Source organism: Evansella vedderi (assembly GCF_030813435.1).
In the GTDB taxonomy this organism is placed as follows: Bacteria; Bacillota; Bacilli; order Bacillales; family Salisediminibacteriaceae; genus Evansella; species Evansella vedderi.
Map to the genome: position 1 here is coordinate 1 of NZ_JAUSUG010000011.1, position 57,671 is coordinate 57,671.

General features: G+C 35.6%; 69 protein-coding genes (1 of these 69 running past the window's edge). 21 read left to right on the forward strand and 48 right to left on the reverse strand.

Going from position 1 to position 57,671, the window contains the following annotated elements:
• The 44 genes from J2S74_RS13790 to J2S74_RS14005 all read right to left on the reverse strand — a co-directional run.
• The coding region (locus tag J2S74_RS13790; RefSeq protein ID WP_307326380.1) for a Holliday junction resolvase RecU at positions 1 to 333 on the reverse strand (333 nt) is incomplete at its 3' end.
• A 79-nt stretch (positions 334 to 412) separates the two neighbouring features.
• Positions 413 to 754, reverse strand: coding sequence for a hypothetical protein (locus J2S74_RS13795; protein WP_307326381.1), 342 nt, complete (start codon positions 752 to 754; stop codon positions 413 to 415).
• A gap of 26 nt (positions 755 to 780) precedes the next feature.
• Positions 781 to 1,038: a DUF3006 domain-containing protein gene (locus J2S74_RS13800; protein WP_307326382.1), complete on the reverse strand. Its 258-nt coding sequence runs from the start codon at positions 1,036 to 1,038 to the stop codon at positions 781 to 783.
• 20 nt (positions 1,039 to 1,058) lie between these two features.
• Entirely contained in the window at positions 1,059 to 1,493 is a 435-nt protein-coding gene (locus J2S74_RS13805; protein WP_307326383.1) for a hypothetical protein, read from the reverse strand.
• A gap of 5 nt (positions 1,494 to 1,498) precedes the next feature.
• On the reverse strand, positions 1,499 to 1,627 hold the full coding sequence (locus tag J2S74_RS13810; protein WP_307326384.1) for a hypothetical protein: 129 nt from the start codon (positions 1,625 to 1,627) through the stop codon (positions 1,499 to 1,501).
• Between the two features lie 60 nt (positions 1,628 to 1,687).
• Positions 1,688 to 2,974: an MBL fold metallo-hydrolase gene (locus tag J2S74_RS13815; RefSeq protein ID WP_307326385.1), complete on the reverse strand. Its 1,287-nt coding sequence runs from the start codon at positions 2,972 to 2,974 to the stop codon at positions 1,688 to 1,690.
• Between the two features lie 102 nt (positions 2,975 to 3,076).
• A complete protein-coding gene (locus J2S74_RS13820) occupies positions 3,077 to 4,276 on the reverse strand; it encodes a hypothetical protein (RefSeq protein ID WP_307326386.1) in 1,200 nt (399 codons plus the stop codon).
• A gap of 192 nt (positions 4,277 to 4,468) precedes the next feature.
• Positions 4,469 to 4,828, reverse strand: a complete 360-nt coding sequence (locus tag J2S74_RS13825; protein WP_307326387.1) for a hypothetical protein — start codon at positions 4,826 to 4,828, stop codon at positions 4,469 to 4,471.
• Positions 4,809 to 5,234, reverse strand: coding sequence for a hypothetical protein (locus tag J2S74_RS13830; RefSeq protein ID WP_307326388.1), 426 nt, complete (start codon positions 5,232 to 5,234; stop codon positions 4,809 to 4,811). Before J2S74_RS13830 ends, J2S74_RS13825 begins: the two co-directional genes overlap by 20 nt.
• A complete protein-coding gene (locus J2S74_RS13835; RefSeq protein WP_307326389.1) occupies positions 5,231 to 5,488 on the reverse strand; it encodes a hypothetical protein in 258 nt (85 codons plus the stop codon). Before J2S74_RS13835 ends, J2S74_RS13830 begins: the two co-directional genes overlap by 4 nt.
• 155 nt (positions 5,489 to 5,643) lie before the next feature.
• Complete coding sequence (locus J2S74_RS13840; protein WP_307326390.1) at positions 5,644 to 6,405, reverse strand: PadR family transcriptional regulator; 762 nt, start codon at positions 6,403 to 6,405, stop codon at positions 5,644 to 5,646.
• Positions 6,406 to 6,989: 584 nt separating this feature from the next.
• On the reverse strand, positions 6,990 to 7,214 hold the full coding sequence (locus J2S74_RS13845) for a hypothetical protein (protein ID WP_307326391.1): 225 nt from the start codon (positions 7,212 to 7,214) through the stop codon (positions 6,990 to 6,992).
• Positions 7,215 to 7,370: 156 nt separating this feature from the next.
• The gene (locus J2S74_RS13850; protein WP_307326392.1) at positions 7,371 to 7,691 is read right to left on the reverse strand and encodes a spore protein H; all 321 of its coding nucleotides are present in this window, start codon (positions 7,689 to 7,691) and stop codon (positions 7,371 to 7,373) included.
• A 17-nt stretch (positions 7,692 to 7,708) separates the two neighbouring features.
• Complete coding sequence (locus J2S74_RS13855) at positions 7,709 to 7,894, reverse strand: hypothetical protein (protein ID WP_307326393.1); 186 nt, start codon at positions 7,892 to 7,894, stop codon at positions 7,709 to 7,711.
• Positions 7,895 to 7,923: 29 nt separating this feature from the next.
• On the reverse strand, positions 7,924 to 9,270 hold the full coding sequence (locus J2S74_RS13860; protein ID WP_307326394.1) for a 5'-3' exonuclease: 1,347 nt from the start codon (positions 9,268 to 9,270) through the stop codon (positions 7,924 to 7,926).
• Positions 9,271 to 10,165: 895 nt separating this feature from the next.
• The gene (locus J2S74_RS13865) at positions 10,166 to 10,372 is read right to left on the reverse strand and encodes a hypothetical protein (protein WP_307326395.1); all 207 of its coding nucleotides are present in this window, start codon (positions 10,370 to 10,372) and stop codon (positions 10,166 to 10,168) included.
• Positions 10,373 to 10,421: 49 nt separating this feature from the next.
• Positions 10,422 to 10,634, reverse strand: coding sequence for a hypothetical protein (locus J2S74_RS13870; protein WP_307326396.1), 213 nt, complete (start codon positions 10,632 to 10,634; stop codon positions 10,422 to 10,424).
• Between the two features lie 22 nt (positions 10,635 to 10,656).
• Positions 10,657 to 10,995: a hypothetical protein gene (locus J2S74_RS13875; RefSeq protein WP_307326397.1), complete on the reverse strand. Its 339-nt coding sequence runs from the start codon at positions 10,993 to 10,995 to the stop codon at positions 10,657 to 10,659.
• 169 nt (positions 10,996 to 11,164) lie between these two features.
• Positions 11,165 to 11,347 (reverse strand): hypothetical protein, encoded by a 183-nt coding sequence (locus J2S74_RS13880; protein ID WP_307326398.1) that lies wholly within the window; start codon positions 11,345 to 11,347, stop codon positions 11,165 to 11,167.
• Between the two features lie 43 nt (positions 11,348 to 11,390).
• Positions 11,391 to 11,666, reverse strand: coding sequence for a hypothetical protein (locus J2S74_RS13885; protein WP_307326399.1), 276 nt, complete (start codon positions 11,664 to 11,666; stop codon positions 11,391 to 11,393).
• A gap of 20 nt (positions 11,667 to 11,686) precedes the next feature.
• Entirely contained in the window at positions 11,687 to 11,986 is a 300-nt protein-coding gene (locus tag J2S74_RS13890) for a hypothetical protein (protein ID WP_307326400.1), read from the reverse strand.
• A 144-nt stretch (positions 11,987 to 12,130) separates the two neighbouring features.
• Complete coding sequence (locus tag J2S74_RS13895; protein WP_307326401.1) at positions 12,131 to 12,319, reverse strand: hypothetical protein; 189 nt, start codon at positions 12,317 to 12,319, stop codon at positions 12,131 to 12,133.
• Positions 12,320 to 12,333: 14 nt separating this feature from the next.
• Positions 12,334 to 12,759 (reverse strand): hypothetical protein, encoded by a 426-nt coding sequence (locus J2S74_RS13900; RefSeq protein WP_307326402.1) that lies wholly within the window; start codon positions 12,757 to 12,759, stop codon positions 12,334 to 12,336.
• A gap of 416 nt (positions 12,760 to 13,175) precedes the next feature.
• The gene (ltrA, locus tag J2S74_RS13905) at positions 13,176 to 14,594 is read right to left on the reverse strand and encodes a group II intron reverse transcriptase/maturase (protein ID WP_307326403.1); all 1,419 of its coding nucleotides are present in this window, start codon (positions 14,592 to 14,594) and stop codon (positions 13,176 to 13,178) included.
• Between the two features lie 429 nt (positions 14,595 to 15,023).
• Positions 15,024 to 15,317, reverse strand: a complete 294-nt coding sequence (locus J2S74_RS13910; RefSeq protein WP_307326404.1) for a hypothetical protein — start codon at positions 15,315 to 15,317, stop codon at positions 15,024 to 15,026.
• A gap of 88 nt (positions 15,318 to 15,405) precedes the next feature.
• Positions 15,406 to 15,744, reverse strand: coding sequence for a DUF4258 domain-containing protein (locus J2S74_RS13915; protein WP_307326405.1), 339 nt, complete (start codon positions 15,742 to 15,744; stop codon positions 15,406 to 15,408).
• 98 nt (positions 15,745 to 15,842) lie between these two features.
• Positions 15,843 to 16,313 (reverse strand): hypothetical protein, encoded by a 471-nt coding sequence (locus J2S74_RS13920; RefSeq protein ID WP_307326406.1) that lies wholly within the window; start codon positions 16,311 to 16,313, stop codon positions 15,843 to 15,845.
• A gap of 423 nt (positions 16,314 to 16,736) precedes the next feature.
• On the reverse strand, positions 16,737 to 17,780 hold the full coding sequence (locus J2S74_RS13925) for a hypothetical protein (RefSeq protein ID WP_307326407.1): 1,044 nt from the start codon (positions 17,778 to 17,780) through the stop codon (positions 16,737 to 16,739).
• A 196-nt stretch (positions 17,781 to 17,976) separates the two neighbouring features.
• Positions 17,977 to 22,383: a PQQ-binding-like beta-propeller repeat protein gene (locus J2S74_RS13930; protein ID WP_307326408.1), complete on the reverse strand. Its 4,407-nt coding sequence runs from the start codon at positions 22,381 to 22,383 to the stop codon at positions 17,977 to 17,979.
• A gap of 78 nt (positions 22,384 to 22,461) precedes the next feature.
• Positions 22,462 to 23,571 (reverse strand): hypothetical protein, encoded by a 1,110-nt coding sequence (locus tag J2S74_RS13935; RefSeq protein ID WP_307326409.1) that lies wholly within the window; start codon positions 23,569 to 23,571, stop codon positions 22,462 to 22,464.
• Between the two features lie 368 nt (positions 23,572 to 23,939).
• Positions 23,940 to 24,446, reverse strand: a complete 507-nt coding sequence (locus J2S74_RS13940) for a hypothetical protein (protein ID WP_307326410.1) — start codon at positions 24,444 to 24,446, stop codon at positions 23,940 to 23,942.
• An 18-nt stretch (positions 24,447 to 24,464) separates the two neighbouring features.
• Positions 24,465 to 24,845, reverse strand: coding sequence for a hypothetical protein (locus tag J2S74_RS13945; RefSeq protein WP_307326411.1), 381 nt, complete (start codon positions 24,843 to 24,845; stop codon positions 24,465 to 24,467).
• A 100-nt stretch (positions 24,846 to 24,945) separates the two neighbouring features.
• Positions 24,946 to 25,113 carry a hypothetical protein gene (locus J2S74_RS13950; protein ID WP_307326412.1) on the reverse strand — a complete coding sequence of 56 codons (168 nt, stop codon included), beginning with the start codon at positions 25,111 to 25,113 and terminating at the stop codon, positions 24,946 to 24,948.
• A gap of 78 nt (positions 25,114 to 25,191) precedes the next feature.
• Positions 25,192 to 25,359: a hypothetical protein gene (locus J2S74_RS13955; protein WP_307326413.1), complete on the reverse strand. Its 168-nt coding sequence runs from the start codon at positions 25,357 to 25,359 to the stop codon at positions 25,192 to 25,194.
• Positions 25,360 to 25,443: 84 nt separating this feature from the next.
• A complete protein-coding gene (locus J2S74_RS13960; protein WP_307326414.1) occupies positions 25,444 to 25,608 on the reverse strand; it encodes a hypothetical protein in 165 nt (54 codons plus the stop codon).
• Between the two features lie 20 nt (positions 25,609 to 25,628).
• On the reverse strand, positions 25,629 to 25,763 hold the full coding sequence (locus J2S74_RS13965; RefSeq protein WP_307326415.1) for a hypothetical protein: 135 nt from the start codon (positions 25,761 to 25,763) through the stop codon (positions 25,629 to 25,631).
• A 26-nt stretch (positions 25,764 to 25,789) separates the two neighbouring features.
• The gene (locus J2S74_RS13970; RefSeq protein ID WP_307326416.1) at positions 25,790 to 26,695 is read right to left on the reverse strand and encodes a hypothetical protein; all 906 of its coding nucleotides are present in this window, start codon (positions 26,693 to 26,695) and stop codon (positions 25,790 to 25,792) included.
• 21 nt (positions 26,696 to 26,716) lie between these two features.
• Entirely contained in the window at positions 26,717 to 27,697 is a 981-nt protein-coding gene (locus J2S74_RS13975) for a hypothetical protein (RefSeq protein ID WP_307326417.1), read from the reverse strand.
• Entirely contained in the window at positions 27,697 to 29,166 is a 1,470-nt protein-coding gene (locus J2S74_RS13980) for an ATPase, T2SS/T4P/T4SS family (RefSeq protein WP_307326418.1), read from the reverse strand. The genes J2S74_RS13975 and J2S74_RS13980 overlap by 1 nt, the downstream gene beginning before the upstream one ends.
• A 15-nt stretch (positions 29,167 to 29,181) precedes the next feature.
• Positions 29,182 to 30,348, reverse strand: coding sequence for a P-loop NTPase family protein (locus J2S74_RS13985; protein ID WP_307326419.1), 1,167 nt, complete (start codon positions 30,346 to 30,348; stop codon positions 29,182 to 29,184).
• 16 nt (positions 30,349 to 30,364) lie between these two features.
• Entirely contained in the window at positions 30,365 to 31,096 is a 732-nt protein-coding gene (locus J2S74_RS13990; protein ID WP_307326420.1) for a hypothetical protein, read from the reverse strand.
• Positions 31,096 to 32,619, reverse strand: coding sequence for a CpaE/TadZ family protein (locus J2S74_RS13995; protein WP_307326421.1), 1,524 nt, complete (start codon positions 32,617 to 32,619; stop codon positions 31,096 to 31,098). The genes J2S74_RS13990 and J2S74_RS13995 overlap by 1 nt, the downstream gene beginning before the upstream one ends.
• Before the next feature lies 1 nt (position 32,620).
• Complete coding sequence (locus J2S74_RS14000) at positions 32,621 to 32,824, reverse strand: helix-turn-helix domain-containing protein (protein ID WP_307326422.1); 204 nt, start codon at positions 32,822 to 32,824, stop codon at positions 32,621 to 32,623.
• 188 nt (positions 32,825 to 33,012) lie between these two features.
• Positions 33,013 to 34,110 carry a hypothetical protein gene (locus tag J2S74_RS14005; RefSeq protein ID WP_307326423.1) on the reverse strand — a complete coding sequence of 366 codons (1,098 nt, stop codon included), beginning with the start codon at positions 34,108 to 34,110 and terminating at the stop codon, positions 33,013 to 33,015.
• Positions 34,111 to 34,817: 707 nt separating this feature from the next.
• On the opposite strand from J2S74_RS14005, the gene J2S74_RS14010 reads away from it, so the two are divergent.
• Positions 34,818 to 34,970, forward strand: a complete 153-nt coding sequence (locus J2S74_RS14010; protein WP_307326424.1) for a hypothetical protein — start codon at positions 34,818 to 34,820, stop codon at positions 34,968 to 34,970.
• A gap of 16 nt (positions 34,971 to 34,986) precedes the next feature.
• Entirely contained in the window at positions 34,987 to 35,232 is a 246-nt protein-coding gene (locus J2S74_RS14015; protein WP_307326425.1) for a hypothetical protein, read from the forward strand.
• Between the two features lie 264 nt (positions 35,233 to 35,496).
• On the opposite strand, the gene J2S74_RS14020 is transcribed toward J2S74_RS14015, so the two are convergent.
• Positions 35,497 to 36,939 (reverse strand): FtsZ/tubulin family protein, encoded by a 1,443-nt coding sequence (locus J2S74_RS14020; RefSeq protein WP_307326426.1) that lies wholly within the window; start codon positions 36,937 to 36,939, stop codon positions 35,497 to 35,499.
• Positions 36,920 to 37,339: a hypothetical protein gene (locus J2S74_RS14025; RefSeq protein WP_307326427.1), complete on the reverse strand. Its 420-nt coding sequence runs from the start codon at positions 37,337 to 37,339 to the stop codon at positions 36,920 to 36,922. Before J2S74_RS14025 ends, J2S74_RS14020 begins: the two co-directional genes overlap by 20 nt.
• A 1,282-nt stretch (positions 37,340 to 38,621) precedes the next feature.
• Here J2S74_RS14025 and J2S74_RS14030 point away from each other — a divergent pair.
• The 6 genes from J2S74_RS14030 (at position 38,622) to J2S74_RS14055 (ending at position 43,786) form a co-directional block, all read left to right on the forward strand.
• Entirely contained in the window at positions 38,622 to 39,962 is a 1,341-nt protein-coding gene (locus J2S74_RS14030) for a hypothetical protein (protein WP_307326428.1), read from the forward strand.
• Positions 39,963 to 40,183: 221 nt separating this feature from the next.
• A complete protein-coding gene (locus tag J2S74_RS14035) occupies positions 40,184 to 41,044 on the forward strand; it encodes an ATP-dependent DNA ligase (RefSeq protein WP_307326429.1) in 861 nt (286 codons plus the stop codon).
• A 373-nt stretch (positions 41,045 to 41,417) separates the two neighbouring features.
• The gene (locus J2S74_RS14040; protein WP_307326430.1) at positions 41,418 to 41,669 is read left to right on the forward strand and encodes a hypothetical protein; all 252 of its coding nucleotides are present in this window, start codon (positions 41,418 to 41,420) and stop codon (positions 41,667 to 41,669) included.
• Positions 41,670 to 41,700: 31 nt separating this feature from the next.
• Positions 41,701 to 41,871: a hypothetical protein gene (locus J2S74_RS14045; protein WP_307326431.1), complete on the forward strand. Its 171-nt coding sequence runs from the start codon at positions 41,701 to 41,703 to the stop codon at positions 41,869 to 41,871.
• Positions 41,872 to 42,005: 134 nt separating this feature from the next.
• Entirely contained in the window at positions 42,006 to 43,550 is a 1,545-nt protein-coding gene (locus tag J2S74_RS14050; protein WP_307326432.1) for a DNA cytosine methyltransferase, read from the forward strand.
• Positions 43,551 to 43,588: 38 nt separating this feature from the next.
• On the forward strand, positions 43,589 to 43,786 hold the full coding sequence (locus tag J2S74_RS14055; protein ID WP_307326433.1) for a hypothetical protein: 198 nt from the start codon (positions 43,589 to 43,591) through the stop codon (positions 43,784 to 43,786).
• A 167-nt stretch (positions 43,787 to 43,953) separates the two neighbouring features.
• Here the strand turns inward: J2S74_RS14055 and J2S74_RS14060 are convergent, their stop codons facing one another.
• Positions 43,954 to 44,583 (reverse strand): hypothetical protein, encoded by a 630-nt coding sequence (locus J2S74_RS14060; protein WP_307326434.1) that lies wholly within the window; start codon positions 44,581 to 44,583, stop codon positions 43,954 to 43,956.
• A complete protein-coding gene (locus J2S74_RS14065; protein ID WP_307326435.1) occupies positions 44,531 to 45,100 on the reverse strand; it encodes a hypothetical protein in 570 nt (189 codons plus the stop codon). Before J2S74_RS14065 ends, J2S74_RS14060 begins: the two co-directional genes overlap by 53 nt.
• A gap of 521 nt (positions 45,101 to 45,621) precedes the next feature.
• Here J2S74_RS14065 and J2S74_RS14070 point away from each other — a divergent pair.
• From J2S74_RS14070 to J2S74_RS14130, 13 genes are all read left to right on the forward strand, one after another.
• Positions 45,622 to 48,723: a type IV secretory system conjugative DNA transfer family protein gene (locus J2S74_RS14070; protein WP_307326436.1), complete on the forward strand. Its 3,102-nt coding sequence runs from the start codon at positions 45,622 to 45,624 to the stop codon at positions 48,721 to 48,723.
• A 170-nt stretch (positions 48,724 to 48,893) separates the two neighbouring features.
• Positions 48,894 to 49,814: a 30S ribosomal protein S1 gene (locus J2S74_RS14075; protein WP_307326437.1), complete on the forward strand. Its 921-nt coding sequence runs from the start codon at positions 48,894 to 48,896 to the stop codon at positions 49,812 to 49,814.
• A complete protein-coding gene (locus J2S74_RS14080; protein WP_307326438.1) occupies positions 49,811 to 50,968 on the forward strand; it encodes a replication-relaxation family protein in 1,158 nt (385 codons plus the stop codon). Before J2S74_RS14075 ends, J2S74_RS14080 begins: the two co-directional genes overlap by 4 nt.
• Positions 50,958 to 51,443 carry a hypothetical protein gene (locus tag J2S74_RS14085; RefSeq protein WP_307326439.1) on the forward strand — a complete coding sequence of 162 codons (486 nt, stop codon included), beginning with the start codon at positions 50,958 to 50,960 and terminating at the stop codon, positions 51,441 to 51,443. The genes J2S74_RS14080 and J2S74_RS14085 overlap by 11 nt, the downstream gene beginning before the upstream one ends.
• Positions 51,427 to 51,687, forward strand: coding sequence for a DUF1292 domain-containing protein (locus tag J2S74_RS14090; protein WP_307326440.1), 261 nt, complete (start codon positions 51,427 to 51,429; stop codon positions 51,685 to 51,687). The genes J2S74_RS14085 and J2S74_RS14090 overlap by 17 nt, the downstream gene beginning before the upstream one ends.
• A gap of 23 nt (positions 51,688 to 51,710) precedes the next feature.
• Complete coding sequence (locus J2S74_RS14095; protein WP_307326441.1) at positions 51,711 to 52,109, forward strand: hypothetical protein; 399 nt, start codon at positions 51,711 to 51,713, stop codon at positions 52,107 to 52,109.
• A gap of 605 nt (positions 52,110 to 52,714) precedes the next feature.
• Complete coding sequence (locus J2S74_RS14100) at positions 52,715 to 52,897, forward strand: hypothetical protein (RefSeq protein WP_307326442.1); 183 nt, start codon at positions 52,715 to 52,717, stop codon at positions 52,895 to 52,897.
• A gap of 28 nt (positions 52,898 to 52,925) precedes the next feature.
• Positions 52,926 to 53,252, forward strand: a complete 327-nt coding sequence (locus J2S74_RS14105; RefSeq protein WP_307326443.1) for a hypothetical protein — start codon at positions 52,926 to 52,928, stop codon at positions 53,250 to 53,252.
• Between the two features lie 672 nt (positions 53,253 to 53,924).
• On the forward strand, positions 53,925 to 54,410 hold the full coding sequence (locus J2S74_RS14110) for a hypothetical protein (RefSeq protein ID WP_307326444.1): 486 nt from the start codon (positions 53,925 to 53,927) through the stop codon (positions 54,408 to 54,410).
• The gene (locus tag J2S74_RS14115; protein ID WP_307326445.1) at positions 54,407 to 54,988 is read left to right on the forward strand and encodes an NYN domain-containing protein; all 582 of its coding nucleotides are present in this window, start codon (positions 54,407 to 54,409) and stop codon (positions 54,986 to 54,988) included. The genes J2S74_RS14110 and J2S74_RS14115 overlap by 4 nt, the downstream gene beginning before the upstream one ends.
• Positions 54,988 to 55,926 carry a Rad52/Rad22 family DNA repair protein gene (locus J2S74_RS14120; RefSeq protein WP_307326447.1) on the forward strand — a complete coding sequence of 313 codons (939 nt, stop codon included), beginning with the start codon at positions 54,988 to 54,990 and terminating at the stop codon, positions 55,924 to 55,926. The genes J2S74_RS14115 and J2S74_RS14120 overlap by 1 nt, the downstream gene beginning before the upstream one ends.
• Positions 55,927 to 56,054: 128 nt before the next feature.
• Entirely contained in the window at positions 56,055 to 57,497 is a 1,443-nt protein-coding gene (locus J2S74_RS14125; RefSeq protein WP_307326449.1) for an AAA family ATPase, read from the forward strand.
• Positions 57,498 to 57,545: 48 nt separating this feature from the next.
• Positions 57,546 to 57,671 carry the 5' portion of a hypothetical protein gene (locus J2S74_RS14130; protein WP_307326451.1) on the forward strand. 168 nt of this gene lie beyond the right edge of the window, so only the first 126 of its 294 coding nucleotides appear in the window; the start codon lies at positions 57,546 to 57,548; the stop codon falls past the right edge of the window.

Genomic DNA, 57,671 nt, shown 5'->3' on the forward strand with positions numbered 1-57,671 from the left:
ATTTTCCAAAGGGAAATAGGGTTTTGAAGTCGTTTTAGCTTCGTAGTAAAGGCTCATTGATTTGTAAGTGCCATCAAAATCAACTGTCGATTTTTCATCAAAGACCGCTTTAGTTATCATTCCACTTTGCTTATCGAATTTTAGCGGTTTTATAGGAGTTGGGCGCTTATGTATAATCGCGATCCCTAATTGTTCATATTTTTGATTAGTCAGATCCAAATCCTCTTCAAAAGCCATCCCTCTGTTTCCGTACTTTAACTTGTTAAGCGGGTCCCCCGTCCATTCACTTTTTATTAACTTCCTATACTCTGTAATTGACATTTTATCGGCCATTGGATCACCTCATTTGAATTTGTCGCTTCTCAATTAAATAACTTTAGTAGAGTCTTTTAAATCGAAAAGTGAAACAGAGTTACATAATAATACGCAAAAAAACGTCAATAAAAATCCAGAATAAAACTTTATATGCTATAGTGAACACTCCTAATCCCATGCCAACCCAACCGAAAAAACCTGCTACTTTTGATTTTCTTCCTATCGCCCCTAGAATTATCGCTGTTATCCAAAGCGGGAATGAGAACCACCCAAATATCGGGAATGTACTTAACAAGAAACCTATTACACCAACAACAGAAGAGGCGGTTGCACATAGATTTTGTATGAGCTTTTTCGGTCCTAGTTCCTTAACAGCACTATCGAAAAGGTTATCTAAAATCATAAGATCATAATTGTGCTTTTCGGTATTTCTATTCATTTGAAAATCTCATCTCCCCCATTTAATTACTTTTTTCTTTTTAACGAGCTCCTTCGTCGCAATAACTCCATTTTGTTTTGTATCCGTCGCTTAGTGCTATTAGTTGTTTCCTGGTCGATTAACATTTCAATAATCTTATTGTTTTTAATAACGACATGAAGCCATGTACCTTCTTTTGCTCCGTCTACTACTTGTTCTAAAGGAATAACATGCTCATTTTCTTCATCACCGACAATAATAACAGCGTACTTATCATCTACGATTCGATCTATTACTGCTTTCATAAACATTCTCACCTCTCCGATCAATATAATCCGGGCCTCATAAAGAACTCCTCGTATATATTATCCTTTTGTGGACCATTTAAATTCGAGTGCCACATATCATCTTTAAACAATGCTACAGAAGGAATTGTAGGTCTTCCGTAATTCCCCCACGTATTAGCTGAACTAGACGGAACAAAAACGTTCAAAGCATATAGGTCTACATCCAATTCCTCTGCTAAAGGTATAATAATCTCCGCTACTTCTTCGCATTCTTCACATGCTGGTTCATAGAAAAATACAAAAAACTCAGCTTTTTCTTCAACTTTTTCGGAAAGTTGTTGAGCTGATATTTCATTTTTAAAAAGCGGGTTATCATTCTGGTCATTTGTATTTCCATCGAAAATATTAGAATAGATCACAACCCCAACTGTCATTATAATTGCAAATAGAGCAAACCATCTTACAGATAACATTTTAATCACCTATTAATCGTAACAACTAGATTGATAATATGAGCCGTATAACAAATGGCGTTTTTCTCTAAAACATCAGTTTTGTTTATTTTTTCATGTAGCTCTTCATATGAGTTAATAGCTGCAATCGCCATTAAAACCAACTCCTTTTTATAATTCAGGCTGCTGATGTTACATCAACAGCCTGAAAATACTTATTTTACACATGCCAACCCTTCATCTTTTATATCACTCACTCGACTCGCACCAATCCCTGAAATAGCTGTCAGTCCATCTAGAGTTTCATATGGTCTTAATTCGATCAATTGCTCCGCTCTACTCTCGCCTATGTGTATTAGGTTCACTAATTCCTCTACAGGAGCACTATTAATATCAATACAACTCGGTTCAGAAGTAACTGTTTCAGTTTCTTCCGTATTAGGCTCGGACTCTTCAGAGGTGCTTATATTTCCATTACGTTCCGATGTGATGTCATAAGCGAATCCATCAGTTGTGACGACAATTGTTCCATGGACAGCAGTTCCATATAGAATAATCCCTAGTGAATCTAGGTTTGATAAAACTGGTTGGTGGGGATGGCCATATTGGTTGTCCTTCCCGTAGGAAGCAATAGCAAAGTCAGGGTTTACAGCTTCCAAAAACTCCATTGTTGAAGAGGTTCGAGAACCATGATGACCTAGCTGTAACACTTGAGCTTGTAGACTCTCATAATTCCCATCTGTACGTTTAGCGCGTTCTAAAATTTCGTATTCAGTTTGATACTCAGCATCTCCAGTAAGAACAACAGCAAAGTCATGATAAATCACTCGGATACCTATAGAACCTTCGTGTAGATCTCCTGTGAGCTTTTCTGGATTGATAACTTCAATGGTTAATGGTCCTAGTTCATGCACTTCTCCGGCACGAGGTTCATGATAATTAGTATCTTCACTGGCAAGAATGGCATCAAGTGTTCTTTCAAAAGTTTGTGTTGTATGTTCGTCCCCGCTCATCCACACAGTTCCTACTTCGAAGTTTTCGAGAATTTTATCGGCTTGTCCTATGTGATCAGCGTGAGGATGTGATAAAATCATATACATCAAAGAGTCTAGACTATCAATACTTTTTAAGTACTCAACAACATCATTTCGGTCATGTCTTCCAACGTCAAAAATCATAGAATACACAATTTCGTTATCAACGATATATTTAAAAAGAGTGGAGTCCCCCTGACCTACGTCTATAAAGTGAATTTGTAACTCGCCGTTATATTCACTTGAACCCATTTGCTCCACTTCTTCGTCAGGTGTAGAATTAGAATCACCATCACTTGACTCCTCTTCTATTGCATCTTCATCAGCAGTTACCTCTGTTGTTTCTTCTGGAGGATTTGCAGAAACATTTGACGAAGATTCCTCACACCCTATTAGAAAACTAAACAGTGATAAAATAAGCATTAAAGTAAATAAATGTTTCACAAGTGATTTTCTTTCCGTGAACATTGTAAAAATCTCCCCCTTTATTATCTTGGTTACATTCTACCTAACAGCTGGTTAACTTTCATTTTTTGAAGTGGTTATTTTGTTGTCTTAAATCCCTTTTCTTTATTTCGGACCATAATAGGTGAAGGGCTTTAAATCTAATCTGGTCACAATGTTTTTTAATTTTCTTTCTAAACCTTCAAACTTAGGTATTAGATCTTCCTTCTCCAAAGCAATAAAATTGTATTGTTCTAATGATGAAAAGTAATTAATTTTATGTTTCATCAACTCTTTATGCTCCGTAGGATAATGACCACAATACTCCATAATAATAGGCTTAGAACCTATATAAACAATCCAACCAGGTACATAAAATTTATTCTCTTTAGTTGAAAGTGTGAAAAGTTCTTTTCCAACCTCTAAAGAAGGGACGTAATGCACAATCCCTTGATAAGAAAGGTAATTATCAATGTGTTTTTCAATTTCTGAATTAACATAATCATGATCTTTAGACTTATCGTGCCATAAAATCATATCTTCTTCGGAACGAGCAAAGACTGTAATAGCCTTTCTCTTACGATCAACTTTGGGTTTCGAATATAGTATAATTTTACGCTGTACTCTAAAATCGACTTCACAATACCCCATTTTTTCAAGATACTCTTTCATAACCACGACATTAGTGTATATAAAAGAACCATCTTCATCTATTTCCCTTTTTAAAGTGAGTAACAGATTGCCACTTTTAACATTCCTGCTGCATTTGAAAATAGTACCTACAATAAAACGTTTGTGTTTTTTCAATGATTTTTTCTTATCCAGTTTTAAAATGTCTTGGACTTCAGGAATGATTTCGCGAACCTTAAAGCTTTTCTTGCTGATCTTAAATTTGAAGCTTAACGCCTTATCGTTTTCATTAGATTTAATAAGGTCATACATATCCTGTATAAACATCATGCTTATTTTGGCTTTAGGGACAGATCTTGTTTTAGTTACACTTTCATATGATTGGTGTTTATATGCCCTGGATGAAGGTAACGAAATGGATGGGTATTTTTTATCAACTGTTAAATGAGTGTCCCCATCAACAAATAAAGTAAATGTTAGGTTAGACCCCTGCCTATTCACCATTACAGTATCAGAAGGGTAATGACTGACCTTATCTTCTATACTGTTGGAAAAATAATCACAAGTGTGAGAGCTTCTGTTTTTAACTACAAAATGATCCCTTCTATTTTTAGGTCTTCTGATACTCATTTTCCCTCTAGGGCAAAAAGGGCAAATCAATTCCCCATGTATTGCTTCATCATAATCCCTAGCCATAATTACTTCCTTACGATGACCGTACCTTGCTTTATATATGATAATCACCTCCTCGCAATAGGGAATATGTTCATAAAAAACAAAAAACCACAAACTAAGCCTTTCTTATAAGGCCACAGCTTGCGGTGCTTCCACAATTATATTTATTCAATTGGATAAAAACAAAGCTCTTAAACTTATTTTATCATACATTTAAACTGTCTGGAAAGAGGGGGATTGCTTCGCTACATATTTAAAGTCAGCCACTTTTTGAAACCTTCTGTCTTGCAAATAGGATAAAATGTTGTGCAAAGCAGAGATTTGTTTCAGTATTTTCTTCTCAAACCCTGAAGGCATTATATCCATTAGGTGTCGTTGATATTCATAGATATTTTCTAAAGTAATGTGTTCTTTGCTAAAACGCATATTTTTGTTCATTTCGAACCATACGGAAAATTGACTGAGAGTTAAAATAGTAGTTTGAATAACCCTTTTATCGGCCTTCTCATTTTTAAGATGACTTTCCACACCTTCTAACAGTTCCCTAAAATGATTATAATTGATTACTTTCATTGTATTCACCACGCTTATTTGTATTATCTAAATGATATATATACTTTAACTCTCTTCTTTGTATGATTTTATATGGTTTGGGATCCAAATTCATCTTTATCAATAAATCTTCGTTTATATGATAATATCCATCCTTATAAACAACAACTGGTAGTTTTTTTTGTAGGTCATACAATTCATTCTTATATGGGTTGGACCAAAGTAAATAACGATATCCTGTAAACAAATAGGTTGAGCTAAATAGCGTGAAAACACCGACCAGTAAAAGTGGTTTTGTAAGGCTTGTTTCCTCCCTGAAAACTAATTCAATGCTATAATTAAGACATAACAGAATAGAAATTATAGATAGAGGGATGATGAAAACAAGCCATTTTTTACTCGGTGAACGAAAAGGTGCTTTGTTCATTCTCTATATGGTTCAATGAATCGTAGCTCTTCTTCGCTGAATCCTAAACGGAAATTTGCTTCATGGAATGCAGCGGAGTTTACGTGTTGATGGATTAAAGTATCCATTCCTTCAAATTCTTTTTTCGCTTGCTTCTTTTGCTCAGGGGTTCCATAGTTCATCATCCCCAGGATAAGAGAATACTTTTCCATCAATACTGCTGTATCGAGCTGATTCATATCTTCAATTGTTGGTCTATTGATTGGTAAACTCATTTTTAAAACGCCTCCCTATATATAGTGTATCGTTCTATATGTTTAAGGATATATTGTAGGTCCAACATGGTGCAAATTTTGAAAAGGTTAATTTGTTTTAGGATAAACCATTCAATCATATAACAGTAATTCGGTACATCTATTACGATCGGACATCATCCCTTCTTATCAAACAAACTCAGTAAATCTTTTACAAACTTATAAGCCTGGTCTATATGATAGAGTGCCTTATCTTCAACATTACTGAAATTAGGTTCTCTCCCTAAGTCCGTTAAGACATACATTCGTTTAGAACGTCTGTAGTCATCATCCCATTCCCCTTCAATCCAAGCTAGTTCAACCATTCCTTTAATAACTTCATAAAAGTAGGAGTCACTTGTGGTCCAGCTGTAACGTTCCTTCATGTATTGATAAACCTCATACCCATGTATGCGCCGGTTATGGTGGTGGAGATGTTTCAGCACAACGTATTGAATAAATGAAGCAACATCAATTAACTTACTGATGTATTTACGATCATCATCTTCTAACACCACAGGGATATCTTTCCACTGGTTCCTAGCATCGTCCCTCATTTTCTTAAGAACAATAAGGATTCTTTCACAGCTCTTACCATAAACTGAAAAGTAAGTATTATAGGTTTCTTCTCCTTTATTTGTGAGGGAGAAGATTTTTTTACGCCCATCAGGATTAAATGCGATTAGACCTTCTATTTCCATTTCTTGTACGGTTTTGTAGACATAGGAACGGGACTTTTCCCGCTTCGGCAACGGATAGGTTTCGTTAAATGACTTGTATAGGTCTGCTGTTGAACGGGGAATACTCTTTAACTCTCTAAGGACGTATATTTTGATGACTTCTTTACGTGTTAAACCTAACTTTCCTTCTGTAAGTGTTTTTTCCGCTACACTCTCCATGACTAATCCCTCCTTTCTTAACCCCCCAATAACCGTAAGAGGTCTATTATGTGTGCACCTTCATTCTATGTCCATATACAGTATAAAATAAAGTACCTCGTTGGAGGACTCTCTGTATATATTCCCTACTCACCCCCTTCTTCCCTTCTTCCAATTACCTTTTCTTTTTAAACTTCCTATTGCTTCGGATAGATTCGTACTTATCTACTACATACGATTATTATCGATAGATTCGTATCTATCTCTCACAGGACGGAAAGGGGGGGAGTTGGACTGCCGCGCGCGTTAAGCAGGGGGTCAGCTCGGAAAAAAGTAGATCCTTTCCATCTCATGAGATAAGAAGAACAGTAGTTAAGATAAACTGACACACAGGCCTAAAATGAACTCATACGCACTCAGGTTGGAGAGAAGGAAAAGAATGATATGTAAATATAATTCCTATTTGTCCTCCAACGAGATACTTTTAGTATAGTCTTTGGTGTAAATAAAATGACGGATGTTAAAAACTATAAAAAATTGATAGAACACCTTCTGCGTATTAAAAGACTATGAATCTATTATTTCATTTTGGAGCGGGACCGGAGTTAATCCATCGGCTTTTCTCCAAACACAGGTGCTAGAGCATATAAGATGAAAGCTACAACAATAAGACCTAAAAGTGCACCAAGCTCACCTGAAAATAATGCATTTAAAGCCCCCATCGCACACAATGTTCCGAATATATTAAATGGAATACCTATTGGACCATTGCGAGTATGGTAGTGCCAAGTAAAGAAAATAACCGCTATTGTTAATAAGCTAATAAACATTCTAGTTCTCCTCTCTTAAACGCGAAAAAGCACGCAAATTCCCCTTTGTATATATACCTCATGTATATATAAGAGGAAATTACGTGCTTCGCAATTTCATGACGTTTTTTATTTGTTAACTCTATAATACCAAACTAATTTTAGATTGTTAAGAGTTTAACTCATAATTTCTTGTATCTTTTGTTTCGCTTGAACGTTTTCAAAAAAGTTCATCTCAGCATAAGAACGAGGATTCGGATTATCTGGTTCATCACCTTGTACCCCTTCTCTATTTAATTGAGATTGAAAATTCTCATGCGAACACCACTTTAACCCCCCGAAAGAGATCCACTTACTCCATGTAACTTCAACATTTTCAGGCTTCGGTAATTCATCTTTAAATAGTAAGTAATAATCTTTAAATTGTTCCTCCCATGTTTTATACGAATTGCCGAATAACATGACTAAATTATTACTGAATGTGATTCTGACTATCATCAGCTACACCTTCCTTTTTATACTGACTCTCTTAATAACTCACTTTTATTCCTTTGCTGCTCGACAAATATGTTAAGCACTTGCTTACTGGTTTTTTCATCGAGCCTCTCAATAATCTTAAACACTTGATATTCTGATTTCGCATTGAGTAATTTGCGATAAATTTTAGAAGACTTATGAATAGTTGTATTTGGTTTAGCCATTCAAATTCTCCTCCCTATTAAAAAACTCATTAGCTTATTTTTTCTAGTAACGAGGTAAATTCCAGCTCTTCAAAAACTTCAAGTGTTCCATTTCTGTTTAATTTAATGCGTAAATCATCCAAGTTAATATTTTGAATGTCTGGAACATCAGTACGAATAGTGACTAGTTTCTTACTCAAGTAAGCGTCGTCTTTCCCTTCATCTAATTTCTTTTTCTTAGCCCCTTTTATTTCATCTATGTTTGCGTAGATGTCATCTAATGAAGAGTAAGAAGCGAGAAGGTCTAGCGCACCTTTAAGGCCGATCCCGTTGATACCAGGTATGTTATCGCTACTTTTACCAGATTCCCCCATTATTGCTTTAGCATCAATCCATTGGTAAGGTTGAATCCCGTATTTCTCTATGAAATTATCTTTAGAGATAACCACATCTTGCTTTTTCTCTCGATAAACTTGAAAAACATTACCATCTAATAATTGGTATAAATCTTTGTCGTTACTCACCATGTAACAAGGCGTTCCCTTTTTATTGGACCATTCCTTAACGAAAGTACCAATGAGGTCATCAGCTTCAAAGCTATCGACTTTGAAATAAGGAATAGACATTTTATCCAATACATATTGCAGGGTGTCGAATTGCTCCTTTAAGATAGGATCTGTTTCCTCTCGTAATCCTTTGTATTCAGGATGAATCTGACGTCTAAAGGTAGAAGATCTACTCACATCAAACGTTACTGCTAAATTGGTAGGCTTATATATTTCTAGCAATTTAAACAACATGTTTATGAAACCATACACACCATTTGTATATCTTCCGTCAGCTGTTCTCATTAAATCATCTGTACCTCTATAAGCGGTTGCAAAATGACTTCGTGACAACATATTATTCCCGTCAATGACTACTAGAGTTTCATCAGGAGTTTTACTCTTCTTGCGAATAGAAGTTACCTTCTCATTTGTATTTATTTCTTGTTGCGGAACCCCTTTTTCCCATTCAATCTTAAAGATTCCATCTTCAGCAATTAACGTATTGATTGTTTTCGACTTCTGCTTCATACCTGATGAAATCAAATGATTTGTTAAGTCCTCTATCAAACATTTACACGACTCAACATTTAGTTTCTCTTGAATGTTTAGCTTAATTCCTTCTTCTCCCTTAACTAAACGATCATCTACCGAACAATCTTTAACTTCTCCCTCAGATAGAAGAACTTCCATCCAACCATTTCGTACAGTAATCCCTTCAACCTTACGAACTGACTTCTCCTTTTTTAATTGAGCTATTAAACTCAGTAGACATGTTTTAATAGTAATGAACGTGTGCCTATTTGGTAACGCCACACGACATGCCTTGATTGTTTCAGAGCTTTTCATCATTAAACCTCTCCTTTCAAAAATTTGTATTGGTGTTTTTGTATATAAAAAAATCACCTTATAGAGAGCTATTAGTCCAAAAAATACAGACTATCAAGCACCTATAAGGTGATTTTGAGCACAAGTGTCCCATCTATGTAAATCATCAATTCAATCAGTCAAATACTTCTGGCCGCGTGGCTGGAAGTTAGAATAAAAAATAATTAATTATTTATAAACCTATTATAACATAGAGATTGTTTCAAAAGTAGTGATACTTAAAAGCTATCACCCATACGTTGAAAAAATTTGAGAAAGGGCTAAAAAGGAAATGCTAATAGCTATCGAGAAAGTAACAATTCTTATTTTAAATGAGATCGTTTGATCTTTCCTAATTCGAGCCACAATCCAATCCAACGACCACCATATTGTAAATATAATAGGCCAAAAATTAGGAATTAAAAATACGCCGATACTTACAGGAATCCAAAAATTAGTCATCAAAAGTTCGTAAATGAAAAAACTATAATGAATAGTGATATACACACCCAAAGATATCAATTGATTTTTCATTTTTCCCCCCATTTATTTAATCTGGACTGATTAAAGCTTAAGGGACCGCTTTTAAATAGCGATCCCTTCATTTTTAGAATAAATCTTCTCCTACTTGATGAAAAATACTTATCCCCTACTACCATTTAACATGAGAATCATAACGATATAAAAGATGGTTCCGTACACTTTACTCTACGGTGTATTGTTGTATATTATTAATTTCGTTAAAGTCATGTAAAGGAGCCATATGAATGGTGTTTTTACAGCCCATAGTTATACCTAACATCAGTATAACTATAAAAGCTAATGCTATTCTTATTCTCATTTCTTTCACCCTTTCTTTAAGAAAGAAGATACAAAATCATTATTCTTTGATAAAGATTCGATCATCCGTCTGTAAATTACAATCCACTTTAATGCTACGAATAGCTTCCTTAAATTCGTTTGCAATGACAACAAGATCCGTATATTGAATTTGCGTTAATTGTCCTTCATTTTCTTGCATGAAATCTTGTACTTTTTCATAAGCATTTTCTAACTCCTTGATACTCTTCTCTAAACTTCCAGCCATGATAGTTATTCCCCCTTAAATTTTTGTATTGTTTGATGATTAACCAACTCTATCGAGCCTGTCGCACTTCTTTATCTTTCCTTTTTTTTAACTCACTATGGTAAGTTGCAATATCCTCTTTTAAACCTTTAACTGTTTCGAATTCAAAGTTTTCAAGAGCTAACTTCAATTCTGTTTTTGCAACCGCTAATCGTTCTAATAATTCCTCTTTCGATAATTCATTTGGCATTTTTACCTCAATTCTCTTTCCGATTGAACTCATAACACTTTCTCCTCTCTTTTAATTATTGGTAATAACGCTTCATAAACCAATCCTTGTAAGCTTGGATAGGGTGTTTAATAAAATAAACCCATTTTGATTTTTGCCTGTTGCCTTGCTTCTGTTTTCTGTTCAGCACAAATGGAATCATAACCGGCAGCCAAAGTAGACTATAGACAAAGACAAAGTTGATAAAACCAGGTATGGTATTCAATACTGGGTCCCAAATCTCATATCGTTCATCTTCTTCTCTAATTTTGGCAAGTAAGAATATAATAAAGTTAATGAATGCCCCTATCAAAAAATAGGAGATTATAACTGCTAGTATCAATACATCCCATTTCTCTTCTTGTATCCACCCCAAATCACAGCTCTCCTTTTCCAACGAAAAAAGCACACACTAATCCCACGGTAAAAACAATAGGACTAATGCGTGCTTCGCATTTAATATATTCGATTGATGTTAATTATAATATAACATAAAAATGAGTATAACAAAAGCACAGATACGCAAATGGAATAGAAATCTAATATTATTTTACTTCTATTGTTTGGCCCTCTTTTATTCCTCTTAGAAATTCATTCATTTCTTTTATTTCTTTATCTTGAACTGAAGGTTCCTCCCCTTCTTCATGATATCCTATCATCTCTTCTATCTCAGCTTCTTTAATAGCATCTAGTAAAAATCTTAATTGATTTGTAGTTACTTTTAACATGTTACCTTCTCCTCTTATTAACTATTTTATCTAGTTCTTTTCACTATTCATTACCCGATTTAAGTCTATCTATTTTCTCTATTTCTTGCTCTAATTGATGCATATAAACCAACTTTTCTCCGCTCGACGGAGCTGATAATGCCTTAGTATATAAATCGACTATTTGCATATAGGTTCCTTCTAATTCACTATCAACACCTGTTTTATCGGCTTTAGGCATCATATCAATGTATTTATTAATCTCTCGTTGGATGATTTCTTGGTCCTTATGTTGCTGTAGTTTAAATTTTATAGTAAGTAAATCCAATATACGAATCATTAACTCAACATACTTTATATTTAATCACCCTTTCTCTCTACCAACTTTTCCAACTCAGATAATTCTTGTGATAATAAATTTGTATATTCGTCTTTATCTGGAACTTGTTCGGTTTTATAGCTTTTTTGCAGAAGGTCTAAAATGTTTCGATACTTCTGTTTTGTTTCTTCAGGTAATTTGGAGAGATACGGTTTAACCTCTTCTGCAATAACTTTTATTTCATCTAATATAATTTCTGCATCCTCGCCATCCAATTTTACATATACACTACTTAACTTTATAAATCTCATAAAGCTCGATGTGATTTCTTTGGTTAACATATACAACACCTCCAAAACATTAATAATGCACCGTTATGTTAATAATCATTTCCTTTCTATGTCCTAATATTCCCTTTATTATCTTTATAACAAACAATTAGCATTATGTCTAAACATAAAAAAACAACGCTTTAGATCATAAATCTAAAGCGCTGTTTTTAATTCTTCGGATTCTCCATAAAATTTTCTTTTGTATTCCTCGATGGTATGTAATTGAGCTGCTCTCTTCCTTACTTCTTCATCGCATTCAGCGACTTTCAAGTGATATAAGCATTCACGGATGAGGATGTTCACCTCATCCAGAGAATACTTAGGTGCTGGCTGTTTTGCCATTTCAAACACTCCTCCTATTTCTTCAATTCTTCGTTCATTGCTTTAATTATGTCATCTAGTTCGTCTGTGGAGTTTTTGTTAATTATTTTACCAGCCTTTCTTTCTAGTAATTTTAATCCTGCATATCCAGCAGCCACCGAAATACCAGCTGTAGAGATTAACAACCATACTTCAGCAGATGGGATATCAATTAAATTCACTAAAAGGTCAATTGTGATGTGTAAGGCTACAGTACCTAAACTGTTTACCACTAAGCTAGCTCCTATACCAAAAAACATTTCAGTAAACGAGCCGAAATCAATGGCATTAGGCTTAGTTTTGTAGACCTTATACTTCATTAACACAAATTCTTTCCTTTTATTTAAACTGTAGAGAAAACCTCCGAAAGCACCCCCTACAACAATTACAAATACCAACAACATTACTTGTATTATACTCATTTAAAATCACTCCCTTCAAAAAAAGTTTTGGAAAAATCAAAAAGCCCATAGAAAAGCATAGTGAAAATTCCACTAACTTCCCTACAGGCAATTAAAAATCAAAAAATGGACACAAAATGCCCTTTCCATTCTAATAGTTAAACATTAGAAACACTTGTTTCTAAATGAATTTAGCTTTAAAAAGCTATTAGAATCGAAAGGACGCTTGTCCACTCGTGAATTACAAAAAATTAAATTAAATATAATTATATTATATAATAGTTTACTGGAGGTTAAAAGTACTTATGGGAAATTGAACTGGAATTCTTTCCAGTTTTTATTACTATCTACAAATCGGGTAGGAGGCTGAACATTAATTGATCAGCCGACCTCCCACACCACCGTACGTACCGATCGGTATACGGCGGTTCCTAAGTTTACATTCGAACAGTTTTAAGATAATCCGTGAAGAATACGTAGCCTGCCTGTCTTAGACGGGCATCAGTTACAGATGTATTTAAGATATGGCTGTTGGCGACTCGCCAATAGCCTTTTCTTGTGCATGCGAATTTGAATGCGGTGTTGTGGTCAAAATTTAGTTTACGTAGCATTGTATATCGGGTTCGTATTCGTTTCCAACGTTTCCAGATATACATTCGCAATCTCCGCCTTAGCCATTCGTCCGTCTTCTTGAGCAGGTTCTTCATGTCCGCAAGTTTGAAGTAATTGACCCATCCAGTGATGAACTGTTTTAATTTTAATTTCAATTGTTCGTAACCGAGTCCATTACTTCTCGTGGTAATCTCTCTCACTCTTGCCTTCATCTTCTTCACGCTCTTGGTATGGACTCTTAGTTTGATGCCATCTTTCGATGGATAGAATCCGTAACCGAGGAACTTTATCTTTCCGATGTAGGCAACTGTCGTTTTCTCCCGATTCACTTTGAGTCTAAGCTTGTCTTCGATGTAAGGTAGGATATGTCTTAGTATTCTTTGCGCCGATCTTTTCGTCCTGGCAAAGAGGATCATATCGTCCGCATATCTGACAAACTTTATTTCTCTTCGTTCTAGTTCATGGTCGAGTTCATTGAGCATGATGTTACTGCATAACGGACTGATGTTCCCGCCTTGTATAAGTCCAAGTTTTGTTTCTTCGAATTCCCCTCGATTCATTGCCCCTGCGTTAAGATACTTGTGTATGAGGGATATAACCCTACCGTCCTTGATCGTTCTTGATAAGATTTCGATCATCTTCGATTGGTTCACCGTATCGAAGAATTTCTCCAAGTCCATGTCAACGACATAGGTGTATCCCTGGTTGGCATATTCCTTGCACTTTCTCAGTGCATCATGAGCACTTCTTCTCGGTCTGAAACCGTAGCTGGTTTCCGCGAATTGAGGTTCGAAGATTGGTGACAGGACTTGCGTTATCGCTTGTTGTAGCACTCTGTCTACTGCCGTTGGGATGCCCAACGTACGCATTGTTCCATTGTCTTTGGGAATTTCTACCCTGCGGACTGGATTCGGACGGTATTTCCCGTCCAAGACGAGCTTCTTGAGTTCCTCTCCATTGTCTTTGAGATATTGTAGAAGATGCTCTACTTCCATCCCATCGACTCCGTGTGCCCCTTTGTTTCTCTTCACCTGTTTGTAGGCTTGGTTGAGATTGTGTCGGCTCAAGATTCGCTCTAGAAGTTCGTCCTCTCGGCTGTTGGTGTTGGTGTGGTCTGTTTCAGTTATCCTCTTGTCAGTAAGCGCTCCCGCATACCCTTCGTGTTCCGCACTATCTCTTTGCGGGTAGCCCTTGCCACAGCAAGGTATTCTGCTTTCTTTTGTCCCGACTTTGGTAACTTTCATTGACTGAACACCTCCTTAGGTTCAACCCTTCATAACGCCGTCGACTGCGTTACTACTATGGTATCTGCTGACTTCTCACGATAAATCTTGTTTCAACCGCATGTTGCAAATGCGCTTCATGCGTCCGTGAGACCTCCCACGGTAAGACGCGTAGCTTTCATCCCATGTACCCGCCGCATTTACATCCTCGTGTCCGTGCAGTTTATTGGATTTCGTCTTGTTATGCAGACTCATCCCACTTTGGATGCCTGATACGATTTGTGTTCCTCGGGTCGGAACTTTGCCTCCAGCTTCCTTCAGATTCCACCTCGCGGTGGACACCCTTGCTCTTGGCTAATGGTTGGCAACTGCCAGCCCCCATAGCGGACTTTCACCGCCAAGTTACGCGCCATGCGTGGCGCACATAAAAAAAGAGTCAAGCCATTAAAATCAATGGCTTAACCCTTTTAACTTTCCTTCAGGATCTATTAAATCCATCATATTCTTATCCTTGTACATTTCTTTAAGGACTTTAAAGCTAATTATATGCTGATGTTCTTCTTCACTTTTAGCATAGTACTCTACTATTGCTGCATCCAACATGGTGATCGTTTCACCGTAACACTCACAACTTTGAAAAGGAACATCAGTTACTCTAATCTTCTCACCTGAAGTAGTTTTCACATCTCTATTTTTTGTCATTAGCTTTTCCTCCGTTTTGCATTTTTCACAGAGTGTTCCCATGACAATCACCTCACGATATTATTATGGTGATTATAACATGTTAAACTCTTGAATGACTAACCCGGAACGCTTTGGCTCCTGCGGTCAATTAAAAACCAACTATATCCTTAAGACGTTCTGTAATACCAACATACACAGTAGTTACATAATAAGAACCGTCAGACTTAATGGCTACTCCTACTGTTATGTAACTTCCTTTTAAATCCTGCCCACAGATAGTTCGAAAAGGGTCTGGGTTACGGTATTTAGGATATTGTCCAATATCAAATCCTTCAACGATTGAACCTGTCAAGATGGCAGTCGCAACATCTAAGATATCAATCCCTCTTTTCGCCATCCTGACGTCTACATGTTCTCCAAGTTTTATTTCTCCTGATTGCACTTTAGAACGCATGTCTTGTAACTCATCGCTCCAGTAGTCTTTCATATGTTTACTCATTGTTCCTCTACCTCCCTTTTAAAATAAAAAACCGCAAAGGTATGATTGCTTTTAATAAGCTCTCTCTACCTTTACGGTTCAATTAGTTAACTAACTTTCTTCTTCTCTTTATTCCCTTTAAGATTTTGCATGGCATGTAGCACTTCTACTATATTCGAAAACTTCCTCATACCATTCAGCGTCACCTTACTCCAACCTTTCAGCTGATCATCCAATTCCCTTTCAATCTTTCGAGCATTCATTACAACATGAGAAGGATGCCCCATAATTGCTGACATTGGAATTTTTAGTGGAAAGGTTTGAGGACTACCATTAAACTGTACAACAGCTATAAAGGTATCCGTTGTATACAGAAATACCTTTCTTACTTCAGCCCACTGATTGTAAGTAACTTTTTTAATCGTTGGTTTCGCTCGATTAACTAACATCTCCGCTAAACAAAACACTCGATAATTGGCTACTTCTTCGGCAACAGGCGGTAAAGACATTGAAATTCTACAACTCTCTTCCGATAAGCCCATACTGTTTGCAACGTCCTTAAATGTAATTTTCTCCATTGAAATCTCTCCTTTTTTAAAAAAGTAAATTGGTGTTTGGTTTAAAAAGATTCATAGAACGCAAAAAAGCCCCATTAAGTTCACTATGAGCCCATAACAAATAGACTTTAAGCAACCTTAATGAGGCTGAATTTCTACAAATCAATACAATTCCGACGCATGTCAGAATTCGGGTGAAAAAATTAAAATTAAATGTTTATGTTTTAATGATACCAAAAATTTCTGCTTTTGTGGACATAGATATATAAAAAACTAAAATTCTTTTATTACATTTCCACTGTAATAGAGAAATGAGGATAGAAAAAGTAACTTTTCTACCCTCATAAACTTAAATCTTCGTTCATTATTTTAATGTAGCTATTTACTTCATATTCCGTTAACTCATTTTCCACGGTATGCTTCATGAGTGTCAACCGCTATATTCTATTCAGCCTTCATTTGCTCTAAAAGTTCATCATCAAATGCTATTTCCGCTTCTCTGAAACGCGCCAAATATCTTTCACCAGTTGCAGCATCTTCCCACATTCCTACTTCATTTTCGCCTCTTTCCCATGAACGATATAAATCAGGAATATCGATAGATTCTCTATTAACTGGATCCCAAAAATCTAAATCAGAATTTGCAGTTTCGAAAAATAACTTATGCCTAAAGTTCAATTCAGGAATTGGGAAAAATGCCTCTGACGATAAAATTAAAGTGGTAGTTGTTACTTCTGTTAAATAGTTTAAGATACTAATTGCTTCTTTCATGATGTCACGAATACCAGGATCAACATCTGGTAACAATAGCTCTTTTGGTGGTTCTACAATCAATAAGAACTGCTGAGGAACATCTTGTTGGGCAATAAAAGTCCAAAAAGACCAAGCAGCCTTTAAAAATGATAAAGCGCGTTCCTCAAGATCTCCTGAACGATTTAAGTGGTATTTAAAACCTTCTTGCGTTTTATACCAATCTATTTGTGTTAATGAATCAAACTGTTCTGCCAACCATGTTTTATGTGGAGATTCTTCCATTCGTTCTAAAGCTCTACCAAATCCAATTATCGGACCTTCCATGTGGCCACGATATGAAGCACCAGGAAGTAACTCACGCCTATCCATTCCCTTTTTTCTTGCCAATAGGTTTAAAAAGGAAGTAGCAAAGAATAATCGCTGATTGATAAAAACATGACGATCTTCAAAATCCTCTGGAGGATCAGGGAACTCTTCCACCCACATAATACTCTCTAAGGGATGTATCCCTTGAACAGAAGATTGATCTTCTTCTCCTGTAATCCAATAAACAGCATTAGGATCTCTACTAACCACAGATTGCGAAATAGATTTCGTCATCCTTCTCTTTACGGTCTTTTGATTGTCACCAACTATCGCTAAACGACTATGTTCTTCTACCCACCAAAACCACGCTAACTCGCCTTCATTCACTAAATCTCCAACAACCAAAGGACTTTCAATAGATTTCACCAAGTACAACATCTCCTTTTGAAAAAGTAAAAAAGCACCCATTACAAAAATAGACATACTTATCGCCTATATCTGCAATCGGTGCTTCCGATTTTTTCGTTATTTACGATTTTATAATTCTTAAATCTATTATAAATGAACATAAACAAAAAGGCAAAGCCCTTAATTAATATGGACTTTGCCTTAAATGATTCTAGTCTTATTTTGCTCTTCGGAATCTCATATACTGACCCCACTCACCATTTATCTCAATCCAATAAGTATCTTCTCTTTCAATACCGTTTGAGTAAACTGTACGGAAGCGGAAGGTATATGTCCCGTCAGGTAAATGCTCAAAATACTCTTCCCATACATTACCTGTCCATTCAACATTATTATTTGTACTTAGTTCTCTAAATTCATCCGTTTCTTCCATCTCTACAGTGACACTTTCTGCTATAGTAGATGTCCCTGTATTAGTCGTATAGGCTCTGATAATGAAGTTTTCTCCTGCCCAATACATGTCATAATGCCTAGGAGAATCATCTGTCCCTGTTTCATTTTGATTGTAGGCTTTTCTATGATCGTTCCAACGTTCCTCATGATGTACTTGCCCATCTAATTCTAAATCACCGACATTTATGGTAGAACTCCATGTATCATAATGACCATGTATATCCGTTACCGTTTGGGTTATTGTGTATTGCCCTGTCATATCAGGGAAAACAAACGTCGGATGTTCTTCAGTGGATTCTTCTATCGTTCCATTCGGCCACCTAAATTCATATTCAAAGTCTAGCCCATTACCCTCAATGTTTTCATCATAGGTTGCTAAAGATTCAACCTCTATCGTATCTCCTACAAAGTATGCCTTATCTTCATAAGTGAAATTAGCAACAGGCATTATTTTATATTTGTATGGCCCTTTAAATTCATAGCGTACATTTCCTACCTCATCTTGAGATTGAACATGCAAGAACCATTCTCCTGTTTCTGAGATAGTTGTTGCTAGATAATTACTACTGGTATTCCAACCACCCCATGAAGTCGGCATGTCTGTACTATTTGTCCATTGATACCTCGAACTATCATAACCCGATAAATCATCGTTGAATTTTAGTCGTACAACAATATCATTTTCTTCCCAATCGCGACTGTGATAGTTTTGAGTGTCATCTTGATTTCTAAACTCAATGAAAGGCGGTGTTTCATCAATTAAATAGTAACCTGAAGTTGTAGTTCTTTGGTTTCCAACATTATCCTCAGCTGTTACCCTGATCCGATAACGTCCTTCTTCTGTAAATGACACACTCTCACTTGTTGTGGTGAACCAATCACTCCATGAGCTCCAATTACCATCAGTTTCTATTTGATATCTCCATCTATTTACACCTGAATGATCATCACTAATCGAAATACCAACATCTATATTATCATTGGTCCAATTATGTTGATTAGGATTGAACGTAATAATTGGAGCTACACCATCTATTCTTAACCTTGCAAAAGAATTACTCCATCCATATGCATCCCCTTCTGATATATTTCCAGCATTATCCCTGTAACGGGAACGAACTATAAAATTTGAACCGTGGGTGTTACCTCTGACTTCAAAAGTCGCTTCTTTATAGGCTCCGCTATTGTAAGTTCTACTAACTGAAAAAATATCAAACGCAGGATCGGTTGTTATGTGATTAATATTTGTCGACGACCCATTCCAATTATGCTCTGCTACTTCTCGAACAGTACTAGACCCTAAACTTAAACCAGTTGTTCTTAGACCTGCATCTTCATCATAACCACGGAGGCTAATATCTAAAGTATCGTTTGGTTTAATCCAATAATCATTACCACTTTGATACCTGTGTCCCTCAATTCCATAACTTGTTTGCTCTGGAGGAGTCTTATCAATGTAATAATATCCACTGGTTACAGTTCTTGTATTACCTACATTATCTTCAACTTGTACTTGTATTCGTCTAATTCCTTCTGAATTTAGAGTTATCTCTCTATTTGACTGACTAGACCAGCTACTCCAACTCCCCCAACTACCATCGTTTTCTGTTCTAAACCTTAACCTATTAACTCCTGAGTGATTATCTGACGCATTAACATTTACAGTAACACTTTCATTAGTCCAGGCACTGTTATTTGGACTGAAACTTATGAAAGGTGCGACACCATCAACGCGTAAACTCATACCTGTCTGTCCCTCGCCGGTATCATATCCCCTATCGTTACGAACATTATCTCTATAATGCCACATAACATCGTAGGAATGACCATGTGTGTGAGGTTCGACTGTCCAGTTAACATTACCGTAAGCAGTATTTTCAGTTCTATTAGCAGCTGAGATACTTACATGCGAGCTAGGGAAACCATTCCCTACATCTGCAATATGAGTTGATGATTGGTCGAAATTATGTCTTTTCCTAGCATCTTCACCACTTCCGAGCAACCTTAAATACTGTATAGCATTACCTGAACCATCATCATGCTGCCGCAATCTAACATTAACTGTTGTATTTGGCTTTACCCAGTAGTCGTTTCCATCAACATAATCTGCTCCTGTTAGAGCATGACTTATATGACTTGGTGGATCTCCATCAATGTTTATTCTCTTTCCTGTATTAGAATAACCCACTGTATTCATAGCCGTATCTCTAAACCAATATTGCAAAGAGTGATATAAATTTCCTGTAATGTTACTATCTGCTTTCACAGTGGTTCGAGTTTCAATAACATGACCATTACTCGTCTTACTCTCATATGTTTTTTCACCAGAAACGAAGTCAAATGACGGCCAACTTTCCCAAGCGGTGACCGTCCCTCTATCAGTCCTATAGCCTGACCTTGAATCTGAGCCATCCCCCAATAATCTTGAGTGAACATTATATAATTCTACGTTATCGCTTGCTCTCATGAGGTAACTTATCTGTCGACCTGGACCTATCCAGTAATCATTACCATCTCTATACTGATAACCTGAGATTGAGCTAGAAACATACTTTGGCGGTTCAGTATCACCTTGCTCTACTGTGATTGTTATTGTAGGAGTACGCCTTGTGCTTCCATCTGTCATGGTGATATTCCCACCGGGGTCTGCTATGAAATATATCTCGTATGTCCCAGGATCTAAGGTTCTTCTTAAACTAGGCCATCTTTGTTGATCTACAGAATAACTAAGGGTTTGAACATTAGTTCCAGTTCCATTTATAACAATCCTATGAGGAACATTAGATACAGAACGAACACCATTATTGATAAATCGCCCTACAAAATGTATTTCTTCAGTAGAATCAAAAGTCGTTCTTACATTACCATCAGAATCTCTCGCTTGTGTATACTGACCATGAATGTTGGGGTAATCAGGTTCAAAGAGGTATACTCCGCTTGCACCGTTAATCATCATGACTTTCTTATCCCCACCCCCAATAACGGGATCTGAATACATCCTAGCTCCATCTAACTCGTACCACATCGTATTTCCTGAGTACCAGGCTACCCAATCTCCATTATGTAGCCGAGAAAATATTCTACCGTCTCTAAGCGTTGCCATAATCTTATCATCCGAAAAGACAGTTGGACCCGAATTCATCCCTGCTGCATTAGTGAAAATTTGAGTATATGAGCCGTTACTAGGATTTACATTATAAACGTAACCCCTCCCATCACTACTCCTATTAGTAGATACAAATATTCTATTTAGACGTGGACTATAACCTACACCCATGTTCATGAGTTGATTAGTGCCAAATACATTATGGATACTGTTATATGAATTATACGCCCCTGTTGAAGTATTCCATCGGTACATTCTACCCCTTTTATCAACAGCTATAAAATTATCATCATCAATTGCAACACCAGTAGCAGCAACACCATAAGTTGTGCTTTGACTCCCATGCATACTTCCTCCATTATGAGGATTTACCCTAAACAATCTTCCTGCATGACTATCTCCTGCAAACACAATACGTGGTGAGAAACTACTTCTTTCCATTAAGACCGGTGAAGCTGATAACACAAAATTTGTTTGTTCGTTAAAGAATGGAGTAGTGGAGCTATTATGGACATTGAATCCAAAAATATGCCCATGCCACCCTGAAGCCCATACTTCACCATTTCGAAAATGCAGCGGTGTACCTACAAATCTATTAACTCTCCATCCTGAATCATCAACACCCACATTAATACGCTTAAATAAACTACCTGTATTTTTATTTAATACATGTACATATCGACCGGTTGGAACAACAAGCTTATCGTCTACTACAATTGGAGAGGCTGGATGACCACTCCAGTTACCTCTAAGTGTAGATGATGTCCATAAAACCCTTTCCTCAATTAAATCATAAGCTATTACTCTAGCCGATTCTGTCCCCATCATATAAGCGATATTATCAACAATAATAGGAGCTGAATACGTTCCAGTTAAATGTCCATTTGGATTTATAACCCCCTTAAACTTATATGGAAACATATGATTTTCAATGTATTTTGTTTGTTGTTCGTTAAAACCTATCATTGGGTAATCAGTTGCTTCAGCAGTGTCCTCAAACATATATGTAAAACTCATGATAATTATAAGAGCAGTAATAATAATTTTTTTGATCTTTATATTCATCTATATTTCACCTACCTTTCTCAATAACAATTTAACTTTGGTCTACCCCCTCCATAAAAATGAAAGGGGTAGGTATAACTAAAATAAATTTGTGAAGAACGAACCGATAGATTTAAAGAAATCAAAGATTCGTTGCACCACACCTCTGTTTTCTTCTAACTTCTCTTCATTTTCAACTTCTTTGAGTTGTTGTTCTACTTTTTCTTTAACATCTTCATCAACATCATTGTAAGCTTCCTCTAATATAGAAACTAATTGTCTAGTTTGTTCTATTTCTATTAGATTTTCATGATTAAACAGGTTAAAGAGTTCAACAATTTGTTCATCTGTATAGTACTCAAGTAGATTTTCCATATCTTCTTTAGTACCATCAAATGCGACCTGCATAAATATCAGAACTTCTTGTAATTCGATGTATTCTATTTTTTGGAAATCATCTTCAAACGTTTCCACAACTAATGAAGAGAAGCCTCCGCTTCGCTCAACTTCTTCATCTTCATCTTTCAAATCGCCTCTCGCGTTTTCAAGTAGCTGCTCGTCAAATTCATCTTGTCTGTTTTCATCGTTTTGTTTTTGTTCAACTTCTTCTTGTTGTTCTTCAACTTCTTCAACTTGACGCTGATTGTTTCTTTCAGGCTGTTCCTGTTTAGACTCTTCCTGTTTAGGTTGTTCTTGTTTAGGTTGTTCTTGTTTAGGTTGTTCTTGTTTAGGCTCTTCTTTCACTTCATCCTCTGAAGAATCGCTAGGTGGTTCTTCTTTTGGTGGTTCCTCTTCTTTTGGTGGATCATTTGGTGGTTCTTCCTCTTCTTTTGGCGGATTGCTAGGTGACTCTTCTTCCTTTTCTTCTTCCTCTGAACGTTTTTCTACATCTGTTTTGGGAAGATGACCAGCATCACCTAATACAATTGCTAATGGTGTACTGCTAAAAACTCTATAAGAGTCTTTCTGAAAGTAACCTAGAAGTGTCAGTCCATCGATAAACCAATCTTCATCTTCTTCATATCTAGCTTGTCCGTAAATATGAAGATCATCACCATTAACGCGTTCCATGCCTTCTAACTTAAAATAAGTTTTATATCCATCTTCTTCATACTCAAATATTTGCCCAATGCCACTATTAGCATTTATTGTTGGGGCAATCATAAATAATACTGCTATAAACATTAGTAATCCAAATAATTTTTTCATCACTAAATTTCTCCTCTCAAATTCAATGTGATTGTTTTTCCTTACTTAATAAGTATTAAATAACAGATGTGGAACTGCAATTTTCCGAGTGATTAAATGTTTATTTAAACACAAAAGCACCCAAGTAAGTTGCCAATCATTTACCCCTCTAAAAAAAATTGAAGGTAATGTCTACTAAACTAGTAGATTGGTCCACCCTTACTTGAGTGCTTTTTGGAAAATTCTCCTCTGACGCGTGTCCGAGGATGATTATAATTAACATTATTTAAATTTCTTATAAAATAATAATATCATAATCAAAAAATGTTTCCAATATATTTAGTGAACCCTTCAATTCTTTTAAGAAGGAACGATTCTATAACCCTTCTTTAAAAAACATATTCATAAACTGAAGCCTTCCTAATTGTCATACCTTCACCCCTAAAATATCTAGGAGATTGAACTTCTATAACAGCTACAACCCCCGGCCCCCGTAAAACATCAATTATTTGATATTCTTCGTTGTGATAGACGTAAGGGAAAGAAATAGGCTCACCTGTTTCAGGATCAATAGTTGCATCATCAAAAAACTCTAATAGTTTTATTTCTACGGGATCTTGAAAGAACGAATCCTCTAATGGTGACAAGTCATAATTTAATCTTAGGTGGAACATTAAACTTTGTCTGAAATTTTCCTCTGCAACATCTTGAACAAACACAACATATCCCCTAGAAAGTTCTTCATCATCTAAAGCAAGGGCAGCATCATGCACAGCTATATCTAGATAGTTTTTCATATAACTGTTGGTGGTTAAATCTGTTTCAATATTCCATTGTAGTGTCATGATACCCGCGAACAACGCACACAGAAATATACCTTTTACAGCTGTAGACATAATTTAATATCCTTTCTTTTAACTTCCTACATACTCACTTAAAATGCGAACATCTCTTTTAATTGTACTTGGACCTTGATTAAATATATCGATGATAAATATGGGTCCTCTCGGAACTTCAATCGAACCTTCTATATATTGATTACGGGGAGTTAAATCTTCAGTGAGTTCCAGAACAATATCTGATTCACTAAAGTTGTATCTATTAACTAACTCAGATACCATTTCACTTTTTAATTCCTCTGTAAAACGACCTTCTATTGCTGCTTTCTTACTTGCTTCTAATAAAACAGTATCAACTGCATTTCTATGCAAAGAGTCGAGATAGGCTAAAATTGGTGTAAACATAACAATAATGGCTATTATTGCTGTCATCCACTTTCCTAATGTACTACTCATACTTAACCCCCTTACTACCTAAAGTTTATAAACTGGTTGCTTTGCTTATCATGGTGAGGGAGCGTTAAAACGCCCCACACCACAAAAATAAGTAATGCACCTAACGGTTTTCTGAGCCTGATGTTTCAGGCATTGGAAGGTTATTAACCTCTGTTTCGTACTCTGATGTTTTTGTGTCGATCATGCTATAACCCACTGAAAATAGTAAAGCAATAATTACGATTGCTGTTACTGCAATCTTCATAAATTGTGCTAATGACGTATTCATTAAATAAGCAACTCCTTTTTATAATTTTATTTAAAAGGGAACTTGTCCCTTCTATAACTAAAGTTGTACCTAAATTACCTAACGGTTTTCTGAACCTGACGTTTCAGGCATTGGAAGATTACTAACTTCTGTTTCATACTCTGACGTTTTCGTATCGATCATGCTGTACCCTACTGAGAAAAGCAACGCTATAATCACAATTGCTGTTACTGCAATCTTCATGAACTGTGCTAATGACGTATTCATTAAATATACAACTCCTTTTTATAATTTATTGTTTATATAAAGAGGGTTTAACCTCGTTTATAACCTTATAATCTTTCAAAACGATTACTCATTGTTATTAATAAGTTGTAAATCTCGGATATGTCCTTCATATTCATCTGTTTTAACCTCTATCATCGAGTAAGCTACACCAAACAACAAGGCGACTATAATGACTGCGGTTAAAGCAACCTTCATGAAAGTACTTAATGATGTTGTTATATCACTCACCCCCCTTAAATTAATAAGCATTAGTTTCTTTCAATGTAATCTGCTACTGAATCAGCAATATCCTCGATTAAGGGTAACAATTGGTTATAAAGTAAGGCGACTATTACTACTGCTACTAGAGCCACCTTCATAAACGTACTTAGACTTTGATTCAATATCACCACCTCCAAATTAGTCTTCGTTAAAGGGCTGTTCCATCTAATATGATGATAACCATATACACTACAACAGCTATGAAGTTCAAGATGATGAAAAAGTGCGCTCCTTTAATTGGGATTGAACCTAAATCAACAAAGAGCTTTCTTCTTCTCCTATAATTCTCTATTTGAGATTTAACAAATACATCGTTCATTGACCTCAAACCTTCAAGCGCTGTTTCCCTTTTGTTCTGATCCAATGTTTTCAGTACGGAACCTAGTGTATATGCTTCCTTAGTACCTATATCTTCTACAAAAATATCGATCGCTTTCGCTGGACCAATTTCATTCCAATTCAATAACAAATCTCGTATCGGTTTCCTTATCTCCTCAAAATAAGGGAACAAGTTTCGAATCAAATTGTAGGTGTTTACTCGGTTGTTAGTCATCATTTCAATTTCCGAAATAAGAAGGTCATAAAGTACAAAGAGTTCCGCATTTCTCTTAGCTGCACGAAAGTCTATAACTTTACTAATAATCCACCTGACTAACGAATAAGAGAATGTGGCTGATGTTAAAAACCATGCTGCAACCACTCCTATTACCGCCCATGTCGAGTAACTTCCTTTGAAAACTAAAGGAATAATGATGTAGTTGATAACAAACAAAGCTATCAGACTTAACCTAAGTATGTTGAAACGCACAGCATTTAATTTTAGCGGGTATCCTGCTTCTTTTAAAAGTTCTTCTGTTGGTGAATTCATTGACGTATCAACAAACTGGTCTTTTTGAGCACGGAACTTCTGTTTAACCCTTAACCTACTTTGTATCCTTTCGGTTTTTGTAGATAATCCAGAGTACACCAAGTAACCTGAAGTAACAGCTCCGACCACCGCCAATGTATATATGATATAAGGTAATATTTTATAAAAAGTTGTTGGTTCTAACATAAAGTAGACCTCGCTTTAGCTTTAAAGATCATTTTTAGGATTTCTTAGTAATAGAGAAATAAACACAGATACTATCGTTAGTGATAACGCCAATATGAATGTTAATAACGACCATGATTGGTTGAATTGTAAATTGAACCAATCTTGAGGACCTGAAACATAGTTACTTAGGAAGATAGCTGCAACAAATACTGGAACTGTTACAAAACCGTTTACCACTGGATCAAAAGAGAAACTTTTTTCTTCCTCTAGCATTTTTTCTGTTTCTTCCATTTGCTTATTAAGAGTTAATAAAGCGTTCATGACATTTTCATCATAGTAATAACCTTTAAGAATGATGTTCCCAAGTCTTTTCGCCCATGAATTACCACATGTGTAGATGAAGGTTTCAATAGACAACCTACGATCTTCATCGCTTCTAGCAGTTTGTAAGTCTGATATTAAGCGAATAAAAACACGACGTAATGTTTTCTGTTTAAGACCTTTTGATACTTCCATCAACGTTCTGTACATATCGTAATTATGCGCGTTATATTGTTGAGTGAATTCACCTACTACTGGAGTCAATTCATTCCCGATTGAATTTCTCATATTTTTTAATCTAACCTGGAGGATAAGATATGGGATAACCCCTGCTAAAATTCCCACAAATAACGCTAATACCAAATCACCGAAATTAAAGGTTAATAAACCGAATGTACTGATAAATAGTAAAGCTGATATAAAAATGAATGAGAAAACATCATTTTCTTTATCTTCATCTGATGTTGTTCTGAGCAAAAGGTGTAAATGCCTGAAGAACCCTGACCTCACTTTTGCTTCATTCATTTTTTCATTTGCTCTTTTTTTACGAAGTCTAGCCCTATGCTTTAATTGTGCTACCTTCCCTTTAATCGGGACCTGTATAATTTCCTTAACCGTTACAATCGTTACGAAAAGTAAAATGAAGTATAAGAGATACTTAATGCCGCTTTCTAATATCCATCCAATTACAATATCCATCAGTAATCACCAAGTTCCTCAATAGTTTCCTTCAAATCACTAAGCGGAGATTCTTTCTCTCTTTCCTTGAGATTATTAAGAAGTTGTTGGGCTTCTGTTTCATTTTCTTCAGCTAGAAGATGAAATAGACGAGGACTAATAGCTGATGAATAATAATATCTTTTTGTTCTTTTGCTGTAGCGAATTAAGTCTTGTACTTTATGCGTTCTTTTCTCGTGGTCCCACATTACCTCTGTAACACCTAAAACTCTCTTTGTTTTACGATTTCGATCTGTTCCCATCGTAATAATGATATCGATGTTCTTTGCTACTCTCTCAATCTCCAACTCAGGCGTTCTATTTGGGAATTCATCCAATAAGTGTCTTGCCACCTGTGGGACGATATTGAATACATCTGTTAAGTGATACGTTGTCATAAAGCCCCGCTCACCTCTTTCGCATGCCATCATAGCAGCTTCAAATTCGGATGAACGACACTCACCAACAATAAGCATGTCATGTTCCATTCTCAATAACCTCGGAATCGCTTCATGCAAGTCCCCTTCTGATACTTGAAATTCAAAAATTAACCTTTCAGGCAAATGGCGTTTCAACGCTAATTCAAAATGTTTTTCTAGACAAGCAATAACTAAACTAGAATCCCTTTCTGCTATCATCGTTTTCATGAACGTTGATTTAGCAGACCTTACCCGGCCACACACCATTGTATTTGGTAATGTTTTTGCTAAAGCTCGAAATATCGGTATATCCTTATGAAGAATAGTGTTTAAATTCGCTTGGTTTTCTAAAGTAAAGCTTTTAACAATAAAACGACGTATAACGATATAATCATCCTTAGCTCTTGGAGGGATTACCATCGTTATCCTTGAACCATCTTCCCTCTCTATTTCTAATTCTGGAGTCGTTTTGTTCAATACTGCGTTTTCCTGTCTTATCTTAAAGTTTTCCTTTATCTTATCTACTTTGTGTTGGGACTCGAACTCTTCCTCTTGCTTGACGAACTTACCGTTTACATCAATCCATAACTGTTGTCCTCTAATAACTGCCGCTTCACTATCAGGATACAGTTTGTCCCACTTAACAAGGACACTCATGCCCCATACTTCGTGAAATATAGCCTCAGACAATGAATCAAAGAAGGTAGGATAATCGACAGAAGTAATATTTCTAGCCCTCAAAACTTCCTCAATCTTACTAATGAAATACTTTATAGCTCCCTCTTCCCCAACGATCGCAGCATGTTGTCTATCAAGCCATTGGTTAGAATCATCATCTTTAGTGGTATTTATTTCATCTTTTAATGCTTCTTCAACAATTCTGCATATTTCTCTAAATTTTTTCTTTTTAGCGAAAGGAGTGATTTTCTCTGTTCTTTTAATCCCTTTTTTTGCACTTTCTTCACTCAACCACTTGGACGGGTCATAAGGAAGCTCCTTCATGTTTAAAAGCTCTTCTACAGGTTTAGCCATGCGATACCCTCCTTATTAGATAGCTTTTTTCTTAGAAAATAATCCAAAAAAACCTTTCTTTTCTTCTTCCTTCTCTTCTTCCTTAACCTCTAAATCTGCTCTAGAAATGATTGAATCAACGATTGTTTCTATAGATTGCTTATAGTGACTTTCAGCTACTTCATACAACATATTTTTTTGTGCTATGGCTACGTTCCCTAACACTTCTTGGTCAGGTATTGTAGTCAACAACGTCATCTCCAGTTCCTCTTGAATGTCTTTTTGATTAACCAATGAAATATCATTTGTGAACCTATTGGCTATTAACATGAATTCATCTGGTGAACCACCTATAGGCTCTATGAGTTGTTGTAAAATGTAAGGAAAATATCCTCTATACCCTTTTTCATCTTGAGTTGTCACCAAGAATTTAAGATCTGAATTAACGTAACTCTGTGCGTAACATGCGTTATCGAAATGTGTACCAGCATCGATTAAGATGATGTCAAAACAATTTTTGGCCACTTCAATTAACTTTGCTATTTCATCCGTGTTATAGTACCTTTGCATTTTGATGTCCCTGTTTCCCGCTAAATGATAAAAACTATCTTCATATTGATAAACAGCGTCTAATAGAGTTTCATCTGAGAAGTTGTTAGTCTTTAATGCAACCTTGAGGTCATTTAAATATTTCCCTCGATATTGCAAAAAATAATCGGATGGGTCCCACGGATTAAGAGAAAGAACTAACACCTTCGCATTTGTTTTCATCGCTAATCGATGAGCAGTGTTTAATGTCGTTGTTGATACCCCCGCTCCGCTATGAGTCCCAAAGAATCCAACTAATCTTGGTGAGGATTGAGAATTTTGTTCAAAAATGTATTTATACACTTCTTTACAAACTTGATCACTAGTATAATTCTCAGCAATCGGTATGATGTTATGAGCTTCGCATACCATTTTGATGTTTCTCATACTCGCTTCATTTTGCACATCTTCCATTTTGTAAATTATAGATTGCTTCGGGTATAGCTTCCTTACATCGTTAAGGTCTCTATGGTCTACGGTATCTCCAGTTATCAATAAAACATCGACATGCATTTCCTCTTTTAAATCACGGTGATGTAACACGCCTTCAAACTGATTATCGTTCTCTAATTGATGTTTCAGTTCTTCATTTTGAGAAATTACAGCTATGTTCATTTAATTTCACTCCTAGTTAGTTATAAGTGATATACAACTTGTAACCTTTATTGATATGGTCCATTAAAATTTTAAATTCTTCCCTATTCAAGTTAACTTCAAGATCAGAAATCCGACCACTTGCATCCAATCGTGAGTCACCTCTTGTTTGACCGACAACTTCTCTGTTTGATGAATCTTTTGCATATATGACAGGAATATTTGTTAAGATTGGTTCAATTTGTAACTTTACATCATCCGATCTCTGATGTTCGTCATCTGCTATTTCTCTTGATGCTCTTGCCATTTCTTCTTGGAAATTTATGTTATGAGTGTCTATTGCTTGTATCACATAAATATCAATACGATCTTTTCTTCTAAGTGAACCAGGCTTCGCATAAACCCATTCATCTGGAATCGGGCGAATAGCTTCCCCTTCCTCTGGATTAGGAACAATATCATCAAAATCAATATGACTTGTAGATAAGATGGAGTTTCCTACCAATAGCACCGCAGCATCATATCCTACGATTTCATCAATTTGGTCTGCTAAGACTGCGCCATCTACAAGAGAGCTTCTATGTCTACTTTCAATCATCAAATGTTCCCTTTGAATTGCCTCTTTTGCTTCTATCTGAACATGAGGTCTGACAATAACGACTTCTTCTGATGTAATACCGTCTTTAAGATATAAGTCCCAAAAAACAATAAACCCGATAACTACAGCTGCCATGAGTATGCCGAGGGTTATTTTTAAATATGGTTTCATTATGATTTAATCTCTCCTTCATTTTGAGCATTAGAGCTAGTTACAGATATCGACTTTTTGTTAAATAACTTTTCGAAAAATCCTTTTTTACGTTTCTTCAAAAACTCATGTGGAAGTATTTTTTGGATAATAGGATAATAACTATCTTCAATGACTTTTTTGCAATCATTATTATCGAATACAGATATCCCTTCAAACTGACTTTGATACGTATATTCAGAGTTAAAGGAAGGAACATCAATCATATACTCAGATAACTCCTTCATTACATCTGTTTTCAACATTCTCTTAGTGACTTGATTCCCTATCCAAGTAACCTTCTCAGATTTATCTATCTTTCTCAAAAACTCATGATGTGGCTTTTGGGAATCTAAGTAATATTGGATATTCGGTATATCTGGTTGCACGATCAAGAATACTTCATCAGCAATGTCATACAAAGACTGGTAAATCTCTTTCCCCCAATCTTCACCAACATCAAATATGATAATCGGTGTACTTCTTAGAGATAGAAGCAACTTAAACATGTCATCATCATCTATATCACTTTCTGTGTAATCAGGCTCTAGTGTTGGATTTTTTACTACCCAGTTAATATTGCCTTCTTTCCATTTAGTTGTTTTATCGGAATGTTTATCAGACGAACCCTCCGTATAATAATAAAATTTGCTTATGTAGGCTGGTGCTTTTTCGTGACCGATAAATAAATCATATGTGTAAGCTTTTTGGAATGGATTCTCAATATAACTAACTCCAACACCTAAATCAGAGATGTATTTAGTTAAGTTATGTGCAACAAACGATGTTCCTGAACGTGGCATGAAACTACCAATTAATATAATCTTAGCTTCTATTGGTACACCAACTACTTTTTCACCTTGATTAGTGATATTAAATTTAAACTCTTTCTTAACAACCTGCTTATTGATAATTTTTTTCTCATAAATGGTCTGTTTATCTGAATTATTGTCACCATCTTCTTCGATACGTTTATTTTCTATTTTCTTTGGAAAATCAAGCCTATTAGCTCTTTGTGTTTCTATTGTTCTCCATTGGATCGAACGATCAAATTCACGATAATGACTAACTTCCGAAAAAGGTACAGGTGTGTCAAATGCACTGATGACACCTTGAACATCAAGCGTTGATCTCTCACTTTTAACAAAAATGTTATAGATGCCCATACTTACTATTTCAGCTAACACAGGATGCCCTTTTCCTTCATTAGATAAGACGACGATGCTCATGTGACTATATTTTTCTCTCAAAGTTAAAAGAGTGTCAGAGAAAAGCTCTAGCCTTTTATTATTCATCTTTTTGGCTATATCACTAGATATAAGTAGACCGTCAACGGACTCTCCCTCTTCTTCTAACATTTCTAACGTTTCCATCAAATGTTCTAATACAACTACAATCTCAATAACTTTAAAGTTTTTCCTTTCAAAGTGCTTTTTTAACCCTTCTGCAAACTTTGAATTAGGAATGGCGATTATTATTTTTTTAGGCTGTTTTTCGACTACCATTTTAAACCTTCTCCTTCATCGTCCATATAGAAGTACCAAATTCTTTTTCGATTATTTCAAGCTGATAATCATTAGGTTTTTGTTTCCCTCTCTCAATACGACTGATTTGCATTTGAGAGCAACCTAGTTTAAGGCCCATTCCTTCTTGAGTTAGTCCTTTCCTTTCTCTATACAACTTGAATTTTTCATGTGGTTTCAGTATCAATCGTAAACCGCTCCTCTCCTTATACTTAAATAACGAAAAAAGCACACACTAATCCCAAGGGTTTAAAAATAGGATTAATGCGTGCTTCGCATATAATATATTCAATTTATTTAATAGTTTATTTAAACTTACTACAATGTAAATGTTACATGAAGTCTATTTGATTGTCAAACCCATATTTTAAAAAATTAATCTTCTATTTTATCAATGTAACTTTTAATGTGTTGATCTATATAGTCATATATAAACTTTTCTTTATCCCCTTCTTTTGATTTAATCCGTTTGAACAGACTTTGTTTATCCCATTCTTCTAAAGCTTCTTTTCTCAATTCTCCCCTTATTTTTATCTCGTTTAATTTGCTAAGGAACTCTTCATCACGTTTTTTGATAGTTTCTTCTGATGATTTACTTAACTGTTCTAGCCTTTCTTGAGTTTTCTCTAATGTTTGTTTCGTATCCTTATAGTCCTTTATATATGCAGCCAATTCTTCATCATGTTTTTTGATAGCTTCTGATGATGATTCACTTAATCCCTTCACCATTTCTTTAGTTGTTTCAATTTGTTCAGTGGAATTTTCCACTCCACTCTCGATTAGTTTGAGTTGCTCTTTTAAATCTCCATTTTCTTCTTTTAATGACTCATAAGCACCATGTAAATCTTTATACCTTTCCTCCATGCCTTGGAACATATCGTTTACTTTCATCATCGATGCAATGAACATATCCTTCATCATAGATGGATCATGAATGTTATTGAGATTGCCTTTTTCCATTAAATCAAAGATATTGGATTCTGTTATTGATGGTGTATTGGGCACTACACCACTTGCATTATATTTTATTATCTTTTGTTGGTGATTTTTAACAAATCGCAATATGGCAACTATTTTAGCTTTGACTATACTATCAACATTCCACACCCATGCTCTACCAGGTTTCTCTAAGTTGAAATAAAATATTAGATTATCAGCTTCTTTTTCATTTAACCACCAGCGTATTCTGTTTTCATTGATAAACGATTCTCCCTTTATTGGGTCGTATAAGTAATCGTATTTATTCAATATATTTACGACATCTTTAGTTGAATATAACTTTTTAGGGTCCAGTACCAAAATATCGTCAGAAATGATGTCATGCTCTTTTTCGACTGATGGATAAAGGGGATCGTTTTTAAATTTTTCCTCTAACTCCCTCTTCCTCTCTTCCTTTTCATCGACGAAAGGCGCAGAAGAATCATTTTTCGCTCCCTCTATCTCTATTAGCTGGCTGTCTTTTTCTTCTCTCATGAACATCCCTCTCCTTTAAACAAAACATAACACATGTTTAAATAAACATTCTACAAAATAATCGAATTTCCTTCTAAATTGGCTACGTTTGGTGATTTTAAACTTAAATTTGATTGAAATTTTATGATACTGATTCGTCATTGGTAAATTACAATTTGGAATATCCTCCACATTATAATTCTTAGGTCATCATTGGTTATAGCAAATTTGACAAAGGAAATTCATTATCATTAGTAGTTTTTGTTTGGTTTTTTAAAGTTTGTCATTGTTTGTCATATACTATTATTTGTTCTAGTTGGGTGTTGTTAAATTTGACATAACTCAATATAATCTTTTCATTGGCAAGCATGGGTAATTACCTATGTAAGAATTTTCGAAAATTTACCCCTATAACAATTTAAATCATTAGAATGCTTTATATAAAGCAAAATAACTTATAAATGAATAACAACTAATATAAAGTAGCTGGACGCAAACTAATCATGGAGTGAGCATGGGTAATTACAAATAATAAAGTTAACCAAATAAACACACGATGGGAGTCGATAAGCAATAGAATGATTATAATAAAACCGTAAAAACTCAACCATTTCTAGAGGGATATTTTTCTCAAAAAGATGAGGAGATGTTTTATAAACAGGCACAGCTTATACCATTGCTATTTACATCCCCTTTGTGTATATCCCTTTTAGGGGAGGGGAAATAGAATGGATGAATACCAAGAAACGATAAAAGCAGGGAGAAAGCAGATTTACATAAAACCTGAACACCTAGAACTATTTAACTTAGGAATTTCATTAAGCGGTGATAAAGAAAAAACTATCGTCTGTTATCCCAAATGCTTTAAAACTTTTTATTGAATCAAAGCGGAGATAATTGTTAGGTTATCAAGAGCATACATTTAAAGATGAAAACAAAGAACTTGTGGTAACTTCAAAAAAATTGGCTGAAAAAGAAATCAAACAAGATATGGATAATATAAAAAACATGGATTCTGACCTTCCTGATTATAGGGAAATTTGGGAATACAATTATTACAAAGTACACCTAACTGTTAAGGGGAAACTTATTGTTCATACGCCACATGGAGGAAACTGGTTTTTTGTCGTGACGGTAAAATAACTAAGCGTTCTGTGGATGATAAGTTCAGGAAAACTTTAATAAAAGAGGAAAAATTGCATATTTACAATGATTTATCATCTCTTAAAAATAAAATCCCCGATGATTTATATCAGGAGGTTTTAAATAAAGTTGAAGAACTAGAGGAATATTCAACGAAGGAGTTTTTAGATATATAGCATTTAAAAATAATGCCGTATATCAATTGATAACACCTTTTTTATTAAACATCCCCTCTCCTAAAGCAGTAGGAGAGGGGGGTGTTTTCTAATCCAGTTTATCAATGTCGATGTCATCTAAATCTAAATCATCAATGTTAATTTCATCATCATTATTTGTGTCTGACTCCGTTTCTTCAATCTCTATTCCGAGATCATCTAAATCGATATCTAAGTCATCAAATTCATCATTAGTAGCAGCTATTTGTTCAATACTGTCTTTTTTATAAGTTATTTTACGTTTTTTTAATTGGAATTCCTCATATTCCTTGACAAGCCCCTTTGAAAGACGGGTAGGTAAAGCGTCAGTTTTGTAAAAAGTATAAACCGTTGCATTAAAGTTATTTCTCCCAATAATGTATCCAGAGAACACAGTCCCACTTAACGGTAAAATGTCCGTAATCTCATTTTTTGCAGTGTCTAAAAAGGAACTTCCTATGTTGCTTAATCGATCGCTTATCGAAGCGAGTAAACCGACATGATGAACTTTCGCATAAACAGTTTCACCAGTTTCTTCATCTTTCTCTTCAATTTTGATTTTATCGTGAACAGTAGACTCATTTACAGCATCGATAAACATATCCTTAATATCATGGCCACTTTGAATCTCGTCCATTTTTTTGCTATCTTTTCCTATAACAAGCATACCCGTTCCTTCCATGATGATTCTTCTGAAATCTTTAGGGTCAAAGGTTACTGAAGTACCACCGCTATTAGTACCGATGTTAATTTCGTGAATTTGGTTAAAAATCTCACTGTTTGCATAATCTCTGTAGTTTTCAAACTTACTTTTAGCACCAAGTTCGCTCCATTTATCGTATAAATATTGATTATCAGCAAATAAAACAAATGCCACGCCTTTAGTTGGATTTTGTGCAATCTTCCAAATCTCGTTAGCAAAAGTATTTACTTGTCTAAGAACATCTGGACCATCAGAACGGACAGGTAACGTTGCGACAACACCAATTTTAACAAATTTCAGTTGAGCTTTTTTAAAGGCTAATTTCTTATATTTGTTAAGGTTAGTCTTGAAATCAGAACTATCAACCGAACGCTGAATTTTCTTTAATTCTTCTGCGATCAATGGTTTGTTGTGAAAATCATAAAACTCGTTAATAGATTTCACGATTGTACTCGTTCCAGTTCCTCCACCAAGACCTGCAAAGAAAAGAACAAGGTCATCTTCCGGTCTGATTCTATCTGTAATAAAACTTTTTAACTTTGTTTTAGCTTCCTCGTTTTCTTCCAAGATAGTCATCGCATGTTCAGGATTTTTACCTAATCCACCTAAATTGAGAGAAACTCTATTCTCACGAGGTACATGCTGCAACTCCAGCAAATCTCCATCATTTGAATTTAAGGCTAAACAATTATATACAGGAGTCCCGTCTGTGTACTTCACTTCTGCAAATTTATCTGCCATACGAGTTCCTGCTTGACCGAATCCAACAATCGTCATATTGATCGAAGGTTTATTCGCCACCTTTAACATCTATATCCTCTCCCTTTAACAGTTTTTTTAATTCAGCTAAAACCTCTTTACCTCTTGTAGTTATGTTAATTACTTTCGAAGGGGGGACAGAACGATAATAACAAAGCCCCATCGATAGCAAGCGATCCACAGTTCGTTCAGCAGATTTTCTATCAATGTTAGTTTTGACGATCTCATACTTCTTACTTTTCCCAATCATTTTTCGTCTTTCGAGAACTACTCGTTCAGTTATTTCTTTAATGGTGATTCCAAAATGATCTTCTTTTTTTAGTGTGTGTTGACCAATTGTAAATAAGGTCTTTTTCAGAGTTGTATCTGAATTAACAACATCAGCGAACATCTTTCTCAATTCAGGTGTGAGATTAACATCTTTGTACTTAATATGTAGTTCATAATCCATTAGATAAAAAACACCCCCAATCTTCATAGTTACTATAACTGTTCTCTATAGCGTATCTAGTTGAGTTACTATTTATATTAAATCTTGTTAGCAAATTTTGCAAGTGGTATATTTCGCTTATTTATCAATAATTTATAATGGTATCTATATCTAGTATCTGTATAAGGAACTGTGATTATTTTTAAAATGTTTTTTTATAACATTTCCTTAAAGGTAGACTGTTTTAGATGAAAAATAATAAAAAAATAATTTCTTGCACCATTTATAAGCCTTAATCTTACGTTTTTAATAATTAAAATCGAACTCTATCACATTATAGATACTATTTCAGATACTACGTTCACCTATTGGTACTTAAGGTAATATTTATAATAACCGATATCATACCTCCTCCAAGATACTAAGCAAGAAACCATACTAAGTACCATATAATAAAATGACATAAAGACTATGAAGAGGTCATTATTGATAAATTGCTAAATATTCATGTATGGAATACTTAGCGATATTACCTTTACAAACCCTAATTTTTGGATAGAGATCATCACAAACCTATCAAACTGCTAATACACATTCCAACATTTCTTTAATATCAACTGGATAAATAACTTTTTCTTAATATAGGGTCACTTAAGCTACCAGAACAGCTTTGGCTAAGCTAACTACTCCCCCCTAATGCAAGAAACCTCCCTTTTTCAAAATAAGTCAGATCCACTTTTCCTGAAGTCCATCAAATACACGTTAATTAGCAGAGAGGGGGAGGTTATCAATTCTCCGTATTTGATACTTAAAGCTATATAAAAATAGTCGTAACTATTCATCGAGACCACTCCAAAAACAACATCTAATCATACCTGTAACCACAATTATTTATATAACAGATTGTAACAGTATGTAACCCTTAAAAATTTAAATAGTTTTGGTAAATAGTTAATATAAATAGTTACTTTAAATAGGTAATGCCCTAACTATTTAACAAAAGTATTTAAAATAAGTATTTAAAAAATATAGTTCCAAACAGTTGATTTAACAGGATTTATACTATATCTTTGTATTATAGTTTCTCGCTATTTTTATAACCGTGACTAAATTAGGGTCATTTTTACTTAATTTAAGGGGGTATAGTTTCTATATGTCTAAGACACTTATCAAGAAGATTAATAGGACCGAAGAGAAGATTATTAGCCACATATTTACGTTAAGAGGTGTAACAGTTGAGCAGGTTATGACACTCTTAAAACCTGATGAATTCCCCGCTTTATGGAAAGAGAAATACATACGAATGGTTGATGGTGAAGCTAAAGCTAAAAGAGAAAAACAAATAGAGCAATTCAGAAATAACTGTAATACGTTATTAGGTAAACTCAGGAAGAAAGGTTGGATACAAAATGAAAAGCTAAGTAATAACAAACAACACATTTACTATTTAACAGAAGAGGGTTTAATAAAGTGGCAAGAAAAGAACGATATCGAGAAAAACCAAACTGGTAGTGGATATGGCGACGATCATGGTTATTTTAAATATGAAAACTACTTCCCTCCAAAAGATAGGTTCGAACACCACACTCTCTTAATTGATACTTACTACTTGTTATCTGAAATAGAAAAAGAATTAAATGAGGATGAGTTTTTAAAACAACGATTAGGGAATGTACAAATTCAAATGAGGGATAATCGTTATGCGGCTGCTAAGTATGAAGATACTAACACCGACTTAATCGGTACAAAAACTAACATAAAAAGATTTCGGCCCGATGGCGAACTTCTTCTCACCATAACAACACAAAACCCTAAAGGGAAAACAGTTGTCGTTCGAAAAAATTACTTCTTAGAATTTGATACAGGTGAAGAACGAGGAAACAAACTTCAAACTAAATTTGTTAATTATGACTCATATTTCAAACACCTTGTTGATAATAATCGTCCCTTACCAGAAGGTATCATCTTCCTCCGGGAAAACAAAGTACGCCTTAGTGGTTACGTCACACGTTGGCAAAATATTTCCGAGCCTTTCTCAAATACCATGAAAGAGTGGTCCACTAAAGTTAACCTTTTATACGGGATGATGAAAGACCTTAAAGATATAGTAATTCAAGAAGCATCACTCGAAGTTAATGAGCGAGCAATCTTATCAACTCGTATTCTTAAATATTATCTCGAATCCAAAAACTACATAAAATACGCATCAACAGGGGAGCCTTTCAAATTTGCCAGTGCCGATCTAGACCTTAAATGGGACGATGCCATGTTCTCCATCACCCATTCAGAACAGGATAAGCACCATATATTCCTTTACCAAAGGCTGAACACCTACGAAACAAGAAGCATTGAAAGAGTTGTTGAATTCAATAAATGGTTACGATCAAATTCAAGACCAGAAATAGAAGAATTAAACTTTGTGGAGGAAGTCATCCCTGTTTTCTACCACACCCTAGATAACACAGTGGATTTATCCTTTCTTAATGCTTTTGATGACAATGGAGACTATATAAAGTACCTTAAATCGTCTATTTTTGTTAATATTCAAGATGAACGCAATCCTATATGGACTGATGTTAATGGGAATAGACTGAAACACGGAAACCCACTTTTAATAAAAGTCCCCAACCAGGCCAAAGTGTAGACCTTAGTCTATGCTTTTCTTTTTGTGATATAAACCATCAATCCATTGATAGTATATCCTTAGCTTTGCTGTTCATGGTTATTGCATTATCTAAGTTAATTATCTCATTACCCATGCTTACCCATTTATAATTTAATAAAATTTTACGCTCTCTAACCAAAACTTACCTTCATTCAACACCACATTTATTTGTTATTATTGATTTAAGGAGTGGTGTTTATATGTTTATCTCACCTATGCTGATGACCGAAAAAGAACCCTTTACTCACCCTGAATATTTGTATGAGCCTAAGTTTGATGGTTTTCGCTTAATCGTGGTCCAAATCAATGGCGAAATCACTTTATATACTCGACACGGAACAAATGTAACAGAAAAGTTTAAAGAGCTTTTAACCCCTATATGCGATTATGACTTTGTAGCAGATGGGGAACTTATCGCTTTGAACGACAATGGAATGGACCAATTCAATTTAGTTATGAGCCGATTCCACTCTAATCCATATAAGTATCACTTCAATCAGAATTCGATTAAATGCCAAGCTGTATTGTTCGACCTCCTGATGTTCGATCACCGCGACTTAACTCCACTACCGCTCCTTGAAAGGAAAGACTTACTTAAGCGCCATATTAAGGAAACACCACATGTTAAGAGAATGTCTTTTGTATTAGAGAGAGGAGAGGACCTCTTTAAAGCCGTTCAATCTAAAAATATGGAAGGATGTGTAGCCAAGAGGATAGACTCAAAATACGAAGTAAATAAGAGGACCAAGACTGCATGGTTCAAGAACATTGCGTGGAATTATAACGACAGCGACATTTATATTTCAGGTTTCAGAAATAAAGAGTTTGGTTGGTTTATATCGCAAAAAGAGGGGGATAAATTCCGACCTGTAGGAACAATAGAGTTCGGGCCATCTCCCGAAGAGAAAAAAGCATTCTATTCCACAGCAAAACAATTGATTGTAAAAGAATACAAAGATAAGGTTATTATAGAGCCCGTTATCCGCGCTAAGATTAAACACCGCAATACTGTACCTGGGCAGATGTTACGAACACCAATCTTTCTAGAATTCGTACTTTAAACTTCTCACGAATAAATAATCTACTATATGTCGACCTTCTAATAACAGAATCTTTATCTATCTTCTCGCTGTACATGGACCAAAATCGGTGTGTTAGTTCCTCTTACTAATATTCCTTTGCTGGTCCCATTTTTTATTGGCTGAATTCTTTCTTTATGCTATACTACCAGTATATTTAATTTACTTAATTTGCCTTATATCATTCCCGTTCACGCGAACAGGAAATTTAATTTTAATCACACTTGAAACAAGTGACTAATCTACAAATCATGTAGACATTCTGTTTTTCTATGAAAACAGCACTTGTTTGATGTGTGATTTTTTTGTGCCTCAAAGACACCAAATTTACTTTTTTTAAAAGGAGAGATGTTTCATGAGTGCTACTGATTTATCTAATCTCCATCCAGATGACGCAACCTTAAACGTTGCTGCCATCAAAAGGGTTTTAGCTGAACAAATAGCCATGGCTTATCTTGAACAACCAAAAGATAAGACTAACCCATTACATTTGTTATGTGAAGCGGAGATCAGGACTCTTAAAAAAATCGCCATTAGGTTAAATATCAACCTTGATGAATTAGATGACATGGTTGAAGATGTGGAATTTGAAGGAGATTGTGAGTAAAGTAAATCACTTTTTAAAGGAGTGTTATTTCATGAGTTCATTCAAGAAAGTTTATGATTTTTACAATCATCAGACTGGTGAATCTGTTACACATGTTGCTTATAGTCAAGAACAAGAAGGAGTTATTCTTGATTTGTTTTATGAGCAATATGCCCCTGACGGATTCGAATTATTTCATGGAACAGATCAAAAAAACGAGTAGTTTTTTACTTAGTAACAGCATTTAACATGCGGAACGCACTTGTTTAAGTGATGGGAGAGCATTCAACAACCATTACTTTTTACAAGTGCGTTTTTTTATGCTTTGAACACAGGAAAGAAGGGAGAAATGTTCTTATGTTGATTAAGAAGAGAAAGGCCAAAGTGTCAGAGAGGGGTATTTACCTTCAGGATCGTCAGCTTCAAGATACTATTTTCCAACCATCAACACGTTATAAATATGTCATGGATATGGAGAATAAACAGATTATCATTCTATCGTCGGATGATGATTCGGGTAATCTTGTTTCTAAACGTAAACTCAAGGACGGAGTTAAGCCTGTCATTGACATACGGGATAAAAAAGCCCTGTCCGTATTCGAAGGAAGCGACTACCTACAAGTTGAGATTTTCGATGACAAAGTAATTGTTCAAGGTTATGAGCAAGTAGGGGAAAGACTTTCATCCAAAGCAAAAAATACTTTAAAACGCTCCACCAAACAATCTAATGTTGTCAGTATTAACGATATACTAAATGTCAGAAAGAAATCTGAAATAGTCTTATCTAAAGACGAGTTAAGCAAAGCAGTCGGACACGACGTTGTTCATCATCAATTATCTCTAGACTTTGGTATTGAATCTGAGTCACAAAATAACACCACATTCATAGGGGATAAACTTAAAGATATTCATGTCCCGCTTCAAGTGGCTAGTCTTTTTTCAGGCGCAGGTTGCCTTGATGTCGGATTTATAGAGAGTGGTTTTGATGTGGTATTCGCCCTTGAGATTGATGAAGATGCAGCAAGCACCTACCAAAGAAATTTAGGTAATCATGTTGTATGCGCTGATATCACAACGTACCCAAAACCTATCCCTCAAGCCCCTGTCTATATAGGAGGAACGAAGTGCCAAGGATTTTCTAATGCAAATCGTCGGACCAATTACTTAGATAATCCCGACAACCTTTTGGTCTACGAGTATATAAAACGTATTCAGGCCAATGACAATCTCAAAGTATTTGTTTTAGAAAACGTGCCACAAATCTTAACCACTGGCGATGGACAATTTAAGCGTGAAATTTATGAACAATTAAGTGACTTTGAAATTACTTCAGGTGTCCTTAACGCTGCTGACTTTGGAAGTCCACAACTCAGAAAGAGAGCGTTTTTCATCGGAAGTAAAATCGGAAAAATAGACCTTCCTAAACCAACACATTCACCAGAAGAATATCAGACTGTTGCTCAAGCTTTCGAAGGATTGCATAATGGTATTCCGAATCAACTTGATTTTTCTATCCCAAGACCATCGACCATTGAAAGAATGAGCTATGTCCCGCAAGGTGGAAATGTTTTCGACATCCCCGAAAATATCAGGCCTAAAGGGAAGCACTCTGATTTTTACAAAAGGCTGGATCCTAATAAACCATCCATCACAATTGTAAACCCAAGAAAAGCGAATATTACACACCCTGACTTAAATAGGAGTTTGTCGATAAGGGAGTGTGCTCGCTTAAATGATGTATCTGATGATTTTGTGTTTGAAGGGAAGCTAAATTCAATGCAACAGCAATTGGCGAACCCAGTTCCAGTACGGTTGGCTAAAGCTATTGCTAAAGAAATTAAAAATGCCCTCTTGAAGTTTAACATTCGTACTCGATCTAAACTTCAACCGGCAATGAGCTAGAAAAATACCAATAACTCAAATAAGAAGGAGAGAGCTTAGTGAAAGGATACAATAAATATTTTATCTCTTATACTTTCCTAAATCAGAATAGCACTGGTTTTGGAAATATCGAAACTTATTACGATAAGGAAATTAAAGGAATGGATGACATTAACACAATTAGTAGAAAAATCGAGGAAGACTTGAAACTTCCGAATAAGACATTAGTTATTTTAAATTTTATCAAGTTAGACTAATGTAGAGTGGAAATAAGAAATTTACTAAGAAAAGTACAATTGACCTCATTTAAATATGAGGTCTTTTTTACATTAAAAATCCCCACAACAAATTACACCTCAATGGAAGGGTAATTAAGTAAAACAGTACTTAATAGCTTAGTTTTATGAAAGTCCTACTTAATAACCTAATCTTCTCGGTTCGCAAAACTATTAAGAACTGATAACAACGTTTCCTTTGTTTGCCCCTTCTTAATGTTGTTCATGAAATCAAGGTATAACACTTGAATCACTTCTTCTATTCTGAAGTTTATTTCATCTCCTCCTAGTAATTCATCCATATCGTATAGCATCACTTCTCCCCGATAGACAAACGACTCTTTTATACGTACTTGAATATAAGTCATTTCATGTTTCTTTTTCTTTGGTACTCTTTTGGGAGTCGCAAGGGACCATTCATTCGGTCCTGTTTGAACCAGCGTTTTTTCTTCTTGAGGTTCATATTTAATTTCATCTACCCGCCTGATTAAGTATTTAGCAAATACTTCAAGATCCCGTTCACATCTTATCTGATCCAAAAATTGCTCATATAAAATACCAATCAATAAACCAACATCGAGGTTAAAATCATCCTCTAACTCACCAATCCGCTTCACATCATCTAAAAGAACTTCTCCTCTTAACACTTCAATTTGGGGAAGTTTAATCATTAAGAAACAATAGTCTAATTTTAATAAATGCTTGAACGTTTTCTTCCATCCCTGTTTATTGTGATACATGCGTTGTTGTAGTAGGTGTAATTGGCTGAACTTCTTCATCTTCTAATTCCCCACCTTTGTTAAGAAACTCCAATACAGAAATGACCATGCGGTGAACGGTTTGTCTTTCTGATAATCCTTTCTCTATTGCATATCCATTTATACCGCCTACGAGGTTTGATTCCACCATATTTGGTTTGATATGGGCATACCTTTTTGTATCTTTGTAAGGCAAGTCCCATTTCACTATGCCACTATCGATATTCCTTAAAGCAAAACGAAACAGTTGTGTATTAAATACCGTTTGACTCGTTGTACGGTTTAGCATTTGGTAGCGTTTAAAGTGTTTTCTTAAATCCATTCTCTGCTGCTCTGTTAGTGGGATTTTTATGTCTTTTGTTTTATCCCACCTTGTTTTCCTGTTGCTTTTAACTGGACGTTTTTGAGAAAGAGGTAATTCTTTTTTGGGTGTTGTTAGTTTATTAGATGGTGTTTGTGTAGGTGTAGGTTTAGTCTTAGGCGTAGGTTTAGATTTCTTTTGACGTTTAATCTCGTTGAACATTGGATTTAAGTTCATCTATTACTCCTCCTCTTTTTTTGTATCGAAGCGGTAATTTTGAAGTTATCTCAGGTCCACTTAGTCACATATCCACTAATAGATATCTATGTGATGAGTGAGGGGAGTAGAACAAGCGTTTTTCAATTGTTTAAAATCTAATTTATCTGTCCATAATGGAAATAACCATTTAATTAACTGAACGGAGGGGTTAAAGATGGGTAAACTAGATAAAGATACAGCTCGAAAGTTTGCTGAAGCATTAAAGAAATCAGGCAAGCGAACCGGAGCTAAACTCGTAAAAAAGTAATTAAATGACTATAAAAAACAATAATAGAACTTGCCCATTTTAAACTGTTTTTATATAATGGGACACAAGGAGCAACAAATAAAGCTAAATATTTAAAGCCACGGAAGCACCGGGCCTCTCTCTTTTTAACTAGGGGAGAAGTCTGTTTGCTTCCGTTTTTTGTTTCTGAAAGGAGGGCAAACAATCAAATGGTATTAAAAATTTCATATAGGAAGTGGGTGAAGGATATCTAATGGCAGAACCGATCAAATCAACATCACCACCACCTATAACCTCTTTTATAAAAAAATGGTGGGTCAATAGTCGTGAAGCAATCGGTCATTATTACCGAAATTATTTTCACACTATCACCGTTACTCTACTGACCATCTTTAACTTAATAGTAGGGTATTCGGCAATGATTATTTATTTTTCACAATGGGTTCATGAAACCCCAAGTCCTGAAGTGTTTCTGTCTATTTTTATGCAGCAACCTCCTGAAAGACTATTAGGTGTCATGGATTTGCTTTACATCCCATTTGATACCTTTTCTCTATTGTGGCTATTTGTCATATTCAATTTGCCACTCTTAACATGGTTCTACTCTACGATCACTAGACCAATAACAAAAGGTTATCGACACCTTATCAATTACACTTCATCCAAAAGAGGTCGTGTCTTTATCGCTACCCTTAACGGAATACCGTTTATTTGGATATATTGTGCTATAGCCGCATGGTACGTGAACAACTATATGTTTGATTTCTTTGCGTCTATTCGGAGTGATCGTGAATTTTTAGTCGTTCAATCAATGGAGAGCTTTGGTTATGTTTTACTAACCAGCCCTATTTTCTTCACTATTGTGGCAGGTTACTTTACCTGGAAGCAGTTTATCATCTATGAAGATATTAGAAAGAACTTCTTCAAGTGGGAGTTTCCGTTGTTTGCTAAACAAAACTTCTCTCTTAAAAATGACCGTTGTGACGTTATTGTGGGTTGGGAGTATAAAACGAATAAACCTATCGTTTTAAATGAGCAAGCACGCTATTTGCACGAGCTTGTTTGTGGAGCCACGGGAACGGGTAAAACGAGTACAACTATATTAACTAGAATCAGTCAAGACCTTATTCGGATTGCAAGAGGGGTTAAGATGGGAATTGTGCTTCTGGAGCCTAAAGGAGACGCTTGCGAAGATGTCATAAAGGTTGCTAAAGAACTCGGTGTCCCAGATGAAAAAATATTCATTGTAGACCCGACTAATTTAGCGAAATCCGTTAAGTTTAATCCGTTTGCTGGACCAATGGAAGCAGCTGCCGAATCATTCCGGGGCGTTTTAGACAGCCTCACGGGTGATCAGGACGAATTTTTTAAAGGTCAGCAAAATGAAACTGCTGCGTTCTTCACGTTATTAGGTAAATTAAGATTCCCTGATACTTTTAATATTACCCATATGCAACGAATGTATACAGACCCTCGATATCTTGCGAGTATGACCGAGGAAGTTCGTTCACATATTGACAGAAAGAAAACAGACCCAAGATTAACAGACCAACAAAAAGCTGAATTACAACACGCTGAAAGGATCGTCAGCTATTTTGAGGATGAGGTTATAGAATACAAGACTTATCGTTCAAGAGAAGGAGAAAACCTTCCACAAATGTATCCTTCTGGTCATCGTTATGCAGGGCTTCAAATGGTAGAAAACAAGAAAGATAAATTTGTAACAGGGGCTAAAAAGTACGTCAACGAAATCACAATGAACACGATGTTAAATCAAATGATGGTTTCTAGCGACGGAGAAGAAGTTTTAGATTTGGATTTATTCTTACAGGAGGGCGGCGTTTTACTTATTAATAGTGCTCTTGGTGAATTGGAAGAATTATCCATTTTATTGGGGCAATTTTTCATCAGACAGTTCCAATCTGCTGTTTTCCGTAGACCGCATGATGGTACGATGGTCAAGCGCATTGATAAAGATGGTAATGAAGTAGAAAAAGAGTATAAGAGAATTCCGGTCTTTTTCACGATAGATGAATTTCCGCTCTTTGCCAATGAGGCCTTCGAACGCATGCTTACGCTAGGTCGTTCATACAAAGTTGGTAGTTTGATTGCCATCCAATCTCTTGGTCAGCTTGAAAAACTAGAGAGAGGGTACGACAAAACAATCATGTCTAATGCTAGTAACAAAACTGTCTTTGGAAGAGGGAATCAAGAAGATAACGAACGCTTCTCACTTCAATTTGGTGAAGAGTTTGAAATTGAAGAGTCCCTTAACGAAACAACTACTCCTGTTTCTGTTCCTAACGCACAGTGGAATTACCGTTATAATACCCAACGCAAACTCGAAGCTCGTTTTTCACCGACTGATATAAAGGAATTAGAGTTTAAGCATTTTATTATTGAGTGTGTAGATGAAGAAGGGAATATACAACGTCCTGTGGAGGGAGTAGGTAAGTTTATCAATGAGACGAAGTTCCTTAAGAAGTTCATGAATATCGGTAAGATTGAGCTAGAAACTAAGAATTACAAAGCCTTTAGCGTTGGCAATTATGTTGACCATTATCAATCTCTCATCTCAACAGTATTCAAAGGGGATAAGGATACAAACGAAGGAGAGAACCTTGAACAAGATAGCGATAATTTGGAACTACCTACTGGAACCATTGAAATAATAGATGGTGATGATAAGGAACATGCAGAAATTATTAAAGGGAATGAGGAAAACAAACAAGATGAAGTCCCTCCTAAAACATCAGATGATTCAACTAAATCACAGGATCAAAAATCACTAAGTTCCAAAAGCGAAACTCCTAATGAACCTAACGAGGAGATAAAAGAACAAGTTGAGCCTAAGAAAAAGGTTGATGATAATCTAGAGAAAGAACATTATTCAGAAGGTCCAAAAGAGAATACTAAAAAGAGTGATGCTGATAAATCAAGCAAAGAGAGTATTGTTGAGGAAAAGAAGAAAAAAGCTACTCTCAGCTCTAAATCAATAGAAAATATGGGCCACCTTTTCTATGGAAGTAAAAGGAAAGATAATAAAGCTAAAGAGTCTAAGGATGGACTGCAATTAGAGGAGCAAGAAACACAAACTGAACAACAAGAAGAACAACAGGTTCAATCAACACATTCAGAAATGAATGAGCAACAAGCAGAAAGCGTTGACGAAATCATTAAACAACTGAATGAAGGCAACGACAACAGCTTAACTTCTAAAATTCCGAAAGAAAATAAAGAAGATGACCTAGAGAAAAATAAAAAAGAGCCTCCTAAAAAGAAGGAGGAATATCAAAAGAGTTATGCAGCTTCAGGTCTTACTGTACTACCTAAAGATGAAGATGATGATATCTAATTTGTAGAAAAGGTTGACACTAGTTTTTTAACAACGTATTATGAAAAGTAACAAAATATTTTTAGATGGAAGCACCATCTATCCTTTTAATAGGCGTGACGTATGTCTATTTAGGATTGATGGTGCTTTTTGTTATTTTAACCACCAACTAATGAAAGGGGTTTTAATGAATGGCAATAACAGAAACAGAACAAGTACAAGTATCACAAGACATGATCGCATGGGCAAATGTAAAGGATTCTCATAAAACGCAAAGTGTTTTGTATGCGAAGGCAATTGGTATCGAGGAAATTCCTTTACAATCTGGAAGGGCAGAGGAATGTTTGAAGCTAAATTATGATGGCATTTACGGATACCTTCCTAAAACTTTAATTGACGACTATGAATTCAAAGGACTTCAACACTTTTTAGGAAAAGAGTTTGAATTCGTTGTTGAACATGTTGATTTAGAATCACAGATGTTTGTCGGTAATCGTAAAAAAGCACTCGATATTTTGGCTAAAAAGTTTTGGAAACAAGCTAAAGTAGGAAATAATTACGAGGCTTTTGTAAGGGGTATCGATCCGTATAACGTTTACTTGATTGTTGATGGTGTTCCTACAACAATGTATCGAGATGAATACAGCTACTCATTCATTGAAGATTTAAGAGAAGAACTTGAAATCGGAGATATCATCGATGTAAAAATCACGAAACTTGTAAAACCTAATCAAAAGTACAAGAAGAATAATAGTCGTGGTGATGAAGTACAAGAAACTGCGGGTGAGAATGGAGTCCTTGAAGTGAGCAGCCGACTTCTCCAGAAGGACCCTTGGACAAACATCACTAATTATAAACCTAAATCTACTTACTTAGGAACAATTACAAAGGTTCACATGGAGCACGGTTTATTTATCGAGCTTGAACCTGGATTATCAGTAAGAACGAACTTTCCTCCTAACTCTAATGGACAATTGTTCAAAAAAGGTCAGCAGGTAAACGTAAAGTTGTTAGAAGTAAATCCTAAGAATCGTAGAATTAAAGCCATTGTCATTACTCCCAAAAAGTCCATTGGTAATCGTACTACTCGTCGTAGAGGACTTGTAAGATGAGTAAGCTCTTAGAATTCGATTCAAATGTCGATGTGGAGAGCAGGGAATCAACTCAACCTACTGCAACGGTTGAGTTGATTCCAACTCCTGTTTCACCTGAAAAAAATCCGTACAAAGCTTCTCATTGTCCTAGTGATATATATGAGCTTTTACCACCTGACGGGAGTACATTTGGATTATTCGCGGACCCATATGCATCTATGAAGTATGTAGATGTTAATATAGGGAACCGTAATGGGAGATATTGGCTGGAACAGCGTCTAGAAGATTATTCATTCACAGATAGAGAACTTAAGCTATTGGAGTATTTATCTGAACATAGAGTAGGAACTAGAAGTCAGATTGAACGTGTTGTCTTTCCTGATGACATTAAATCTAAAACTGTAATTGATTTTCTTAAAAAATCTCGTCAACGAGGTATTATTTGTTCGTTTAGTTGGGTTTCCCCTTTGGACGATGGACGTAAGAAACCTTTAGTTTATGGTTTAACTAGGGTTGGAGCGGAAGCAGCTAGTAAATTGTTTTATAAGCAAGTTAGCGATGAATTTTGGTTCCATCCTATTAAATTTCCACATGGTAAGGGACCAAACATGACGACTTTCTTTTTAGACCTTGCAGCTAATGAATTGTATAGTGAATTAGTTCGTATCGATCGGATTATCGACTGGCAACGTCGCCCACAAGTACGTTTATCTGATGGGACAAAACATTATCCTGCTTCGTCCTTTGAAGTCATTAAAGACAAAGATGAAATGCGATTGTTTTGGCTTGAAACAGTACGGGTCGGTAAAGATTGGGTAGGACGTACAAAGAATCGTTTCCAACGTATTCAATCAGCTTTTGAAAAGCTACCCCCTTACCAAAAACCTGTACGCCTTATTATCTTAACAGATAGTGATAGTCGCATTTCTTTCTTAGGGAAACTGGCACACCAATATATGCCCGATGTAAAGGTTCGATTTACAACAGATGAACGTTTACTACAAGGGATTGGAGAAGAAACATTTATCTCTTACAAACATGAAACTGAAGATGTAGCTCTTACTCCTATACCTATTTTCAAAGAAGATTACCCAGGTATGACAGCCTCAGAGTATTTAGACAGCCAAGAAGTCAATATAGAAGATGAGGAAGACGATTGGTATGAAGAATAGTAAACAATTAGAACAGACCGATTTAGTTGGGAAGGAGTTTTGGGGGATTTTGATGTTTGAATTAAATCTCCCGGCTCTTCATAAATTTTTGGGATTAGAAAAGCATTTCGTAGGATTAATTCGTTTTAGTGATTATGTTCTTTTTCCAGAGAAAATCCCGCCTGATCATTTAGAGGACTTTTCTTTTTTGCTTCAGAATCGACATGAGAGTGACTATTACGAAGAGCTGAAAGGTTATAAGATGGATGAAGATGAAGAACGTACCCACTGTCTGATTAGTGAGTTGTTACAACTAAAATACGGAAGCGGCGCTATACACTCATCTTCATTTCATCACTTTTATCAATTACCTATGAATGCTTTTTATAGTATCTCACTACAATTAGTGGAAAAAGGATACATATCTGCATACAAAATGCTTGAGTGTTACCAAATTTATAATGCGAAGGGTGTAGATGATGACAACAAAAATTAAAACGCCTATGAGTATTTCTATTAGTAAATCCGAGGCTGATGAAAATAACATTAACATTTATGTTGAAACTGTTTTTAGTATTGGAAGTCAATCTTATGTTGTTTTAAACAGCAATGATGAAGAATTCTTCCTCACAAAAGTTAAAAATGGCCCAAATGGCGAGAAAGAGTTGCATGATATTGAAGATAAGCATGAATTTGATTCTGTTTCAGAATACTACCAGGAACATATCCAGAATAAATAAGCGTCACGAGAGAGGGGAAAGCTATGATCACCGAAACATACACGATAAAATTACCCCCTATAGCCTTTAAAGCATACTATTTCGCATTACTCGTTTTAGGTTTTTATTATAGTGTGTATGCATTCGATATAGCTTATGCGACAACAGCAGCACCTAGCTTATTACCACTTGTTGTTTTGTATGTAATTAGTGTGTTAATTTCATTTGTTGTTCTTTTCTTTACTTATAAAAACGCAAAACAAAACTTTTTTAAAGTGACGGGTTATGCGTTGATCTTACCATTTGTTGTCATAGGTTTTTTCTCCGCTTTCGACTTTATTAGTATTATCACCGGTAGTGCATTTATCGGTATGTTTATTTTGTTATTTCCCTATTTTTTAAAAGCAATGGTTCCTCTTGTAAAAAGATGTTTCAATAAATAACCCCCTTTCTTTATTCATAAAACCACCAAACTCCCTTTAGTGAGGATTGGTGGTTTTTTTATGTTATTTAAAATGTGTTGTACAGGCGAATCCACTGTGCTATCCTTTGATTATACTATTTATTTTAATATCCATTCACCCGATTTCGGACATGCGTCTAAAATCACTTACTACCTTTTTGGACATGCGTCTAAAATGTATTATTTAATTGAACTTGGGTTCTTTTTGAATTGCACTATTTTTTGTGTTTAATTATTTAAATTCAACCTCATTGGTTGCCAAAAGTCTATTTACTATGGACTCTTTGCTTCTAATGGGTTTTTTTGTGCTTTAAATAAATCAAAAAATTTAGGAGAGTGATTACAAATGACATTCAAAAAAGGAATTACAAAAGGCGGTTTCAACATTTCTATATTCTCAAACGATGCTAAAGACATCAGAGATGTTCAAACGCTTAGAACTTCAGAGAAATGGAATAGTAGAAATAACTTTTGAAGGCGATACTAGTGCGGTTATGGAACAAGCTTCAATTATGTAACACAATCACAAACGTAATCTAACTGTCAGTAATTATTTTTTTAAACTTATTAAAGGAGAGATTATTCATGAATTATACATTTAACTTTAACGGTCAGATTGTTTCTATTCACGAACTTTACGAAGCGGGGCTTAATCCGTTCTTATGTTCGGATGAGAAAACAGTTATAGTTAGCCTACCTGGAGGTATGAAGAAAGAGTTTCCATGCCTCCGCACACCAAATGACATTAAAGTCAGACTTGATGGATAAAATTACTTTTAAAAAGGGAGAGATAACAATGAACACTAATCAAATAATGAACAGTTTTTATTTTTTAATTGGTGGCGTTGGACTTTTTATGATTGATCTATCTAGTATAATACTTCTTTCAACAGCCATCTTTGTTGCAGCAACTACACTTTTTATTACAACTTCGGATTATATCGATTTGGTACACAGAGCAGTATATTCTATCTTAAAAGGTGCATCGATAACTTATTTAGGAGTTGGCTTTTTCGGTTTAGTTATGCAATTTGGCTTACTAGGCTTCTTTTTGTTTTTAACACCATTCATCATTTTCAAAGGATGGATGTTTTCCCAAGAACTTAAACAAAATCTAGCTTAGAGCTTAAAATAATAAAAATAAAAAGTCGTCCCCTTGCTAAATAAAGAGGACGATTTTTTATTTTTGAAGTTTAAGTTTAGTTTTTCTATAAACTGTTAATAATGCTAATGCGTGTGAACTGGATGGATTATAGCGCTATACACATAACTCACAATCTACTGACGAGTAGGAGTTACTGGACTGAAAGGTGAAACGCCACGAATAAGCAGACTACATACACCATGAGCTTTATTCGTCTGTGAAAGGAAATCTAAATAGAACTATATTCTACTGTTGCTTGTAGTGATTATAAGCGAACGGGTTCTACCGTGGTTAAATATAGGAGTTTCCGGCGCTTGGTTCCTTGATTCTAGAGGATAGGGACTAGGCTATTCGTGCTTATGTAAAACTTTTAATAAAACCCTTACTTTTTTAAGCTTTTTTATGGTAATATATACATATAACTATTTTAATTTTTATTTCCAGTTCAGGTCACGCGACTTGAATACTTAAGAGTTTAACTCCATCGCTTTATAAGTCCATATTTGCGTATGCAAAAATACGTCCAAGAAAGTCCATTTGGATGCTAAATTATCAGAATGATTTATCTGATGACATTGTTTAGCGTCGAAATGGGCTTTTTTTATTTGCTCAAAAACACCAAACGCTAAAAAGAAAGGAGAGTTATCATTTATGGTACTTTCAAAGATGGAGACGACTTGGAGAAATTGTTCTTTGGAGAAGCAGCCTTCAGAAATCTCATATCCAAACTTAGATATTGAGATTAGAACCAACCGCTACGATGATTCGATTGTTTTTGGTACTATCTTTGATGTTCAGCCTGAACAAACCCGCTCTGCTTTTTCCTTTATGGAAACACAAGTACAGGGTAAATGCTGTTCATTAAAGATGTTCTTCAATGAAGAAATGCCAATCGAGGATCTAGAAAAGCTAGGGTTCGAGGAATCGGCAACAAATATCTTTCGCTATCCACATCCTGACTTTACGGTTTCGGCGATTAGAATTCCGCTGCAACATGAAAAAGAGTGGGTATTGCAGGTTGAGAAACGTCGCAAGAATATGAAGAAGGGCATCCCTGCTACTGCATGTGATTATTCCATGCTTTTTGAATCACAACTTTCTCTCTCACTTAAAGAGGAGGAGGTGAGTGCTTCATGAAGGCAGCAATCCTTGTCGATGAAATCAATGCGGTTAGTCAGCTTCATGCTCTTGGCATAGAAGGTATTAGACCGTGGAAAAAATTTTTTGAGGCAATTCACAATGTCTTGAAGCGGGATTATGGTCAATGTAATGTTGATTATCATATGTATGGTGCTATTCCACCTAAACATGTAGATAAACAACGTTACTTTAACAGAAAACGTTTCTTCAGCGCCCTAGATAAAGATGGGATTAAAGTCCATAAAGGACTTTGCCATCAATCTAACGGTAGTTTAGAAGAAAAAGGAGTAGACGTTATGCTATCACTGGACCTATACGAGTTCAGTTTGAAGCATTATGATCTACTTTTTGTTTTTTCAGGGGATGGAGATATTGTTCCAGCTGTTGAAAGAGCCCAAAAAAATGGAGCTAAAGTCGTTGCTATTCTTAGCGAAAAACAACCAGCAAAGTTTATGAAGCGAGTAGTAGACGGCGTGGTTCCATTAGAGGGAGTTATTGATTTGATTGATGAACAATATGTTGTTCGTCGTTCAAATACACCAAAAACTACTTTTAAAAAGGAGAGTGTATGCTAATGTGCATAGCAAAAGATCTTAATAATCCGTTTGAGTACGAAAACTACGGTGTTAATTACGAGGGAATCGTTTATGTCGGCCAACAAGCTGTTGCTGATCGATTAAACGATGTTATCGGACCTTTTAATTGGGAACTTGAAATCGTTGAACAGAACATTGATATGCAAAACTACTCTGTTTCTGTTCTAGGTCGATTAAAGGCATATGACCCTGAAACAGACCGTTGGATTTCTCGAACTCAATTTGGAAATGACACAATGACTATCTTAAAAAACAACAGTGCGCCATTACCTCAAGCGATTGAGGACGCCAAAAAGAGTGCTATATCTGATGCGCTTAAAAAGTGTGCGAGCTGGTATGGATGTGCCTCTGATGTTTTTAGAGGAAAAGTCACCGCCATTAAGCGAGAGACAAAAAACGGAGATGAAAACAAAGCTTATCGTGCTCTTGTTAATAATTTTGGCTTAGATACTTATTCTCCTCTTTTTAAGAACGGTATTGTGATTCTCCCCGATTCTTACAGAGAGTATTACGTTTCAAAAGGTTGGCAGGGTATTTTTCAATCTGATCTTGATAATGCGTTTAAATCAGGTAACACTGGTCAACAAAACCATCAAAATCAGAACAGAGGTCAACAACAAGGGAATGGTCAACAAAGACAGTCCCAATCCTCTGGAAACCAACCGAATGATTTCCGTATTAAGAGTAAGTACCAAGCTAAAGAAAATAACGATGGAACAGCTTTCTTTAAAGCTATCATGGAAGATCGTTCTGAAGTGAATGTTATCGTTCCTAAAGAAATGGCTCAGAAAGCAGTAAGTATGGTAGGTCGAGATTTTGTTCTCAATGTAACGGGTTGGCACAATAAAGACAAAGGCTTTATTCGTCTAGCCAAAAACTCTGACATTCAAATTGAGCCACAATCTCAAGCCTCCTAATCAACAATCGCTGACTATCAGCTGTAAGGTTTGCCAAAGTTGAATCCTTTTTTTAAGGGTTCTCTTTGGCTTTTTGATTTTTCAAAAGCAGACCAAATTACTTTTATTTAAAAAGGAGAGATTCGATTATGTCGAAAGTACAATTCAAGAAAGTTAATATCCCAGGAATGACAATTGAAAACGCAAAGGAAAAAATACCTGCTCATGTAACACAGGTTGAAAAACATGCCTCGGGCGTTTATAAAATTTCATTTAAAAAGCTAGAAGATCCAGGTTATCTTGAAGAGAAAAATGGGAAGTACCGCTTCATTCACTATTGTGAAGCTAACTCAAAAGGTTCAAGCTGCAACCATATCGCTTTAGCTGCTGCCATCGCTGATATGAATGGTATAAATGTTGAGTTAGTCGGGTTTCCTAAAGAGCCTATTACCCTTGATTTAGAAGAAAAAGATTTTGAAGATGTTAGTGAGAGCGTTGGTGTTATTCCTCCAGTAAAAGAAGAAGAGGAAGAAGAACCGTCAACACTAGCTTCTACTCCTAAAAAGAGTACACCAGCAAAATCTACTACTTCTAAGCCTTCCAAGAAAAGAGATTGGAAGAAAGGGTGGAATGAAATACAAGATTACCTTCACGAACAAGGTATCACTACCCGTATGATTTTACAGATTCGCGAAAAACGTCAAGAGATTTGTGGATCTGTTCAAATGACAAGTATGGCTGTAGAACCGGCTCAACCAAAGACTCCTTATATGGGAGAAACGTTTGGTCGTGCTATACGCCATATTCTGATGGGTAAAGACTTAATCCTAGTTGGTGATAAAGGTAGCGGTAAAGATACGCTTATTTCAACAATAGCATGGGTGCTCGGGCTTCCACTTTACCTTCAAACAGGTAATGGAGATGAAACCAAAGAAAGTATCGTTGGTGAAAACACCATTACTCAAGGGGCTAAAGGTATGGAAGTTGCTTTTAAAAAGTCACCATTTGCTACTAGTGTTGAAATGGGGGGTTTAGCTTCTTATCCAGAGTTGAACATGCTCTCAGGTGATGTTACTTCTATTTTTCATAGTGTTTTAGATGAAAATAGACAGTTGGCAACGCAAGAAGGAAGCATTCAACGTCACGATCACAATATTTTTATTGGTTCTATCAATGTTGGTGATCAGTATTCAGGAGTTAAGAAGTTAAATGGTGCATTTAAAGACCGCTGTGCTATCCTCAAACTACCTTATGTTCAAGACTTCAGACAGATGTTAATTCAGAAATCAGGGTTAACTGACTCTCATGCTCTATCCTTCTTAGAGGGTGTTAAGGGAGCTATAGACGATCTGATAATCACAGAACAACAGGGAGAGGAAAGTAAAACGGTTAGAGGGTTCATTGATGCTGCCACTTACCTTCATGATTACGGTGTTACTTTTGACACTAAAAAGGAGGTACTCGAAGACTTCATTATTAACAAAACAGAAGATTTCGAGGAGCAAATGGCTGTAAGGGATATGATTAGACAGAAAGTATGGTCTGACTTCCCTATGAGCATCGAAGAAGAACAATACATTAACGGAGAGTAAAGGATGGTTTTACCATTCTTTACTTTCTTTTAAGGGAGGAATTCCATTATGGAAAATGGCTTAATTGTTCGTTTCAACGGTTGTGTTTCCAGCATTGATATGCCCCGAGAAGATTGTGGCATTGCGTGGGAGTATGTTTCACAAGGTTTTAAAAAGCGGTTCATGGAAACATGG

Coding starts and splice junctions, on each gene's coding strand:
- J2S74_RS13825 (WP_307326387.1), bottom strand. CDS start 4,828: ATGAAAGTAATCAATTATAATCATTTTAGGGAACTGTTAGAAGGTGTG.
- J2S74_RS14110 (WP_307326444.1), top strand. CDS start 53,925: ATGGTACTTTCAAAGATGGAGACGACTTGGAGAAATTGTTCTTTGGAG.
- J2S74_RS13915 (WP_307326405.1), bottom strand. CDS start 15,744: ATGAAAGACTACTGGAGCGATGAGTTACAAGACATGCGTTCTAAAGTG.
- J2S74_RS14050 (WP_307326432.1), top strand. CDS start 42,006: ATGTTGATTAAGAAGAGAAAGGCCAAAGTGTCAGAGAGGGGTATTTAC.
- J2S74_RS13970 (WP_307326416.1), bottom strand. CDS start 26,695: ATGTTAGAACCAACAACTTTTTATAAAATATTACCTTATATCATATAT.
- J2S74_RS14030 (WP_307326428.1), top strand. CDS start 38,622: ATGGTTGATGGTGAAGCTAAAGCTAAAAGAGAAAAACAAATAGAGCAA.
- J2S74_RS13830 (WP_307326388.1), bottom strand. CDS start 5,234: ATGAACAAAGCACCTTTTCGTTCACCGAGTAAAAAATGGCTTGTTTTC.
- J2S74_RS13920 (WP_307326406.1), bottom strand. CDS start 16,313: ATGGAGAAAATTACATTTAAGGACGTTGCAAACAGTATGGGCTTATCG.
- J2S74_RS13815 (WP_307326385.1), bottom strand. CDS start 2,974: ATGTTCACGGAAAGAAAATCACTTGTGAAACATTTATTTACTTTAATG.
- J2S74_RS13850 (WP_307326392.1), bottom strand. CDS start 7,691: ATGATAGTCAGAATCACATTCAGTAATAATTTAGTCATGTTATTCGGC.
- J2S74_RS14010 (WP_307326424.1), top strand. CDS start 34,818: ATGGATGAATACCAAGAAACGATAAAAGCAGGGAGAAAGCAGATTTAC.
- J2S74_RS13895 (WP_307326401.1), bottom strand. CDS start 12,319: ATGGCAAAACAGCCAGCACCTAAGTATTCTCTGGATGAGGTGAACATC.
- J2S74_RS13800 (WP_307326382.1), bottom strand. CDS start 1,038: ATGAAAGCAGTAATAGATCGAATCGTAGATGATAAGTACGCTGTTATT.
- J2S74_RS13810 (WP_307326384.1), bottom strand. CDS start 1,627: ATGGCGATTGCAGCTATTAACTCATATGAAGAGCTACATGAAAAAATA.
- J2S74_RS14090 (WP_307326440.1), top strand. CDS start 51,427: ATGACAACAAAAATTAAAACGCCTATGAGTATTTCTATTAGTAAATCC.
- J2S74_RS14105 (WP_307326443.1), top strand. CDS start 52,926: ATGAACACTAATCAAATAATGAACAGTTTTTATTTTTTAATTGGTGGC.
- J2S74_RS13835 (WP_307326389.1), bottom strand. CDS start 5,488: ATGAGTTTACCAATCAATAGACCAACAATTGAAGATATGAATCAGCTC.
- J2S74_RS13910 (WP_307326404.1), bottom strand. CDS start 15,317: ATGGGAACACTCTGTGAAAAATGCAAAACGGAGGAAAAGCTAATGACA.
- J2S74_RS13820 (WP_307326386.1), bottom strand. CDS start 4,276: ATGGCTAGGGATTATGATGAAGCAATACATGGGGAATTGATTTGCCCT.
- J2S74_RS13930 (WP_307326408.1), bottom strand. CDS start 22,383: ATGAATATAAAGATCAAAAAAATTATTATTACTGCTCTTATAATTATC.
- J2S74_RS13950 (WP_307326412.1), bottom strand. CDS start 25,113: ATGAATACGTCATTAGCACAATTTATGAAGATTGCAGTAACAGCAATC.
- J2S74_RS13945 (WP_307326411.1), bottom strand. CDS start 24,845: ATGAGTAGTACATTAGGAAAGTGGATGACAGCAATAATAGCCATTATT.
- J2S74_RS13840 (WP_307326390.1), bottom strand. CDS start 6,405: ATGGAGAGTGTAGCGGAAAAAACACTTACAGAAGGAAAGTTAGGTTTA.
- J2S74_RS14070 (WP_307326436.1), top strand. CDS start 45,622: ATGGCAGAACCGATCAAATCAACATCACCACCACCTATAACCTCTTTT.
- J2S74_RS14120 (WP_307326447.1), top strand. CDS start 54,988: ATGTGCATAGCAAAAGATCTTAATAATCCGTTTGAGTACGAAAACTAC.
- J2S74_RS13885 (WP_307326399.1), bottom strand. CDS start 11,666: ATGATTCGTATATTGGATTTACTTACTATAAAATTTAAACTACAGCAA.
- J2S74_RS14080 (WP_307326438.1), top strand. CDS start 49,811: ATGAGTAAGCTCTTAGAATTCGATTCAAATGTCGATGTGGAGAGCAGG.
- J2S74_RS13865 (WP_307326395.1), bottom strand. CDS start 10,372: ATGGCTGGAAGTTTAGAGAAGAGTATCAAGGAGTTAGAAAATGCTTAT.
- J2S74_RS13880 (WP_307326398.1), bottom strand. CDS start 11,347: ATGTTAAAAGTAACTACAAATCAATTAAGATTTTTACTAGATGCTATT.
- J2S74_RS13985 (WP_307326419.1), bottom strand. CDS start 30,348: ATGAACATAGCTGTAATTTCTCAAAATGAAGAACTGAAACATCAATTA.
- J2S74_RS14035 (WP_307326429.1), top strand. CDS start 40,184: ATGTTTATCTCACCTATGCTGATGACCGAAAAAGAACCCTTTACTCAC.
- J2S74_RS14095 (WP_307326441.1), top strand. CDS start 51,711: ATGATCACCGAAACATACACGATAAAATTACCCCCTATAGCCTTTAAA.
- J2S74_RS13855 (WP_307326393.1), bottom strand. CDS start 7,894: ATGGCTAAACCAAATACAACTATTCATAAGTCTTCTAAAATTTATCGC.
- J2S74_RS14040 (WP_307326430.1), top strand. CDS start 41,418: ATGAGTGCTACTGATTTATCTAATCTCCATCCAGATGACGCAACCTTA.
- J2S74_RS13870 (WP_307326396.1), bottom strand. CDS start 10,634: ATGAGTTCAATCGGAAAGAGAATTGAGGTAAAAATGCCAAATGAATTA.
- J2S74_RS13955 (WP_307326413.1), bottom strand. CDS start 25,359: ATGAATACGTCATTAGCACAGTTCATGAAGATTGCAGTAACAGCAATT.
- J2S74_RS13900 (WP_307326402.1), bottom strand. CDS start 12,759: ATGAGTATAATACAAGTAATGTTGTTGGTATTTGTAATTGTTGTAGGG.
- J2S74_RS13980 (WP_307326418.1), bottom strand. CDS start 29,166: ATGGCTAAACCTGTAGAAGAGCTTTTAAACATGAAGGAGCTTCCTTAT.
- J2S74_RS14060 (WP_307326434.1), bottom strand. CDS start 44,583: ATGAAGAAGTTCAGCCAATTACACCTACTACAACAACGCATGTATCAC.
- J2S74_RS13845 (WP_307326391.1), bottom strand. CDS start 7,214: ATGTTTATTAGCTTATTAACAATAGCGGTTATTTTCTTTACTTGGCAC.
- J2S74_RS14025 (WP_307326427.1), bottom strand. CDS start 37,339: ATGGATTATGAACTACATATTAAGTACAAAGATGTTAATCTCACACCT.
- J2S74_RS13935 (WP_307326409.1), bottom strand. CDS start 23,571: ATGAAAAAATTATTTGGATTACTAATGTTTATAGCAGTATTATTTATG.
- J2S74_RS13795 (WP_307326381.1), bottom strand. CDS start 754: ATGAATAGAAATACCGAAAAGCACAATTATGATCTTATGATTTTAGAT.
- J2S74_RS13975 (WP_307326417.1), bottom strand. CDS start 27,697: ATGGATATTGTAATTGGATGGATATTAGAAAGCGGCATTAAGTATCTC.
- J2S74_RS13990 (WP_307326420.1), bottom strand. CDS start 31,096: ATGAAACCATATTTAAAAATAACCCTCGGCATACTCATGGCAGCTGTA.
- J2S74_RS14045 (WP_307326431.1), top strand. CDS start 41,701: ATGAGTTCATTCAAGAAAGTTTATGATTTTTACAATCATCAGACTGGT.
- J2S74_RS14005 (WP_307326423.1), bottom strand. CDS start 34,110: ATGAGAGAAGAAAAAGACAGCCAGCTAATAGAGATAGAGGGAGCGAAA.
- J2S74_RS14075 (WP_307326437.1), top strand. CDS start 48,894: ATGGCAATAACAGAAACAGAACAAGTACAAGTATCACAAGACATGATC.
- J2S74_RS13995 (WP_307326421.1), bottom strand. CDS start 32,619: ATGGTAGTCGAAAAACAGCCTAAAAAAATAATAATCGCCATTCCTAAT.
- J2S74_RS14125 (WP_307326449.1), top strand. CDS start 56,055: ATGTCGAAAGTACAATTCAAGAAAGTTAATATCCCAGGAATGACAATT.
- J2S74_RS13890 (WP_307326400.1), bottom strand. CDS start 11,986: ATGTTAACCAAAGAAATCACATCGAGCTTTATGAGATTTATAAAGTTA.
- J2S74_RS13940 (WP_307326410.1), bottom strand. CDS start 24,446: ATGTCTACAGCTGTAAAAGGTATATTTCTGTGTGCGTTGTTCGCGGGT.
- ltrA (WP_307326403.1), bottom strand. CDS start 14,594: ATGAAAGTTACCAAAGTCGGGACAAAAGAAAGCAGAATACCTTGCTGT.
- J2S74_RS13805 (WP_307326383.1), bottom strand. CDS start 1,493: ATGTTATCTGTAAGATGGTTTGCTCTATTTGCAATTATAATGACAGTT.
- J2S74_RS13860 (WP_307326394.1), bottom strand. CDS start 9,270: ATGATGAAAAGCTCTGAAACAATCAAGGCATGTCGTGTGGCGTTACCA.
- J2S74_RS14085 (WP_307326439.1), top strand. CDS start 50,958: ATGAAGAATAGTAAACAATTAGAACAGACCGATTTAGTTGGGAAGGAG.
- J2S74_RS14115 (WP_307326445.1), top strand. CDS start 54,407: ATGAAGGCAGCAATCCTTGTCGATGAAATCAATGCGGTTAGTCAGCTT.
- J2S74_RS14065 (WP_307326435.1), bottom strand. CDS start 45,100: ATGAACTTAAATCCAATGTTCAACGAGATTAAACGTCAAAAGAAATCT.
- J2S74_RS14100 (WP_307326442.1), top strand. CDS start 52,715: ATGAATTATACATTTAACTTTAACGGTCAGATTGTTTCTATTCACGAA.
- J2S74_RS14020 (WP_307326426.1), bottom strand. CDS start 36,939: ATGTTAAAGGTGGCGAATAAACCTTCGATCAATATGACGATTGTTGGA.